This is a genomic window from Humibacter ginsengiterrae, from assembly GCF_054780115.1.
The window spans coordinates 1-55,716 of record NZ_BAAGWY010000014.1 but is presented as its reverse complement, the minus strand read 5'-3'; the positions used below and the strand labels follow the sequence as shown (position 1 = coordinate 55,716).

General features: G+C 68.1%; 58 protein-coding genes (1 of these 58 only partly in view). 30 read left to right on the top strand and 28 right to left on the bottom strand.

All coding sequences use genetic code 11. The features are described 5' to 3' along the window. The 4 genes from ACYVII_RS15310 to ACYVII_RS15295 all read left to right on the top strand — a co-directional run. Positions 1 to 620 carry the 3' portion of a VOC family protein gene (locus tag ACYVII_RS15310; protein ID WP_460536631.1) on the top strand. It extends 145 nt beyond the left edge of the window, so 620 of the gene's 765 nt are visible here — the last part of the coding sequence; its start codon lies off the left edge, out of view; it ends in the stop codon at positions 618 to 620. Continuing rightward, the gene (locus ACYVII_RS15305; protein WP_460536629.1) at positions 617 to 1,594 is read left to right on the top strand and encodes an aldo/keto reductase; all 978 of its coding nucleotides are present in this window, start codon (positions 617 to 619) and stop codon (positions 1,592 to 1,594) included. The genes ACYVII_RS15310 and ACYVII_RS15305 overlap by 4 nt, the downstream gene beginning before the upstream one ends. A gap of 89 nt (positions 1,595 to 1,683) precedes the next feature. Continuing rightward, a complete protein-coding gene (locus ACYVII_RS15300) occupies positions 1,684 to 2,073 on the top strand; it encodes a tautomerase family protein (RefSeq protein WP_460536627.1) in 390 nt (129 codons plus the stop codon). Continuing rightward, positions 2,070 to 3,443 carry a glycoside hydrolase family 1 protein gene (locus ACYVII_RS15295; protein WP_460536625.1) on the top strand — a complete coding sequence of 458 codons (1,374 nt, stop codon included), beginning with the start codon at positions 2,070 to 2,072 and terminating at the stop codon, positions 3,441 to 3,443. Before ACYVII_RS15300 ends, ACYVII_RS15295 begins: the two co-directional genes overlap by 4 nt. Before the next feature lie 23 nt (positions 3,444 to 3,466). Here the strand turns inward: ACYVII_RS15295 and ACYVII_RS15290 are convergent, their stop codons facing one another. Further along, positions 3,467 to 4,684, bottom strand: a complete 1,218-nt coding sequence (locus tag ACYVII_RS15290; RefSeq protein WP_460536622.1) for an ROK family transcriptional regulator — start codon at positions 4,682 to 4,684, stop codon at positions 3,467 to 3,469. A 186-nt stretch (positions 4,685 to 4,870) separates the two neighbouring features. Continuing rightward, positions 4,871 to 6,187: an MFS transporter gene (locus ACYVII_RS15285; protein ID WP_460536620.1), complete on the bottom strand. Its 1,317-nt coding sequence runs from the start codon at positions 6,185 to 6,187 to the stop codon at positions 4,871 to 4,873. Between the two features lie 168 nt (positions 6,188 to 6,355). Here ACYVII_RS15285 and ACYVII_RS15280 point away from each other — a divergent pair, with 168 nt between their 5' ends. Then, positions 6,356 to 7,195, top strand: a complete 840-nt coding sequence (locus tag ACYVII_RS15280) for a helix-turn-helix transcriptional regulator (protein ID WP_460536617.1) — start codon at positions 6,356 to 6,358, stop codon at positions 7,193 to 7,195. Between the two features lie 82 nt (positions 7,196 to 7,277). After that, positions 7,278 to 8,453: a MalY/PatB family protein gene (locus ACYVII_RS15275; RefSeq protein WP_460536615.1), complete on the top strand. Its 1,176-nt coding sequence runs from the start codon at positions 7,278 to 7,280 to the stop codon at positions 8,451 to 8,453. A gap of 27 nt (positions 8,454 to 8,480) precedes the next feature. Here the strand turns inward: ACYVII_RS15275 and ACYVII_RS15270 are convergent, their stop codons facing one another. The 4 genes from ACYVII_RS15270 to ACYVII_RS15255 all read right to left on the bottom strand — a co-directional run bounded on the left by ACYVII_RS15270 (position 8,481) and on the right by ACYVII_RS15255 (position 12,616). Beyond that, on the bottom strand, positions 8,481 to 9,788 hold the full coding sequence (locus ACYVII_RS15270; RefSeq protein WP_460536613.1) for an O-acetylhomoserine aminocarboxypropyltransferase/cysteine synthase family protein: 1,308 nt from the start codon (positions 9,786 to 9,788) through the stop codon (positions 8,481 to 8,483). Between the two features lie 214 nt (positions 9,789 to 10,002). Continuing rightward, positions 10,003 to 10,887: a DUF4352 domain-containing protein gene (locus ACYVII_RS15265; RefSeq protein WP_460536610.1), complete on the bottom strand. Its 885-nt coding sequence runs from the start codon at positions 10,885 to 10,887 to the stop codon at positions 10,003 to 10,005. 273 nt (positions 10,888 to 11,160) lie between these two features. After that, on the bottom strand, positions 11,161 to 12,387 hold the full coding sequence (locus ACYVII_RS15260) for a type II toxin-antitoxin system HipA family toxin (RefSeq protein ID WP_460536607.1): 1,227 nt from the start codon (positions 12,385 to 12,387) through the stop codon (positions 11,161 to 11,163). Continuing rightward, entirely contained in the window at positions 12,371 to 12,616 is a 246-nt protein-coding gene (locus tag ACYVII_RS15255; protein WP_460536605.1) for a helix-turn-helix domain-containing protein, read from the bottom strand. Before ACYVII_RS15255 ends, ACYVII_RS15260 begins: the two co-directional genes overlap by 17 nt. Before the next feature lie 109 nt (positions 12,617 to 12,725). Here ACYVII_RS15255 and ACYVII_RS15250 point away from each other — a divergent pair, with 109 nt between their 5' ends. Next, positions 12,726 to 13,562 carry an SDR family oxidoreductase gene (locus ACYVII_RS15250; RefSeq protein WP_460536603.1) on the top strand — a complete coding sequence of 279 codons (837 nt, stop codon included), beginning with the start codon at positions 12,726 to 12,728 and terminating at the stop codon, positions 13,560 to 13,562. A 37-nt stretch (positions 13,563 to 13,599) separates the two neighbouring features. On the opposite strand, the gene ACYVII_RS15245 is transcribed toward ACYVII_RS15250, so the two are convergent. After that, a complete protein-coding gene (locus tag ACYVII_RS15245; RefSeq protein ID WP_460536601.1) occupies positions 13,600 to 14,415 on the bottom strand; it encodes an alpha/beta fold hydrolase in 816 nt (271 codons plus the stop codon). 102 nt (positions 14,416 to 14,517) lie between these two features. On the opposite strand from ACYVII_RS15245, the gene ACYVII_RS15240 reads away from it, so the two are divergent. Then, positions 14,518 to 15,435: an AEC family transporter gene (locus tag ACYVII_RS15240; RefSeq protein WP_460536599.1), complete on the top strand. Its 918-nt coding sequence runs from the start codon at positions 14,518 to 14,520 to the stop codon at positions 15,433 to 15,435. Between the two features lie 40 nt (positions 15,436 to 15,475). Here the strand turns inward: ACYVII_RS15240 and ACYVII_RS15235 are convergent, their stop codons facing one another. Next, positions 15,476 to 16,327, bottom strand: coding sequence for an exodeoxyribonuclease III (locus ACYVII_RS15235; RefSeq protein WP_460536597.1), 852 nt, complete (start codon positions 16,325 to 16,327; stop codon positions 15,476 to 15,478). 41 nt (positions 16,328 to 16,368) lie between these two features. Next, positions 16,369 to 18,261: a DUF2207 domain-containing protein gene (locus ACYVII_RS15230; RefSeq protein WP_460536595.1), complete on the bottom strand. Its 1,893-nt coding sequence runs from the start codon at positions 18,259 to 18,261 to the stop codon at positions 16,369 to 16,371. Between the two features lie 86 nt (positions 18,262 to 18,347). On the opposite strand from ACYVII_RS15230, the gene pyrE reads away from it, so the two are divergent. Beyond that, positions 18,348 to 18,896, top strand: coding sequence for an orotate phosphoribosyltransferase (pyrE, locus tag ACYVII_RS15225; protein WP_460536593.1), 549 nt, complete (start codon positions 18,348 to 18,350; stop codon positions 18,894 to 18,896). Continuing rightward, complete coding sequence (locus ACYVII_RS15220) at positions 18,896 to 21,136, top strand: septum formation family protein (protein WP_460536591.1); 2,241 nt, start codon at positions 18,896 to 18,898, stop codon at positions 21,134 to 21,136. The genes pyrE and ACYVII_RS15220 overlap by 1 nt, the downstream gene beginning before the upstream one ends. A gap of 111 nt (positions 21,137 to 21,247) precedes the next feature. Here ACYVII_RS15220 and ACYVII_RS15215 read toward each other — a convergent pair whose 3' ends face one another. The 3 genes from ACYVII_RS15215 to ACYVII_RS15205 all read right to left on the bottom strand — a co-directional run bounded on the left by ACYVII_RS15215 (position 21,248) and on the right by ACYVII_RS15205 (position 23,163). Continuing rightward, a complete protein-coding gene (locus ACYVII_RS15215) occupies positions 21,248 to 21,853 on the bottom strand; it encodes a GNAT family N-acetyltransferase (RefSeq protein WP_460536589.1) in 606 nt (201 codons plus the stop codon). A gap of 67 nt (positions 21,854 to 21,920) precedes the next feature. After that, positions 21,921 to 22,286, bottom strand: a complete 366-nt coding sequence (locus ACYVII_RS15210) for a cupin domain-containing protein (RefSeq protein ID WP_460536587.1) — start codon at positions 22,284 to 22,286, stop codon at positions 21,921 to 21,923. Positions 22,287 to 22,362: 76 nt separating this feature from the next. Further along, the gene (locus tag ACYVII_RS15205) at positions 22,363 to 23,163 is read right to left on the bottom strand and encodes an HAD-IIA family hydrolase (protein ID WP_460536585.1); all 801 of its coding nucleotides are present in this window, start codon (positions 23,161 to 23,163) and stop codon (positions 22,363 to 22,365) included. A 138-nt stretch (positions 23,164 to 23,301) separates the two neighbouring features. On the opposite strand from ACYVII_RS15205, the gene ACYVII_RS15200 reads away from it, so the two are divergent. Then, positions 23,302 to 23,976 carry a TrmH family RNA methyltransferase gene (locus tag ACYVII_RS15200; protein ID WP_460536583.1) on the top strand — a complete coding sequence of 225 codons (675 nt, stop codon included), beginning with the start codon at positions 23,302 to 23,304 and terminating at the stop codon, positions 23,974 to 23,976. Positions 23,977 to 23,984: 8 nt separating this feature from the next. On the opposite strand, the gene ACYVII_RS15195 is transcribed toward ACYVII_RS15200, so the two are convergent. From ACYVII_RS15195 to ACYVII_RS15160, 8 genes are all read right to left on the bottom strand, one after another. Next, positions 23,985 to 24,731: an SDR family oxidoreductase gene (locus ACYVII_RS15195; protein ID WP_460536581.1), complete on the bottom strand. Its 747-nt coding sequence runs from the start codon at positions 24,729 to 24,731 to the stop codon at positions 23,985 to 23,987. 112 nt (positions 24,732 to 24,843) lie between these two features. Then, a complete protein-coding gene (locus tag ACYVII_RS15190; protein ID WP_460536579.1) occupies positions 24,844 to 25,695 on the bottom strand; it encodes a metallophosphoesterase in 852 nt (283 codons plus the stop codon). A 171-nt stretch (positions 25,696 to 25,866) separates the two neighbouring features. Then, a complete protein-coding gene (locus tag ACYVII_RS15185) occupies positions 25,867 to 26,640 on the bottom strand; it encodes an SDR family NAD(P)-dependent oxidoreductase (RefSeq protein ID WP_460536577.1) in 774 nt (257 codons plus the stop codon). Positions 26,641 to 26,769: 129 nt separating this feature from the next. Continuing rightward, positions 26,770 to 28,677 (bottom strand): YhgE/Pip family protein, encoded by a 1,908-nt coding sequence (locus tag ACYVII_RS15180; RefSeq protein WP_460536575.1) that lies wholly within the window; start codon positions 28,675 to 28,677, stop codon positions 26,770 to 26,772. Then, complete coding sequence (locus tag ACYVII_RS15175; protein WP_460536573.1) at positions 28,674 to 29,432, bottom strand: hypothetical protein; 759 nt, start codon at positions 29,430 to 29,432, stop codon at positions 28,674 to 28,676. The genes ACYVII_RS15180 and ACYVII_RS15175 overlap by 4 nt, the downstream gene beginning before the upstream one ends. Further along, positions 29,429 to 30,091, bottom strand: coding sequence for a TetR/AcrR family transcriptional regulator (locus ACYVII_RS15170; protein WP_460536571.1), 663 nt, complete (start codon positions 30,089 to 30,091; stop codon positions 29,429 to 29,431). The genes ACYVII_RS15175 and ACYVII_RS15170 overlap by 4 nt, the downstream gene beginning before the upstream one ends. 60 nt (positions 30,092 to 30,151) lie before the next feature. After that, positions 30,152 to 32,818, bottom strand: coding sequence for a DUF4062 domain-containing protein (locus tag ACYVII_RS15165; RefSeq protein WP_460536569.1), 2,667 nt, complete (start codon positions 32,816 to 32,818; stop codon positions 30,152 to 30,154). 64 nt (positions 32,819 to 32,882) lie between these two features. Then, entirely contained in the window at positions 32,883 to 33,821 is a 939-nt protein-coding gene (locus tag ACYVII_RS15160) for a LysR family transcriptional regulator (protein WP_460536567.1), read from the bottom strand. A 70-nt stretch (positions 33,822 to 33,891) separates the two neighbouring features. Here ACYVII_RS15160 and ACYVII_RS15155 point away from each other — a divergent pair, with 70 nt between their 5' ends. From ACYVII_RS15155 to ACYVII_RS15140, 4 genes are all read left to right on the top strand, one after another. Beyond that, the gene (locus ACYVII_RS15155) at positions 33,892 to 35,025 is read left to right on the top strand and encodes a YeiH family protein (protein WP_460536565.1); all 1,134 of its coding nucleotides are present in this window, start codon (positions 33,892 to 33,894) and stop codon (positions 35,023 to 35,025) included. A gap of 51 nt (positions 35,026 to 35,076) precedes the next feature. Then, entirely contained in the window at positions 35,077 to 35,583 is a 507-nt protein-coding gene (locus ACYVII_RS15150) for a DUF3151 family protein (protein ID WP_460536563.1), read from the top strand. Between the two features lie 174 nt (positions 35,584 to 35,757). Further along, positions 35,758 to 37,056 (top strand): adenylosuccinate synthetase, encoded by a 1,299-nt coding sequence (locus ACYVII_RS15145; protein ID WP_460536561.1) that lies wholly within the window; start codon positions 35,758 to 35,760, stop codon positions 37,054 to 37,056. Positions 37,057 to 37,108: 52 nt separating this feature from the next. Further along, positions 37,109 to 37,930: a phosphatase PAP2 family protein gene (locus tag ACYVII_RS15140; protein WP_460536559.1), complete on the top strand. Its 822-nt coding sequence runs from the start codon at positions 37,109 to 37,111 to the stop codon at positions 37,928 to 37,930. A gap of 41 nt (positions 37,931 to 37,971) precedes the next feature. Here ACYVII_RS15140 and ACYVII_RS15135 read toward each other — a convergent pair whose 3' ends face one another. After that, positions 37,972 to 39,132 (bottom strand): citrate synthase family protein, encoded by a 1,161-nt coding sequence (locus ACYVII_RS15135; RefSeq protein ID WP_460536557.1) that lies wholly within the window; start codon positions 39,130 to 39,132, stop codon positions 37,972 to 37,974. A gap of 90 nt (positions 39,133 to 39,222) precedes the next feature. Here ACYVII_RS15135 and ACYVII_RS15130 point away from each other — a divergent pair, with 90 nt between their 5' ends. The 3 genes from ACYVII_RS15130 to ACYVII_RS15120 all read left to right on the top strand — a co-directional run bounded on the left by ACYVII_RS15130 (position 39,223) and on the right by ACYVII_RS15120 (position 41,607). After that, positions 39,223 to 40,578 carry a citrate/2-methylcitrate synthase gene (locus ACYVII_RS15130; RefSeq protein ID WP_460536555.1) on the top strand — a complete coding sequence of 452 codons (1,356 nt, stop codon included), beginning with the start codon at positions 39,223 to 39,225 and terminating at the stop codon, positions 40,576 to 40,578. Positions 40,579 to 40,641: 63 nt separating this feature from the next. After that, positions 40,642 to 41,124: a CinA family protein gene (locus tag ACYVII_RS15125; protein WP_460536553.1), complete on the top strand. Its 483-nt coding sequence runs from the start codon at positions 40,642 to 40,644 to the stop codon at positions 41,122 to 41,124. Positions 41,125 to 41,202: 78 nt separating this feature from the next. Further along, positions 41,203 to 41,607, top strand: coding sequence for a RidA family protein (locus ACYVII_RS15120; RefSeq protein ID WP_460536550.1), 405 nt, complete (start codon positions 41,203 to 41,205; stop codon positions 41,605 to 41,607). Here ACYVII_RS15120 and ACYVII_RS15115 read toward each other — a convergent pair. Beyond that, a complete protein-coding gene (locus tag ACYVII_RS15115) occupies positions 41,559 to 42,617 on the bottom strand; it encodes a BadF/BadG/BcrA/BcrD ATPase family protein (RefSeq protein WP_460536548.1) in 1,059 nt (352 codons plus the stop codon). The genes ACYVII_RS15120 and ACYVII_RS15115 overlap by 49 nt on opposite strands. Here ACYVII_RS15115 and ACYVII_RS15110 point away from each other — a divergent pair. From ACYVII_RS15110 to ACYVII_RS15095, 4 genes are read left to right on the top strand one after another with little or no spacing between them, the layout of a single operon-like run. Further along, on the top strand, positions 42,586 to 43,062 hold the full coding sequence (locus ACYVII_RS15110; protein ID WP_460536546.1) for a GrpB family protein: 477 nt from the start codon (positions 42,586 to 42,588) through the stop codon (positions 43,060 to 43,062). The two genes, ACYVII_RS15115 and ACYVII_RS15110, sit on opposite strands and share 32 nt — an antisense overlap. Next, positions 43,007 to 43,270: a GrpB family protein gene (locus tag ACYVII_RS15105; RefSeq protein ID WP_460536543.1), complete on the top strand. Its 264-nt coding sequence runs from the start codon at positions 43,007 to 43,009 to the stop codon at positions 43,268 to 43,270. Before ACYVII_RS15110 ends, ACYVII_RS15105 begins: the two co-directional genes overlap by 56 nt. A gap of 42 nt (positions 43,271 to 43,312) precedes the next feature. Next, the gene (locus tag ACYVII_RS15100; protein ID WP_460536541.1) at positions 43,313 to 43,690 is read left to right on the top strand and encodes a VOC family protein; all 378 of its coding nucleotides are present in this window, start codon (positions 43,313 to 43,315) and stop codon (positions 43,688 to 43,690) included. Positions 43,691 to 43,719: 29 nt separating this feature from the next. Continuing rightward, positions 43,720 to 44,073 (top strand): VOC family protein, encoded by a 354-nt coding sequence (locus ACYVII_RS15095; protein WP_460536539.1) that lies wholly within the window; start codon positions 43,720 to 43,722, stop codon positions 44,071 to 44,073. Here ACYVII_RS15095 and ACYVII_RS15090 read toward each other — a convergent pair. Continuing rightward, the gene (locus tag ACYVII_RS15090; protein WP_460536537.1) at positions 44,066 to 44,488 is read right to left on the bottom strand and encodes a hypothetical protein; all 423 of its coding nucleotides are present in this window, start codon (positions 44,486 to 44,488) and stop codon (positions 44,066 to 44,068) included. The genes ACYVII_RS15095 and ACYVII_RS15090 overlap by 8 nt on opposite strands. A gap of 172 nt (positions 44,489 to 44,660) precedes the next feature. Between ACYVII_RS15090 and ACYVII_RS15085 the strand changes: the two genes are divergently transcribed. Both ACYVII_RS15085 and ACYVII_RS15080 read left to right on the top strand, forming a co-directional pair. Then, entirely contained in the window at positions 44,661 to 45,278 is a 618-nt protein-coding gene (locus ACYVII_RS15085; protein ID WP_460536535.1) for an FMN-binding negative transcriptional regulator, read from the top strand. A 92-nt stretch (positions 45,279 to 45,370) separates the two neighbouring features. Continuing rightward, positions 45,371 to 46,393, top strand: a complete 1,023-nt coding sequence (locus tag ACYVII_RS15080; protein ID WP_460536534.1) for a lactonase family protein — start codon at positions 45,371 to 45,373, stop codon at positions 46,391 to 46,393. 285 nt (positions 46,394 to 46,678) lie between these two features. On the opposite strand, the gene ACYVII_RS15075 is transcribed toward ACYVII_RS15080, so the two are convergent. After that, the gene (locus ACYVII_RS15075; RefSeq protein WP_460536531.1) at positions 46,679 to 47,320 is read right to left on the bottom strand and encodes a winged helix-turn-helix transcriptional regulator; all 642 of its coding nucleotides are present in this window, start codon (positions 47,318 to 47,320) and stop codon (positions 46,679 to 46,681) included. A gap of 12 nt (positions 47,321 to 47,332) precedes the next feature. After that, positions 47,333 to 47,767 carry a VOC family protein gene (locus ACYVII_RS15070; RefSeq protein ID WP_460536529.1) on the bottom strand — a complete coding sequence of 145 codons (435 nt, stop codon included), beginning with the start codon at positions 47,765 to 47,767 and terminating at the stop codon, positions 47,333 to 47,335. A gap of 554 nt (positions 47,768 to 48,321) precedes the next feature. Here ACYVII_RS15070 and ACYVII_RS15065 point away from each other — a divergent pair. The 5 genes from ACYVII_RS15065 to ACYVII_RS15045 all read left to right on the top strand — a co-directional run bounded on the left by ACYVII_RS15065 (position 48,322) and on the right by ACYVII_RS15045 (position 52,159). Next, complete coding sequence (locus tag ACYVII_RS15065; protein WP_460536527.1) at positions 48,322 to 48,585, top strand: hypothetical protein; 264 nt, start codon at positions 48,322 to 48,324, stop codon at positions 48,583 to 48,585. Between the two features lie 97 nt (positions 48,586 to 48,682). Next, positions 48,683 to 49,492 carry an ABC transporter ATP-binding protein gene (locus ACYVII_RS15060; RefSeq protein WP_460536525.1) on the top strand — a complete coding sequence of 270 codons (810 nt, stop codon included), beginning with the start codon at positions 48,683 to 48,685 and terminating at the stop codon, positions 49,490 to 49,492. After that, positions 49,489 to 50,829: a cell division FtsX domain-containing protein gene (locus tag ACYVII_RS15055; RefSeq protein WP_460536523.1), complete on the top strand. Its 1,341-nt coding sequence runs from the start codon at positions 49,489 to 49,491 to the stop codon at positions 50,827 to 50,829. Before ACYVII_RS15060 ends, ACYVII_RS15055 begins: the two co-directional genes overlap by 4 nt. Before the next feature lie 41 nt (positions 50,830 to 50,870). Next, positions 50,871 to 51,197: a chorismate mutase gene (locus tag ACYVII_RS15050; RefSeq protein ID WP_460536521.1), complete on the top strand. Its 327-nt coding sequence runs from the start codon at positions 50,871 to 50,873 to the stop codon at positions 51,195 to 51,197. After that, positions 51,194 to 52,159, top strand: coding sequence for an SDR family NAD(P)-dependent oxidoreductase (locus ACYVII_RS15045; RefSeq protein ID WP_460536519.1), 966 nt, complete (start codon positions 51,194 to 51,196; stop codon positions 52,157 to 52,159). The genes ACYVII_RS15050 and ACYVII_RS15045 overlap by 4 nt, the downstream gene beginning before the upstream one ends. Positions 52,160 to 52,165: 6 nt before the next feature. Here ACYVII_RS15045 and ACYVII_RS15040 read toward each other — a convergent pair whose 3' ends face one another. The 3 genes from ACYVII_RS15040 to soxR form a co-directional block, all read right to left on the bottom strand. Further along, on the bottom strand, positions 52,166 to 52,768 hold the full coding sequence (locus ACYVII_RS15040) for a TetR/AcrR family transcriptional regulator (protein ID WP_460536517.1): 603 nt from the start codon (positions 52,766 to 52,768) through the stop codon (positions 52,166 to 52,168). An 81-nt stretch (positions 52,769 to 52,849) separates the two neighbouring features. Further along, a complete protein-coding gene (locus ACYVII_RS15035) occupies positions 52,850 to 53,209 on the bottom strand; it encodes an SPW repeat protein (protein ID WP_460536516.1) in 360 nt (119 codons plus the stop codon). 119 nt (positions 53,210 to 53,328) lie between these two features. After that, positions 53,329 to 53,787, bottom strand: a complete 459-nt coding sequence (soxR, locus tag ACYVII_RS15030; RefSeq protein WP_460536514.1) for a redox-sensitive transcriptional activator SoxR — start codon at positions 53,785 to 53,787, stop codon at positions 53,329 to 53,331. A gap of 63 nt (positions 53,788 to 53,850) precedes the next feature. On the opposite strand from soxR, the gene ACYVII_RS15025 reads away from it, so the two are divergent. Then, entirely contained in the window at positions 53,851 to 55,335 is a 1,485-nt protein-coding gene (locus tag ACYVII_RS15025; protein ID WP_460536512.1) for an MFS transporter, read from the top strand. Positions 55,336 to 55,716: the final 381 nt, after the last annotated feature.

The window sequence follows — 55,716 nt, the reverse complement described above, 5'->3', positions numbered from 1 at the left end:
TGCGACCGGCTGAGAAGGTGGAGTCGACCTGGATGGCGGATGACCTCCAGCGCGGTTTCCGTCATGTCGGCTTCAAGGTCAGCGGTCTGGATGCTCTCGCCGAAAGATTGCATGCGGCGGGCGTGCCCTTCCACCTCGATCCGCTCGAAGCCGAAGGCGATGTGCGGATCACGTTCTTCTTCGACCCCGATGGCACGCTTCTCGAGTTCGTGGAGCGTGACCTGAAATACAACACGGTGGTCGACGAGGATCTGGTCAGTGCCGAGTACGCGCTAGGAGTGCCGGAGCGGCCGCGTTTCGATCACATCGCCGTTACGGTGGAGGACTTCGACGCCACGAAGGAGCACTACCGGCCGTTCGGCTTCAAGCATCACGGCACCATCCTTCAGCCACACGATCCGCGTGGATTCCGCATCGACTACCTCAAAGGCGGGGACACGGTGCTCGAGGTCTTCACCTATCAGACGGCGAAGCAAGGGCGCCGGCCGCAGCTCGAGGCGCCAGGGTACGTGGCGGCTCGCCTGCAGGGATCCGCGGTGGGGGACGCGGTGGTAGGCGAAGCCGCCGACGGCGTCGTCTACGCCGACCCGGACGGATTCACCTACTCGGTGAGCGAATGACGACGGCGCCGGACGATCCGGACTGGATGCGGCCGCTCGGAGCCACCGGTCTGATGGTCTCCGCTGTCACGGCGGGAGGCGGCCCACTCGGCAGCATGCCCGAGAACTTCGGCTACGAGGTTGCCGAAGCGGACGCGGTCGGGCTCGTGCGCGACATCCTCGACAGCCCGATCCGCACGATCGACACCTCGAACGGTTACTCGGGCGGGGCCAGCGAACGCCGGATCGGCCTCGGCATCACCGAGTACACCCAGCAGCATGGCGGACTCCCGCGCGATTCCCTCGTCATCACGAAGGCCGATGCACGCGACGGTGACTACTCCGGTGCGCGAGTGCGGGCATCCGTAGCCGAGAGCAGTGCGCGGTTGGGCATCGAGCCACTGCCGCTCGTTCACCTGCACGATCCGGAGTTCCACGACTTCGAGACCATGACCGCACCCGGTGGCGCGGTCGACACGCTGGCGCGCCTACGGGACGAGGGCATCGTCGGGCACATCGGACTCGCGGGCGGAGACGTGCGCCAGATGGCGAGGTACCTGGCGCTCGATGTGTTCGAGGTGCTGCTCGTGCACAACAGGTGGACGCTCGTCGACCACAGCGCGAAGGACCTCATCGAAGACGCCAAGGCGCGGGGCGTTGCCGTCGTCAATGCGGCGATCTATGGAGGCGGCATCCTCGCCGCCCCCGAGCGCGGACTGACGTCGTACGGGTATCGGCCGGCGCGACCGGAGACGCTCGCAGCCATCGCTCGGATGGATGCTCTTGCCCGAACGAACGGGACGGACCTCGCGACGGTCGCGCTGCAGTCGTCGTTGCGCGACCCGCTCGTGACGACGACGGTCGTCGGCTTCAGCAAGCCGGAACGGATCGACTCGATCCTTGCGGCGACGTGTGTCGATCTTTCCGATGAGTTCTGGGACGAGATCGACGCGTTGCTCCCATCCCCCGAGAACTGGCTCGACGCCGAATCCTGACCCCGCGCGACGCTCGTCGACTCACGCGCCGGGCGTCGCGCGTCCTGTACACCGATCTGTCCGTAGAACCGCCCATGAAGGAGACACCCATGCCACTCGTCCGTATCGACATGCACGCGAGCCTCGCCGACAAGCAGAAAGCGATCAGCGCCGCGGTGCACGACGGCCTCGTGAACGGCCTGCCCATGCCGGCCGATGACCTGTTCCAGATCTTCCGACTGCATCAAGCCGGCGAACTCGTGTTCACGACGACGTTCCCGGATGCCGCGCGCACAGACATCCTCTATATCCAGATCCTGCTCGCGAACATCTACCAGCCCGACGACAAGCAGCGCATGTACGACGCCGTCGTGGGCAACCTGGTCGAAGCTGGGGTCAAGCCGGACAACATCTTGATCGCTCTCACGGAGAACGCCGGGTCCGACTGGTTCGCGCCATCGAAGGACTGGACGCCCGTGCCGGCCGAGGCGACGGCATGAGCAGCCGCGCCGATTTTCCGGCGGACTTCGCGTGGGGAACCGCGACCGCCGCGTACCAGGTCGAGGGCGCCGGGGGTGAGGGCGGACGCACGCCCAGCATCTGGGACACGTTCGCGTGTGTGCCTGGCGCGATCGCCGACGGCACCACGGGAGACGTCGCCGACGACCACTATCACCGGTTTCTCGAGGATGTCGACGTGATGGCTGCGATGGGCGTCAACTCCTACCGGTTCTCGATCTCGTGGTCGCGGTTGCTCCCGAACGGCGGAGACGCGGTAAACCAGAAAGGAGTCGCGTTCTATCGGGCCCTGGCGAGTGCCCTGCTCGAACGCGGCATCCGTCCGTACGCCACGCTGTACCACTGGGACCTGCCCCAGGATCTGGAGGATGCCGGAGGCTGGCTGGTCCCCGAGACCGCGGAGGCCTTCGCCCGCTACGCCCGTATCGCGGTCCGCGAGCTTGGCGACCTCGTGCACGACTGGATCACGCTCAACGAACCGTGGTGCTCAGCATTCCTCGGCTACGCCTCCGGTGTACACGCCCCAGGAAAACAGGTGGGCTCGGCGGCGGCGCACGCCGTGCACCATCTGCTCCTCGGGCACGGCAAGGCGGTCGCCGCAATCAGGGAGGTGAGCCCCGATGCATCCGTCGGTATCACGCTCAACCTCTATTCGGTCCGCCCTGCTTCCAAACGGGACGTCGACGTCGACGCGGCACGTCGCATCGACGGTCTGCAGAACCGGCTCTTTCTGGAGCCGGTGCTCGCAGGCCGCTATCCGGCCGATGTTCTCGACGACCTGCGCGAGAGGAGCTGGTTCGAGAGCAGGCCGGCAGCAGATGCCGAGACGATCGCGGCGCCGATCGATTTTCTCGGAATCAACTACTACAGCCGTCACACCGCGTTCGCCGGCGACGCCGCCGTAGGTGCGAGCGCGAGCCCGGGCAGCGAGTTCGTACGGTTCGTCGACACAGGTGCGCCGCGAACCCAGATGGGCTGGGAGATCCATCCCGATGGACTGCTCGACGTGCTGGAGCAGGCGAACGCCTATGCGCCGGACCTGCCGCTCTTCGTCACCGAGAACGGCTCCGCCTACGCCGACACGGTGGCGCCGGACGGTTCGGTCGATGACCCGGAGCGCACGGAATATCTTCGACTGCACGTGGATGCCTGCGCTGAGGCATTGCGTCGGCGCCTGCCTCTGCGCGGCTACTTCTGCTGGTCGCTGATGGACAACTGGGAATGGGCGTGGGGGCTCTCGCGGCGTTTCGGACTCGTCCACGTCGACTACGACACGCAGCGGCGAACCGTCAAGACCAGCGGTCGCTGGTTACGCGAGTTCCTCGCCGGCGCCGACCGGGCTGCTGCGTGAGCTCAGGCGCTCGAGTCAGGTGCTCAGGCGCGAAGGTGGTGTGGCGTGAGGTGGCTGTGTAGCACGACGGATGCAGCCCCTCGCGCCGCCGCGCCCGGCCCCGTTTCGCCCATCTCCACCGTCACGGGATGCACCTTGCGCATGAACGCGAGTCGATCGAGCACGTCTCGTACCACCTGAAGGTAGATCGGTCCGGCCACAGCGAACCCAGGGCCGGCGAGAGACACCCGGTCCAGGTCGAAGATGTTCGCGAGCCCGAGCACCCCTGTGCCGAGGTGCCTCGCCGCCTGCCGAACGAGGGTCTCGGCATCGACGTCTCCCGCCATCGCAGCAGCGGCGATGGTGCCGAAGGAAGCCCGCACATCCTCGCCCTCCCGATCTCGAAGATCGAGACGCTCCCACAGCCCGCGATTCTCCCGGGCGTTGCGAACAACAGCGGCCGGGGTGGCCATGACCTCGAGGCATCCGCGGGATCCGCAGAAGCACTCCGGCCCATCGGTGTCGATCGAGAGGTGCCCGATCTCCCCGGCGTTCGAGGATGCGCCGCGATAGACGTCGCCGTTGATCACGATCCCGCACCCGATGCCGGTTGCCATATAGATGGTTGCGAAGTCGTGGGCGGTCGACACCCGACCCGACCAGAACTCTCCCAAGGCAGCGCAGTTCGCGTCGTTCTCGAGGATCACGGGCATTCCGCTGGCCTCGTTCAGCGCAGCCTCGATGGCGAACTGCTCCCACTCGCCGGTCTGGCGAGAAGAGCGGAGGACGCCGCCGGAGGCATCTTGGCGGCCGGCGCCGGAGACGCCGATTCCGATGACGTCGTCGCGTGCTATTCCGTGCTTATCGAGGAACTTCGCGATCTCTCGTGCGACTCGTTCGATCACCGTCTGCGGCTTGCTGCGCCCGGTGCCTGCGAGTGAGTGGCTGTGCAAGGCTGCGCCGTTGATGTCGCACAGCACGATGGAGATGCGGGCGTAGTCGAGAGAAACGCCCAGTGCATAGCGGGATGATGCGTTGAGCTCGAGCAGGACAGGTCGCTTTCCGCCGGTGGACTCCGCGAAACCCGCCTCGACGACGAGGCCGCCGTCGATGAGGGTGCGCACGATCTTCGAGATCGTCGCCTCGGTGAGTCCGGAACGCTCGGAAAGCTCGATGCGGCTCACGCGGCCGCTCGATCGGATGAGGTCCAGAATGGCGCTGCGGGTGTCGGCGGATGAAGCACCCTTGAGTCGGCGAGGCATCTGTCCCCATCCACGATGAATTACTTACCTTAACGAAGTATATTCGTCGTCCGGATTCGATCCGACGCAGCTATTCCGTGGCGTGGGGTACTCAGCCGGCCGCGCCCGGATCGGGGAGCTCATCGGGATACACGATGTCGATCTCGCCATTACGTACAAAGCGTGTGACAACCCGCTACCGCTGCCCTACCGCCGCCGCAGCCCTAACGCGGCGCATCCAGCGAGCACCGCGACCACGGCCGTGACGACCAGGCTGATCTGCTGCCCGCGGTAGAACCCGCCGCTCACGGCTGTCAGCGCGCCGAAGACCGCGACCGCGAGCGCGCCGCCGACCTGGCGACTCGTGTTGAAGACGCCGGAGACCGTCCCTGCCTGCTGCGGCGGTGCGGACTCCAGCAGTACGGCAGTGGTGGGCGGCATGATCAGCGGACCGCCCAGACCGACGGGTACGAGCAGCAGCGCGAGCGCCCAGGTCGGGACATCCGATGGCAGCAGCGCCAGCGCGGTGGATGCCGCTGCCATCAGCGCGAGGCCGGTGACGACGGGGAGTCGCGGGCCGACGCGATCGGTGATGTGCGCCATGAACGGCGTCAGCGTGATCGGCAGGGCGAGCATGGGGAGGAAGACGATGCCGGTCGCGAGGGGTGAGAGGCCGCGATGCGTCTGCAGGTACAGGCTGAAGAGGAACGGCAGTCCGTAGAACCTGACCATGAACCCGAACCCGATCACGACGGCGCTGTCGAGCGCGCGGGAGCGGAACAGGTCGAGCGGCACCATCGGATGCCTGCCTCGCGCCTGTATGACCGCGAACGCCACAGCGGACAGGATGCCCACTGCGAACGCGATCAGCACGCCCGGCGCAAGGAACCCCAAGGTGCCCGCCTCGATGGCACCGTATGTGATGCCGCCCATCGCGAGGATCGCCGCGACTTGGCCCGCCCAGTCGTACGGCACCCGGTGACGAGGACCGGCCGGCCCCCGGCGCAACAGCACAAGGGTCAGCACGGCGACGGGGACGTTGACGAGGAAGATCCACCGCCAGCTGGCCAGGCTGAGCAGGCCGCCCAGCAGCGGTCCCGCCGCGGCAGCGACCGCTCCGCCAGTCGCCCATACCGCCACGGCGCGGGCACGAGCGCGGGCGCCGTCGAACGCGTGCCGGATCAGCGCCATCGACGACGGCATCACAACGGCCGCGCCGATGCCCTGCGCGAAGCGCGCCACGATCAGCACCCCGAGGTTCGGCGCGGCGCCGCACGCGATCGACGCGGCCGCGAACAACGCGACACCGACGCCGAAGGCGCGCCCCGCACCGATCCGGTCGGTCAGCGATCCGGCGGAGAGAAGCAGTGCGGCGAACATCAGGGTGTAGCCGTCCACGACCCGCTGCAGGCCGGCGATGCCGCCGCCGAGCTCCACCCGGATCGACGGCAGGGCGACGTTGACGATCGTCGCGTCGAGCGTGATCACGAAGAACCCCAGCACGGCGGCGACCACTGTCGACACCGTGCCAGTCTGCGGGCGAGGATGCCCGGGCATCCGTCGATCTGTTGCTCTCGTGTTCGAGGTACTCATCGCTCCCCACGAAACCAGCGCTCCGAACGCCCATACAGACTGCGCCTATAGGAGCACTGGGAGGGCGCTGTTCGCCGTTCCGCCGGTTACCGTGGACTCGTGAGCGATGGCGGCGGTCCGCAGCGCGACCTGCGCGAGTTCCTGACGTCGCGTCGCGCGAGGGTCTCGCCGGAGGCGTCCGGGCTGCCGAACTGGGGCACGCGGCGGCGCGTCTCCGGTCTGCGCCGCGAGGAGGTAGCGCTGCTCGCGGGCATCAGCACTGAGTACTACACGCGCCTGGAGCGCGGCCAGGTCGGCGCACTCTCGCCCGCCGTGCTGAACGGCATCGCCACCGCGCTGCAACTGGACCAGGTCGAACGCGACCACTTCACCGTGCTGATCGAGGAGGCGGCATCCGCGCGCTATCGCACTGAGGTCGCCATTCCCGATGAGGGGCCCGCGAGCATCCATCACGCGCTCGATGCCCTCACCGAGGCCGCCGCGTTCGTGCGCAACGAGCGGCTCGACGTGCTCGCGATCAACCGGCTCGGTGCATGGCTCTACGAGCCGCTCCTGCGGCGGGACGACAACCGACGCAACCTCGCCCGGTTCGTGTTCCTCGATCCGGCGTCCCACGACTTCTATCGCGACTGGGATGCCATCGCGCTCGACGCTGCGGGCACTCTACGGGCTCTGCAGAGCCGGGCTCGGTCCGACGCCCAGCTCTCGGCACTCGTCGACGAGCTGAACGAGCGCAGCGAGGAGTTCCGCGCGCACTGGCGAAGCCATGACGTGCGCTCGTACCGCAGCGGACGACAGCCGTTCCACCATCCGGTGGTCGGTGACCTCGAGCTGGACTACGACGCGTTCGAGTCTCCGGCAACGCCGGGCCTGGTCGTCGTGGTCTACACCGCGCCCGACGATGCGGCGCGGGAGAAGCTGCTGGCAACGTCGTCGTAACGCGGCGTCGTCCAACTGTCGCAGGCATCCGTCGCCCGAATACATTCGAGGGGTACGCCTCTCCACCGAAAGCGCCATCGAAGTGAACCACCTGGCCACCCGTCCGATCGAACGGCTGCGCGCCGAGCGCCGCAGCATCAAGTGGCGCCGCTACGCGCCCGACGTGCTCCCGCTGTTCGTGGCCGAGATGGACTTCGAGCCGTCGAAAGCGGTGGTGGATGCCGTGTCCCGCGCGCTCGCAGCCGGGGATACGGGTTACCTGGATGGGCCGGGCCCGCTCGCGCCTGCCTTCGCTTGGTTCGCGGAACGCTCCTGGGGCTGGACCGTCGATCCAGACACGGTGCACCTGGCGACGGATGTCACGGTCGGCATCGTGGAGACGCTTCGGCTGCTCGTGCCTCCGGTCGGCGCCCGCGTCGTGCTGACGCCGCCGGTGTACGCGCCGTTCTACGAGATGGTGGGCGAGGCGAACGGGGCGGTCGTCGAGGTGCCGCTGGACGAGGCATCCGGATGGGCGCTCGACCTTTCCGCTTTGGAGCGCGCCTTCGCGGATGGCGCCGACGCGATGCTGCTCTGCAACCCGCAGAACCCGACAGGTCGATGTCACAGCCGTCAGTCGCTGCAGGCGCTCGCCGAGCTCGCCGCTCGCTACGACGTGCCCATCCTGAGCGACGAGGTGCACGCTCCGTTCGCGCACACGGATGCCTCGTTCACGCCGTTCGCGCCCCTCGCCGCTGCCGCGGGCGCACGCAGCGCCACCGTCACGAGCGCCAGCAAGGCGTGGAATCTCGCCGCACTCAAATGCGCGTGGATCGTCGCGGCCGACGACCGCACGGCAGCCCTCCTGCAGCGGCTGCCAGAGGAGACCGCGGCGCGCACGAGCATCCTCGGCCTGCACGCGGGCATCGCGGCTTTCGAGGACACCGAGTGGCGCGACGCGGCGATCGCCCAGGTGGTCTCCAACATCGAACTCTTCAAGGCCGAGTTAGCTGTTCACGTACCCGAGGCGCGGCTCGTAACCCCGGATGCCGGTTACCTGGTCTGGCTGGACCTGCGCGACGCCGGTCTCGGCGACGATCCCGCAGCCGTACTCCGTGAGGAGGGACGCGTGGCGTTCAACTCGGGCCCGACGTTCGGCACCGGAGGTGCTGGCTTCGTGCGGGTGAACGTGGCGTGCGACCCGTCCACGATCGTGGAGGCGGTGCGCCGCATCGCCCGCGTGGTCGACGCGCGACGCGTCGTCGCATCCGCGAGTTGAGTAGCGCTCCAGTCACCGCCGGTTGAGTCAACCAGCGGTAGACCCAGCCGCCACCAGCCCGCGCTCGAGGTCGTCGATGATGTCCCGCGCGCTCTCCAGCCCGATGGAAAGCCGGATGAGCCCCGGCGTGATACCGGCATCCAGCCGCTCCTGCTCGGTGAGCTTGCCGTGGATCGTCGACCCGAGGTGGATCGCCAGCGTGCGCACATCCCCGATGTGCGTCATGGGCGACACGAGCTGCAGGGCGTCGATGAAGCGGCGGGCGGCATCCTTTCCGCCAGCAAGGTCGATGCTCACGATCGAGCCCGGTCCGAGCGGCAGGTAGTGCTGCGCGAGCTCGTGATAGGGGCTGGATGCCAGCCCCGGGTAGTGCGCGACGCTCACCTCGGGTCGCGCCTCGAGCCACTCCGCGACGCGCTGCGCGTTGCCGACGTGCCGCTCCATGCGCAGCGACAGCGTCTCGATGCCGGCGAGCAGCAGGAACGCGCTGGTCGGCGGCACGGTGGGTCCGTACTCGAGCACGATCACGCTGCGCAGGTAGGCGCCAAATGCGGATCCCCCGAACTTCTCCACGAATGACGGCGCCCCGTCCCGCGGTGCCTCGGTCAGTTGCGGGAACCGCTCGGCGTTCGCCGCCCAGTCGAACGTGCCACCGTCGACGACCGCCCCGCCGATGACCGACCCGTGCCCGGCCAGCCACTTCGAGGTGGAGTGGATGACGACATCCGCTCCATGCTCGATCGGACGCTCCAGATACGGCGTCGGCACCGTGTTGTCGACGACGAGGGGCACCCCGCCGGCGTGGGCGATGCGCGCGAGCCGCTCGATGTCGGTGACCTGGTTCAGCGGGTTGGGCAGCGTCTCGGTGTAGACGGCCTTCGTGGTGGGACGGAAGCGGGATGCCCACTCCTCGTCGCTGGCGGCATCCGGCACGTACTCGACGTCGAGGCCCTGACGCTTCAGCGTTCCGCGGAACATCTCGCGGGTGCCCTCATAGAGCGACTGCGTGACCAGGATGTGGTCGCCCGCCTGGGCGAGCGCGAACAGTGCCGCGGCGATTGCGGCCTGCCCGCTGGCGACGAGGATGCCGTCGACTCCGCCCTCGAGATCGGCGATGCGTCGCCCTGCGACCGCGTTCGTCGGGTTGTCGTTGCGGGAGTAGGCGCGGCGGGTGCTGCGCCCGGCGAAGAGGTCCTCGCCGTCGTCGAAGCTCTCGAACAGGTACCCGGCCGTCTGGTAGATCGGGGTGACCCGGGCGTGCGCCTCGGCGTCGATCAGCGCTCCCGCGTGGATCTGACGGGTCTCGAAGTCGGGGCGGCGTTCCTGCTCGGGCATGCGTACAACGGTAGGACGCGCAGGCTGCGCGGCGGGAATCGGGTGTCGGGAGATAACGGGGGCGGTCGCGGAGCGACGTTCTGCTCACTGAGCGAGCGAAGCGATGCCTTTACACGCCCTGCCGGTCAGTCGACTGCACGCTCGATGAGTGCGCACAGCTCCGAGACGCCCATTCGCCTCGACTTGAATACAGATCGCGCTGCTGATCTGGCTCCTACGAGCGCATGGTGATCTTGTAATTCGTGTCGAAAGTGAATGTCAGTGCTTGAGACGGATCCGTGAAGGTTGCATAGAATACGGCGCCAACTATATGCGCGTCGCTTGGCACTTCAAACACCCAAGTCATCGGTTCAGATGACTCCGGTTGCATGAAGTGATTGCACTCAGGATTGCCCTTGACGTTGTAGAGGTCATCTATTGGGTCGAATCGCTGCTGGTTGGCACTTACTACCTTGAACTCAACCGGGAGACTGCATGTCAAGTCCATCGAGTCGGTGCCATCGTTCTTGACGGTTGCAGTTACGACGAAATACTTATTTCCGGCTGTTGGTGTCTTTTCGACATATGTCTCGTAGCCCGACCCTTGCTTGAAATAGGAATTGTTCCATGTTACTGAACTGGCGTCGGTCGCGGCGTTGATCGTGATCGTTGCACCGCCGCTCGTAAGGGTTGAACCTACTCCCGGAACCACTGGCGCGTAATCTCCAGTGCCGTTGTCGTAGTCGGACTGAATCTTGTCAGCGCGAGCCACGTCGCCGGATTCGCAAGCATCGCTAGCTTGCTTCACGGTGTACTTATCACATGGATCGCCGGCTGGTGTAACTGTGTGATGCGTTTGCGTGGAATGATGCTGTTCCTTGGCCGTAGTCTGAGGATGCCTCTGGGAAGCTGCAATGCCGACCCACGCAATCGTTATGATGACCGCTGCCGCTGCTATCGCGCATGCAGTCATCCAGCCTTTCCAAGACAGCAGCGCTCGGCGACGAATAGACGGTTGGGTTCTTTCGCTCTGCGTATTCGAGACGGGTGAACCCGGCGCAGTCACTCGGGCCGAATACTTCGCATATTCGGTAGCGGTCAACTCGTCGTCAGCAAGCACGACGGCAGCCTGGTCTGCCGTGATTGTTATTCCGAGTTGGAGACGCCCATCCTGGTTCGCCAGAAGCTTGCGAAATTGCGAGATGTCTATTCGTCTCCTACGTAACAATCTGAGCTTCGACGCTAGCGGCTCGCGGGGTACCGAGGCCGCGCAGTACTGCCCCCCAGATCGGGTGAAGTCCGCTACGCACCGTGCAAGGAAATGGGGCTTCTCGAACTTCTCAGCCTGCGTTCATACGGTCTGCTCACCTTGTCGGCCCTTGGGCCGCCTTGTTCACGCTGCGCCGCCAGTCGGCAGCCCGCTCCGCAGATTCATCACGAACCTCATCAGCTCTTCGTGCAGTCGCGGATGTGCACCATCGAGCGGCACCTCCGTGTGGATTACCTCGCTCAACTCGTCGAGCGTGTCGTGCACGACTTTCGTGGCCCGGCGCACTCCCCAACTTCCGATCTCTGCCTCGAGGTCCTGGGCGGAAACTTCACCGTGTCGATACTTGCCGTTGACGGCCAGGGCGAGCCTCCCGTCGTTCGCCATATGACGTTGTGGCACCACGTCGTAAGCGGGGGCGAGCTCAACGGCGCCGTCGGCCGGGTGCAGTAGGCCGATGTTCTTCGTGTGCATGTCGAGGTTGCCGATCGCCACCGAAAGCACCACCATGCGCGCAAGGCGCTCTACATCGGGCTCCGGCGTGTATCGCTTGAGGAGGTCGGCGACGCGGTTGAGGCTCACTACACCGCCGAGCTCCTGGTACTTCTGATTGCCGCTAGCGCCCAGAGCCTGATTGAAATCCTCTTGATGCACGCGCTCGCCGTCGAGGCGGTCGTAACGCTCGATGACGAGCGCGTTCAGTCCATCGAACTTCTCCACGGCCGTGCTGTACCTCGCGAGTCTGAGGCGCCGAGCAAGCCGGGCACCGTACTCTTCGTCGAAGATCACCGTCGAGAGTTCGCCCGCGAGTTGCGGCTTCAGGATGTGCGTGCTCGGGTACCCATCGAGTGGCTGCGCCCATCCTCGCCCCGTCCGGACCAGTACGACTTTCGGCTGCACACCCCCGAGGGAGGACTTTCCCTCTGTGACATCGTTACCGAGAGGCGTCCGAAGGGGATTCTCGAGCAGCTGGCGAACGTCCTTGCCATCCAGCTCCCTGAGATTGGGATGCTTCGGTTCTGCAGGGTCGTCAAGGTCCCACAATTGCACTGCCCCGGCAACGTCGCGCCCGTAACGAGCGAGGAAACCGGGCGTATCTCCTGGACGCAGGCCCCCCTGTTGCAGCATGTAGTCGTATTGGTCGCCCTCGGGAAGCAGTTCGGCGAACCAATTCCGTCGACGACTTGCATGGTCACGGCGAAGAGTGGATGTCAGTGGCATCGTGACCGACAGAACCGCGCTGTTGACACCGAACACGTCGATACCCTCGTCGCTGGGCGCGAAGTCGAAAGTTCGAGCTTCGCCCGCCAGCGTGCCGACCCGGACGCCGTACAGCTCAACGGCGAGGCGCATCGTCGTCGTCCCATGAAGCGGCGAATTCGACGCCGGTCGCTCGGGCGATTGTCAGAAGTCGACGGAGGAAGATGGTCGACTTTCCAGACTCGATCTCGCTGATCGTGCTCTGCGGCAGGTCTAGTTCGTCAGCGAGCTCCTGCTGCGAGAGCCCTCGACTCAGGCGCCCCTGCTGCAGAGCGAGGCCGAAGTCGGCCGGCGCGCGCAGCCGAGCGTTGTGCTTTGTCATGGCCTCCTCCTATCGCTATTTCACGATACTGGCTCGATATCTGAAAATCACGATACTGCCGTCATATCCGGAAATCCAGATATCCGCCCAACCCGCGACAATAGAACCCGTGACACGAACGGTACGGGGCGCGCGCATCCTCATCACGGGCGCGGCGAGCGGCATGGGCAGGCTCTACGCCGAGCGGGCCGTGCTCGAGGGTGCTGCCTCCGTCGTGCTGTGGGATGTCGACCGTGCGGCACTCGACGAGGTCGCGGAGGTGCTGCGCGCGGTTGCCGAGCCGGGCACGAGCATCCATCCGTACGTCGTCGATCTCGCTGAGATGGGCGCCATCGCTCAGGCCGCACACAAGGTGCGGAGGCTGGCGGGCGATCCGGACATCCTCATCAACAACGCCGGCATCGTTCGCGGCGCCCTGTTCTGGGAGCACGACAACGGCGACGACACCCGCAAGATCATGCAGGTGAACGCGCTCGCGCCGATGTACGTGACGCGCGAGTTCCTGCCGTCGATGATCAAGGATGCCTACCGCGCCAAACGCATCGTGAACGTCGCGTCGGCCGCGGGGTTGCTGTCGAATCCGCGCATGAGCGTCTACGCGGCATCCAAGTGGGCGGTGATCGGCTGGAGCGACTCCCTGCGGCTCGAGCTCGAACGCGAGGACCACGGCAACGTCAAGGTGACCACCGTCGCCCCGAGCTACATCGACACCGGCATGTTCGAGGGGGCGCGCGGGCCGCTGCTCACGCCGATCATGCGACCGGACTACGTGGTCGACAAGGTGTGGGATGCCATGCTCGCCGGACGCCCGCTGCTCACGCTCCCGAAGTCGGTAGCGCTCGCCCGCGCGCTGAAGGGCATCCTTCCGGTACGGGCGTGGGATGCCGTCGCCGGTCCGGTCTTCGGCGTCTACTCCTCGATGGACGATTTCATCGGTCGTCGCTGAGGCCGGTGTTCAACGGGCGGTACGTGAGGCGTGCGGCTCAGAGGTGGTGCTTCGTCAGCCAGGCGCGGAGCACGGCGTTGAACTCGTCCGGATGCTCCACGCTCGGCAGGTGCGCCGTGTCGCTGAAGATGTATCCCTCGGATCGCGGCAGCGCCGAGACGAGGAACGCCTGCGCGGCGAGCTCCGCCGACAAGTCGAACTCCCCTGCCGTTGCCAGCAACGGCACCTGCAGATCGTTGATCGCCTCGTACGCGGTGGGCTCGGCCGGCTCGACGATCGGCGCCTCCGAGCGGTGCGCCGCGTTCGGCCGGTTCAGCGCGAACGCGGTGTCGACGAATGCGGGGTCGAGCTTCGCGGCATCCCGCGTGGGCGCGATGGCCCACAGCAGCGTCTCGAGCTCCACGACCCGAGGCCAGTCCTGCTCCTCGTATGCGTCGTCGAGGGCGTCGAAGGCGGCATCCTCGGCATCCGTCAGCTCGACATCCGGCAAGCCGCTCGGTGTCGACCCGACAGTCACCACCCCCGTGATGCGCTCGGGAGCCTCGAGCGCGAGGTCGAGCGCGATCCGGCCGCCGCGTGAAGCGCCGACGACGCACGCCTTCTGAACACCGAGGTGATCGAGCAGGTCGAGCGCGTCGGTACGGTCGCTGAACTTCACGTCGTCGGTGCGCGTCTGGCCGAAGCCGCGGGTGTCGAATCGCACGACGTAGTGGTCGTCGACCAGCACAGGCACGAGCGGGTCCCACATTCGCAGTGACGCGATTCCGGCGTGAATGAGCAGCACGGCCGGAGCGGATGCCGGCCCTTCCGCCTCGTAGTACAGCTCGGCTCCCGGCACGCTCAGGTGTGGCATGATCCGAGCCTACGGCCGGCCGGATGCGCGAGCCAGGAGTCGCGGCGGCAACGGTTGCCATCGCCGGCGCGGAGGTCAACCCGCGGTCCGTAGGCTTGAGCGGTGACAGGCGTGCTGATCGGGTTCGGGATCATCGCGTTCGTCATCGTCGTCGGCTACTTCGCCGGACGACTCGGCGTCGACGGCCCGTCCGCAGGGTTCGTGCTCAATCGGGTCGCGTTCTTCGTGACCAACCCGGCTCTCCTCTTCACCGTGCTGGCCAAGGCGGATCTCCGCGAGGTGTTCTCGTCGAGCGTCATCATCGCGGCAGCCTCGGCGATCGCTTCCGCCGGCGCCTTCGTGCTGGTGAGCCGGTTGTTCTTCCGCAGGTCCGCCGCCGAGACCACCATCGGTGCGCTCGGCGCCGGCTACGTCAACGCCAACAACATCGGGCTGCCCGTGGCCGTATACGTGCTCGGGAATGCGTCATTCGTGGCGCCGGTGCTCCTGCTGCAGCTGATCGTGTTCGCACCGACCGCACTCGTTGTGCTCGACATCACCGCGCACGGACGGGCATCCATCCGCTCGATCGTGACGCAGCCGGTGCGCAATCCGATGATCCTCGCCTCTCTCGCCGGGCTGGCGCTCGACCTGACGGGCTGGAAGGTTCCGGATGCCGTGTTCCAGCCCTTCGAACTGCTCGGCGGGGCCGCGGTTCCGCTGGTGCTCCTCGCGTTCGGCATGTCGCTGCGCGGCGCCCGCCCGCTTCGCGCGGCACACGAACGGATGCCCATCGTGGCGGCATCCATCGGCAAGGTCGTGTTCATGCCGCTGGTGGCATGGATCGTCGCCGCGTCGCTCGGACTGCACGGGCACGCGCTGTTCGCGGCCGTCGCGCTCGGTGCCCTGCCGACGGCGCAGAACGTGTTCAACTTCGCCAGTCGCTACCAACGAGGCGAGGTTCTCGCTCGGGACACCGTGCTCGTCACGACGATCGCTGCCATACCGGCGCTCATCGTGATCGCGTGGCTGCTGGCGTAGCTCGACCGGCCGACGTGCGGTGGCAGCGGAGGGCGGGCGCTCAGCCGAAGATCATCGGGCGGTCTTCGTCTTCGTTCCCACCGTGCAGTGAGACGTCGAGCTCCACCATGACCGGCACGTGGTCGCTGGGTGCGTCACCCTTGCGCTCGTTGCGGTGGATGCTTGCGTGCGTCACGAGGTCGGCGAACGGCCGCGATCCCAGGATGAAGTCGATGCGCATGCCCTCGTTGCGCGGGAAGCGCAGCTGCTTGTAGTCCCAGTACGTGAAGCCCTCCGGCTGGTACGGGCGCACCACATCGGTCATGCCGATCGTCTCGAACGCGGCGAACGCTTCACGCTCCGGCGCCGAGATGTGGGTCGACAGACCGGGCACGACGGCGGGATCGCCGTTGTCGGCATCCGTCGGCGCGATGTTCCAGTCGCCCATCAGCGCGAGGGGTTGGTCCGGATTCTCGGCCAGCCAGGTGCGGGCATCCGCTGCGAGAGTCGCGAGCCAGTCGAGCTTGTACGTGTAGTGCGGGTCCTGAAGCGAACGGCCGTTCGGAACGTAGAGGCTCCACAGCCGCAGACCGGCGATCGTCGCACCGATCGCGCGCGCCTCACGCGGCAGGTCGGGACCCTCCTCGCCCTTCAGGAAGCCGGGCATGCCGTCGAACTCGGTCGCGACATCCTCGATCGGCAGGCGGGAGGCGATCGCGACCCCGTTCCACTGATTGAACCCGTGGATCGCGACCTCGTAACCCGCCTCTTCGAACGCTTCGAGCGGGAACTGCTCAGGCTTGCACTTGATCTCCTGCATCGCCAGAACGTCCACGTCTTCGCGCACGAGCCAGTCGACGATGCGGCCCACGCGGGCGCGGATCGAGTTCACGTTCCAGGTGGCGACACGCATGCGGCCCAATCTATCGGCTGGATCCGACAGGGCTCGACGGCCTACCAGCCGCCGCCACCGCCTCCGCCGCCACCGCCGCCGGAGAACCCTCCGCCGCCGGAGCCGCCGAACGAGCTGGAGCTGCCGCTCGACGACGACGGCGTCGTGGCGAAGCTGGAGGTGGAGAATGCGCTCGACCACAGCGCGAGCGTGAGGAACGGCGATGGACCGCTGTACCAGTCAGGTGCGTTCTCGCCGGTCGTGGCGTAGCGGTCTTGGAGCACCTTCACCCACTGCTCGGAGACTCCGAGCACCATCGCGTACGGCAGCACCTTCTCATACAGCTTCACCACGGCCCCGGAGTCGCTCACGTCGACACGCTCTGCCGTCTTCGGGCTCTGCAGGAACGCCAGCCGGTCCTTCTCGGCCAGCTCGATGTACTGCTTCAAGCCCTCCAGGTGGTCGCGCACCTCTGCACCCCGGTCGGTGATGCGCAGACGCGGCGCCGTCAGCACGAGCAGCACGATCGCGAAGGCCGCGGCCGCGACATCCGGCAGCACGACCCACGGCACGCCCGCATGGTTGGCGGCGGCGAAACCGAGGTGCACGATCGGCAGAATCAGCAGCGCGAAGAGGCCGAACCGCACCCACCCGTTGCCCTGGCGCTTCGTCCTGGCCCGCAGCCCGAGCTCGGTCACGCGCTTCGGAGCGGATGCCCGCTGCTTCGCGAGCGCATCCCCCAGGGTGCGATCGGTCTGGTCGAGCACCCGATAGTTGCCGACGATCCCGCCGGGGAACAGCACCTGCATCAGCGCCACCTCGGAGCTGTCGAGAGCCGACCAGTCGGCGTTCGTGAGAGTGACCGTGTAGCGAGAGCTGCTCGGGGCATCCGCGTTCTCGGAGATGGTGAGGTACTTCCCCACCGCCAGCCCGACGAGTTCGGCGGGGAACGCCGCGTTGCCCTTGCGCAAGAAGTCAGCGGCAAGCATCGGCCAGACACCGCGTGGCGCGTCGTACTCGGGCACGATGATGCCCCGCCCCTTGGCATCCCTGAACGGTCCGGTGCGCAGGTAGATCACCCAGGCGAGACCGCCGAGCAGTGGGATGAAGAACAGCCACGGCACGACCACCCACTGCCAGGCCTTCTGCTCGTGCGGCGGCTCGGCGAACGCGGAGTTCTCGAAGCCGATCGCGACCGTGAGCGACTTGTAGTAGTTCAGTCCTCGAACGCTGGCGACGATCGACCCGCTGTCGGTGCCGATCGTGCACGGCTCTTGCGAGACGCCCTTGGCGGATTCCTTCGCCGAGGGGTAGCACGCCATCTTGCCGTTGAGTGCCGCACCGGTGCCGTTGTGCAGGTAGATGCGTACAGAGGTCTCGGCGATCTGCGAGTCCCAGCCGGTGCCGTTGACGTCCCAATACAGTTCGGCGTCATTCGTGTCGGCGAAATGCCACACGACGTTCTGCAGCGTGTACCGGATGACATAGGTCTTCGCGCCGTGCACATACGTGTTCTTGTCGCCGATGCGCAGAACGGTCATGTCGTCGCCATACCCGGCGTCCCCGCTGTCCACCGCCTCGTACGGCTGGGGCGTGCCCCGGGCATCCGTGATGGAGACGACGTGCGGGTGCAACGCGATGTCCTGATTGAACGTCGGGATCGCACGCTCGATGCCGTGGTTGACATCCGCCTCGGGGAACCGCACGCCGATGGTCTCGGTGACCGTCATCGACGAGTTCTTCGCCGCATCACGGTGCAGGTCGTACACGGCGTCGAACCGGTCGAGCGTGAGCGAGGTCACAGGGTCGTCGGCGAACGGGCGGACGCTGCCGGCGGATGCCTGACTCGCGGCAGAAGCGCGGGCGGGCTCCGAGTCGAGGGTGATGCCCAGGGCACCGAGCGTGCCGAGCGCCAGCACTGCGGCAGTCACCTTGACGACGTGTGCGATGCGCATCGCCCCAGGGTAGCGAGGGGCGGCGTCGCCCGCGGTTCTGCGGGCATCCGGGGCCTTCACAGCCCCACCACGACTAATCTTTATCCGTGACCGACACCCGCCAGCAGCTCATCGACCACATCTCGAACGAGGCCGTCTTCCACGGTGACTTCACGCTGACGAGCGGCAAGAAGGCATCCTTCTACGTCGACCTGCGCAAGGTAAGCCTCGACCACCGGGTCGCTCCTCTGATCGGCCAGGTCATGCTCGACCTCATCGCCGAGGTTCCCGATGTGGTCGCGGTCGGCGGGATGACCATGGGCGCGGACCCGATCGCGGCCGCGATTCTGCACCAGGGCGCCGCGCGCGGCCTGGCGTACGACGCCTTCGTGGTGCGCAAGGAGCCCAAGGACCACGGCCGCGGCAAGCAGGTCGAGGGACCGGAGCTCGAGGGCAAGCGCGTCATTGTGCTCGAAGACACCTCCACGACCGGCGGATCCCCGCTCAAGGCGATCGAGGCGCTGAAGAAGGTCGGCGCCGAGATCGCCGCCGTCGCCGTCGTCGTCGACCGCAACACCGGCGCCCGCGAGGTCATCGAGCAGGCCGGCTACCCATATCTCGCGGCCATCGGACTGGACGACCTGGGACTCGCCTAGTGGCACGTATCCCTGGCGGCCCTGACGAGCCCGACGACAACGACGACGACCTCTCGTCGTTGTTCGGCGTCGGCGACGGCTCCGAGGGCGAAGCCACCGGCAACGATTCCGTGTACGACACCGAGGTCGACGACGACGATCCGGATGCCTACGAGCCCGCCTTCCCGCCGGTCCCGTCGGCCACACCTCGGCCCGCGCCTGAGCTACCGGATCCGCGCGCCGCGCCGCCCACGTACGACATCCCCGAGCTGTCGATGCCGATCCCACCTCGCCCGGAATCCACGCACCGCACACCCACGAACAGCCTGTCGGGGGAAGGCGAGAGCACGTTCTTCTGGGGACTGACCCCGAACGACGAGCCCGACCCCCTCGTGCACGGCAGCGGTGCCAAAGAGGAGGATGACGCATCCGCGGATGCTCACGACTCACGAGGCGAAGACGAGGAACTGCAGCACCACCGCGGCCTCGTACCGCCGACGGTTCCGCTCGCGCCTTATGTGCCGCCGGAGTTCGAGCGGCCAGCGGCGGAGGTCGAGCCGGCAACGCCTCAGCCCGCGGAACCCTGGGCCTCTGAGCCCGCGGAACCCACAGTCCCCGAGTTCGCGGAACCCCCAGTCCCCGAGCCCGCCGAACCGGTAACGCCCGCGGCTGCGGAACCGCCTGCACCATCGCAGCAGCCGGGCCCGTTCGCGATTCCGCCCACAGGACCGACCGTTCCGCCGATGCTTCCCGCCGTGCCGCCGAACGTCGAGGTCGTGCCCGGCACGGTTCCGCCGCCCACGATCGCGGTACCGGCGTGGACGCCGCCGGATCCGACCCCCGCTGCACCTGCCCAGCCGGCAGCATCCGAATCGACCGGATCGCCTACCGCAGCGACTGAGGAACCCGGCGCCACTGCGGATGCTTCGCCCGCGGAACCGGAGCCACCGTCGGCACCGGGAACGGTGACGCTTCCGTGGCTGCGACGGTCACGTCGGCGTGCCGAACAGGAAACCGCGGCGGATGCTCCGCACGCGCCGTCCGCACCCGGAGCGGTTCCCGTTTTCGGTGCACCACGTGCCGAACTGGCTGCCAAGCCACCGGCCGAGCCACCGGCCGAGCCGGCCCCGCCCACGAAGCCGGTCGCGAGCACGTCGTGGTCCCTCTTCGGCGACCTGGTCGACGGGCAGCCGGAGACGTCGGGAATCGAGACGTCAGGAATCGAGACGCCGGCGGCACCCGATGACTCGGACGCGACGGAGAGCTCGCAGGCGACTGAGAACGCGAACGAAGCGGCGGCGTTCGGCACTCTCCGAGACGACAACGAGGCACTCACCTGGCCGTGGGGCGCTTCGGCCGTCGCGACGCCGCAAACTGCCGACGCAGCTGCTGATGCCACGGACGAGACCGCCACACGGAGCATCGCGGCTGCGGCCGAAGGAGCGAGCGCGACGGGTGCAGGAGCGGGCGCGGCGGGGGCGGGAGCGAGCGCGACGGGTGCCGATGCCGCAACCGCGGCCACTGCGGCATCCAGCGGCACGGGCGCACCCGAGCACCGCTCACGTCGATCGCGGCGCTCCGCGTCGGGCGGGCCCGAAGACTCGGGCACCACGGGCGGTTCCGCTCGCGCTCACTGGGGCAGCGGAGGCGGTTCCGGTCATCCCGACGACGACACGAGTGGGCCGTCGCCGCGAGCGCAGTGCATCATGCTGATCGTCGCCTGCGCCATGCTGCTCGTGCTGCTGCTCATCGCTCTGTTCATCGTGGGACGTACGGCCATGCAGCCGATAGCCGCCGTCACTCCGCGGCCCACACCCACGAAGACCGCCACACCGACGCCCACGCCGACCGCGACGCCCGTCGCGACCGGCCCGCAGGCTCCTGGCAAGCATCCGTGGAACACTCTGCGCGGCGGCGAATGCCTCCAGCCGTTCACGACGGCCTGGGCGAACACGTTCACCGTGGTCGATTGCGCGGCACCGCACGCCGGCCAGATGGTCTACACCGGGGTGTTCTCGACGGATCCGAAGGCCGCCTTCCCGGGCGCCGACCAACTCGCGTCGCAGATCAACGTGCTGTGCTCGCGCCCGGGCGTGCTCAACCTGGACGCCGCCGGCCAGTACGACGACGCCCAGGTTCAGGGCAGTTACCCGGTCACGGCGAAGCAGTGGCAAGACGGGCAGCGCTCGTATTACTGCTTCGTGAGCCGGTCATCCGGCCAGCCGATCACCGGCAGCCTGGCCGGTCCAGGTCCGCAGTAGGCCGTCGTCTTGACGCGACTCGTCCGCTGAGAGCGCGGTGGTGCGAAGGTGCGCACCGCTACCAGCGCTGACGTCTCAACGGCGGCGCCGGGTGCCTCGGTTTCGACGAGCTCAACCGACGGAAGTCGTGTGCTGCGCGAGGCGGGCGTCGAGGCCCTGTCGCACCGCGGCCCACTCGTTGTTGAGGATCGAGTACGTGACCGTGTCGCGCACGATGCCCTTGAAGACCTGGTAGCTGCGCAGCACGCCGTCCTGCTTCGCGCCGAGGCGTTCGATCGCCGCGCGGGACTGCCGGTTGTGCCAGTGCGTGTGGAAGTAGACGGCGTTGCATCCGAGCGTGTCGAATGCGCGGCCGAGCAGCAGGCGCTTGGCATCCGGGTTCACGCCCGTTCCGTGGGCGGATGCCGCCATCCACGTGTAGCCGATCTCGACCCGCAGGTTCTCCTGCGAGATGTTGCAGTACGTGGTCATGCCGACGAGCTCGCCGGTGCGGGTGTTGCGGATGGCCCACGGCGCCATCGTGCCCTCTCGCTGAAGGGCCAGCCGGCGCTCGATCTCGGCGGCCATCCCATCGGGTGTCGGCACGGTGGTGTACCAGATCTTCCAGAGCTCGCCGTCGGCGGCGGCCCGTCCGAGGCCTTCGGCGTGGTCCAGCGAGAGCGGTTCGAGGGTGGCGAGAAGTCCTACGAGGGGCACCGTTTCGGCGAAAGATGTCACGGGTTGACGTTACCGCGTGTTGACGTGAATCACGGTTCGGCCGAGGCTCGGGCTCCAGAGGCATCCGTCAGCCGAGCTCGCGGAGCTCCGATGTCATCTCACCACCGGCGTCTCCGGTGTTGACGGTTCCCTTCGGCTCGAACAGCAGCGCCTGCACCTCACTGTCAGCGCGGGGGCAGTGCTCGACGCCCTTGGGCACCACGAACACGTCGTTCGGTCCTAGCACGACATCGCGATCGCGTAACTGGATAGTCAGGTCTCCGCTGATCACGAGAAACAGCTCATCGGTGTCCGGATGCGTGTGCCAGACGAACTCGCCCTCCAGCTTGACGACCTTCAGGTCGTAGTCGTTGATGCTCGTCAGCCGATGCGGCTGCCACGGTTCGGCGATCGTGGAGAGGGCATCCAACACGTTCCGCACATCCTCGGCCATCCCCTGAGATTACAAGCGAATCTTCGTCTCGTTGCCCGGAACCGCGGGCGCTGTGGATGCAGTGGGCGCTGATTCCTCAGATCGCGTCGGACTCCAGCGGCTCTTCTGCCACCAGCTGAAACACGCCGTCGAGCACCTCGTCTGGACGGAACGGATACCGCTCGATCTCGGATCGGTCGCTGATGCCGGTGAGCACGAGCACAGTGTGCAGGCCCGCCTCGATGCCCGCGACGATGTCGGTGTCCATGCGGTCGCCGATCATGCCGGTGTTCTCGGAGTGGGCGCCGATCTTATTCATCGCAGAGCGGAACATCATCGGGTTCGGCTTGCCGACCACGTACGGCTCGCGTCCGGTGGCGCGCGTGATCAGGGCGGCGATGGCGCCCGTCGCCGGGAGCGGACCGTCGGCGCTCGGACCGGTGGGGTCCGGATTCGTCACGATGAACCGCGCACCCTGCACGATGAGCCGGATCGCCTTCGTGATCGCCTCGAACGAGTAATTGCGGGTCTCGCCGACCACGACGTAGTCCGGATGCGTCTCGGTCAGGATGAACCCGGCCTCGTGCAGCGCCGTCGTGATGCCGGCTTCGCCGATCACGAACGCGCTTCCGCCGGGCATCTGCGACTTGCAGAACGCTGCGGTGGCGAGGGCGGATGTCCAGATCGCCTCCTCGGGAACATCCAGTCCGGAGGCACGCAGCCGGGCGGCGAGGTCGCGCGGCGTGAAGATCGAGTTGTTCGTCAGCACCAAAAAGGGCGTGCCGGCATCTCGCCACTGCTGGATGAGCTGGGCGGCACCGGGCAACGCCTCGTTCTCGTGCACGAGAACACCGTCCATGTCGGTGAGCCAGCATTCGATCTCGTCGCGACCGGTCAATGAGCCTCCCTCGTCATCCTGCCTCAAGGGTAGTCGGGGCATGTGGCCCTACGTTTCCCGCGGATGCCATGCACATGAACTCCATCGGTGCGATTGCGACACAGAAGACGGGAGCGCAGCCTGCCTAGGCTGAAGCGCGTGCAGAACGCCGAGTCCCCCGCGCCGCAGCTACCGTCCGCTCCCGCACCTACGCCGGAGCAGTCGACGCATGGTGTCGGCCCGTGGCCTGGTGGGCCGGATGCCTGGCCCACCGACGATCGCTACGATCCGGAGCTGTTGGCGGGCGGCGACACGCGCAACGTCATCGACCGGTACCGGTACTGGCGCATCGAGGCGATCGTGGCGGAGCTGGATGCCCGCAGGCATCCGTTCCACGTCGCCATCGAGAACTGGCAGCACGACATGAACATCGGGTCGATCGTGCGCAGCGCCAACGCGTTCCTTGCCCACACCGTGCACATCGTGGGGCGGCGGCGATGGAACAAGCGCGGCGCCATGGTCACCGACCGCTATCAGCACGTCGTGCACCACGAGACGATCGCCGACCTCGTGGTCTGGGCGAAGGGCGAGCGGATGCCCGTGATCGCGGTCGACAACGTGCCCGGCAGCGTGCAGCTCGAGACGTTCGACCTGCCGGAGCGGTGCGTGCTGCTGTTCGGGCAGGAGGGGCCGGGCCTCTCGGCCGAGGCGATGGATGCCGCGGATGCCATCGTGGAGATCGCCCAGTTCGGCTCGACCCGCTCGATCAACGCATCGGCGGCCGCGGCGATCGCGATGCACACGTGGATCGTGCAGCACGCGCGCCTGGGCTAGCGGCGCGATTACGAGCTCTGCGCAGCCAGCCACTCGTCGAACGGCTGCGTACCGAGCCGAGCATCCGGTCCGGGCAGGATGGAGCCGTCTCGCATGCCCTTGCCCATCGCGCCGGGCATCGTGAGGTTCACCACGAACCGCCTGGTGCCGGTGGCGGCGAGGTAGGCGCGGATCATCCGCGTCATCTGCTCCTCGCGCGGACCGGCGAGATCCCTGTCGAGACCTCGAGGCTCCCCCACTGCTATCTCGGCGAGCGCCTCGCCCACCTCCGCTGCGGCGATCGGCTGGCATCGGGCGACCGGTGCGAGCTGGAGCGGCCCGAACGCCGCGCGCGTCGTCATCTGCTGAGCGAACTCGTGGAACTGCGTGGCGCGCAGAATCGTCCAGCCTCCGGGCAGAGCCATCACGATGCGCTCCTGCGCCGCCTTGCCCGCGTAGTACCCGCTGTCCGCCTTCGCGGCGCCCACGATCGAGAGCACGACGTGGTGCCGCACGCCTGCACGTTTCTCGGCGGCCAGGAGGTTGCGAGTCACGGTGCCGAAGAACTTCACCGATGCCTTGCTCGACTGCGTGGTGGTCGAGCTCACGTCGACGACCGCATCCACCCCCTGGAGCGCGGCTTCGAGGCCGTCGGACGACGTCAGGTCGACACCCGTTCCGCGGGAGAGCGTGACGGCCTCGTGCCCTCGGCCCTTCAACGCCGAAAGCACCCGGCTTCCGACGACGCCCGTGCCTCCGGCGACAGCGATTCTCATGCCTCTTCCTTTCGTCATGCGTCTCGATCGGCGGTGTCTGGTGTCTAGTCGCTAGACACGGCCCAACGGTATGACCGGTTGGCGACGAGCTTTGTGACGCCCGCACCCAACATCACGCGGGCGCTCCGAATGACTCCGCGACGCGGCGGATCCCCTCGGCATCCAGCTGGAACACCGTCTCTCCGTCACGAGCGCTCGGCGCCGAGATCATCGCGATCCGAGGCGCACCGGATGCCGGCAGCTCGACGAGCGCGAACCCCGCGCCGATCGTGGCGCGCTCCGTGTCGGGCGGGGTCGTGACATCCGACGTGTTCGTCACTCCCGGGGCGACCACGATCGGGATGCCCCGCTCGAGCGTGACCAGCGGATGGTGGTAGTGGCCGCTCAGCACGAGCCGCACGTCGGTGCCATCCAGCACGCCGAGCAGGGCGTGCGGATCGTCGAGCTCGAGGCGGCGCAGCAGAGGGGTGACCGCCCGCGTGGGCGGGTGGTGCACCACCACGACTGTGCCGAGATCGACGGGCTGCGACAACGTTTCGCGTAGCCAGGCGAGCTGGTCGGCATCCAATGATCCGTAGGCGGCGCCGGGCACCGACGAGTCGAGCGTGATGATGCGGTGCCTGCCGAGGGCGTGCACGCGGGTGCGGTCGCCGAGCACGGCGGTGAAGGCATCCGGATGATCGTGGTTGCCCATCGCGTACACCACCTGTGCTCCGCGCTCGGCCGCCCACGGCTCGACGAGCTCGCGCAGCTTCGTGTACGACGCCTCGGTGCCGTCGTCGCTGAGGTCGCCGGAGAGCACGACCGCGTCGATCCCCTCGATCTCGGATGCCTTCTGCAGCACGCGCTGCAAGGCCGCGGTGGTGTCGACGATGCCGTAGTGCAGCGATGCGTCTCCGTAGAGGTGGGTGTCGCTGATGTGCAGAAGGCGCAGATCGGCGCGTTCCTGATGGGATGCCTTCACGCCGCCCACGATATCGGCGACTGAGGTGAGCGGATACCGAGCTCGCTCGGTATGCCGAACCGATGGAGCCGGTGAGGCTATTGCCGATACGCAGGAGGTGCGACCTTAGCCGCCGGCCTCGCTCGTCGACGCCGTGTGCGGCTGGTTTCGACAGCCCAGTTCGGCGGCGCCTCAGTGCGGCAGCACGTGCCGCATTGTTGTGAGCGGGCCGGCGAGCGAGCCGCCGTCGACCGGCAGGGTGACGCCCGTGATCCAGGAGGCGTCGTCAGAGGCGAGGAACGCGATCGCGGCGGCGATCTCGGCCGGCTCGCCGACGCGACCGAGCGGATACATCGGTGCGAGGGCATCCGGTCCGCCCTGGTGGTCCCACACCCGGGTCCGCACCGTGCCGGGTGCGACGACGTTGATGCGCACGCCCGACGGCCCGAGTTCGACAGCGAGGTTCTTCGCAAGAAGCGTGAGACCCGCCTTGGCTGAGCTGTACGCCGGTTCGCCGTAGGCCGCGAGCCCGTTGACCGAGCTGACCATGACGATGGAGCCCCGGCTCGCGATCAGCGCTTCGCGGCAGGCACGGATGAGGCGCATCGGCCCGTGCAGGTTGAGGCTGACGATGTCGTTCCAATGCGCTTCATCGAGTCCGTCCTCGACGAAGTGGTCGCCGCCGGCGACAGAGGCGAGCACGTCGACGCGACCGAACCGTTCGAGAGCGGATGCCACGGCACGGTCGACGGATGCGGCATCCGTCACGTCGCATTCGAACACCGCCGTGCGCTCCAGGGTCGACAGATCGTGCTCGGCGTGCTCCGCGAGCCTTGATGCCGCAACGTCGGGCTCGCGATCGAGCAACGCGACCTGCGCGCCCTCGTCGAGCAACCGCTGCGTGGTCGCCCAGCCGATTCCGTTGGCCGCGCCGCTCACGACGGCCACCCTGTCGTCGAACCTCATGCCGACACGGTATCCGCAAGTTGGAATTGTTTCGTTCAGGTCGCAGTTTCTGTCGTCAGGAGCCGTCCGAGGCGACGAAAACTGCGACCTGAAGCAGGGTGCGTGAGATGGGTCGGGCGCGAACCCGGCTCAGCCGATCAGGCTCGGCTGCAGGTCTCGCAGCGTGCGGTGGTGCGTCATGCGCACGACGCCGATCGAGGTGATCACCAGGGCGGCCACCAGCCACACGAGCAGGAACAGCGCATCACCGCCGGCCAGTGACGCGTTGCCGCCGTACATCGTCTGTCGTATTCCGTCCACGGCATACGACATCGGCAGCACGTGGTGCAGCCAGGCGAGCGGGGCCGGCAGCGTCTGCCAGGGGAACGTGCCGCCCGCGCTGACGAGCTGCAGCACCATGAGCACGAGCCCGAGGAATTGGCCCACGCTGCCCAGCCACACGTTCAGCGCCAGGATGATCGCCGTGAACGTCACCGACGCGAGCGCCATGATGCCGAACGTCGCGGCGGGGTTACTCACTCCGAAGCGCAATCCTCCTGCGACCACCGCGTAGAGCGCCACCATCTGGATGACGCCTAGCAGTGCGGGTGTGAGCCAGCCGGCGAGCGTGACCCGGAACGGCGACCGCAACGCCGTGATCGCGCGCCGCGACACCGGCTTCACGATGAGGAACAGGGCATAGATGCCGATCCATGCCGCGAGCGCCATGAAGAACGGCGCCAGCCCCGCACCGTACGTGCCAGCACTCGCCTCCTTCGACCTCGCGAGTTTCACCGGGTCGGCGATCGTCTTCGCCTGGGCCGCGCGCTCGGATGCCGTCGTCTGCGGAATCTGCTGCACACCGGCATCCAGTCCCGACTTCAGTTTCGCGGTGCCGTCGGCGAGCGTGCCGAGGCCGTCGCGCAACGTGGCCGCACCGGTTGCGGCCTGCGCGGAACCGTCCGCGAGTTGCGACGCCCCGCCGGCCGCCTGCTGGATGCCCCCGGTCAACGCCGGCGCGGATGCCGCCAGTTGCGACGCCCCCGCGGCGACCTGCTGGGATCCGCTCGCAAGCTGATCGACCTGTCCCACTGCGGTCTGCACCTGCTGGTTGCCACTGGTGACCTTGCCGCCGAGCTGATCGAGCTGGGACAGGATCGAGTCCGCCTCGCTCTGGCTGATCGCCCCCTGCTGCACCAGCGACTGGAGCTGTGCCTGGATGTCCGCACGCACCGTGGGCACGGCATCCGCCGCCTGCTGCGACAACGCGCCGGCCTGATTCGCGTAACCGGCGAGCTTGGTGTCGCCCGCCGCGACCTGCTGCGCGCCGTCCGCGAGCCGCTGGCTCTGCGCCGGCAGGTCTGCCGTTTGCGACGCCAACGTGTTCAGTCCGTCCCGTAGCGACGCCGATCCCGCCGCCAGCTGCGATGTGCCGTCGGCGAGCGTGGCCGCACCGGTGTGCGCGGTCTGCGTGCCGTCGAGGAGCTGGCCGGCGGCATCCGCTGCCGTGGAGAGGTTCGAGCGGATGTCCGACAACGCCAGCAGGAACCGGCTCGCCGCCTCGCGGTTCACCTCCTGCACGATGGATGCCTTGATCGTCTCCGCCGCCTGCTGGCCGATCGTGGACGCGAGATAGCTGTTCGTGTCGTTGGTGGTGAGTGTGACGGTGGCCTTCTGGGGGTCGGTCGTGGAGGCGCTCAGGAGCTGCCGCGAGAAGTCCGCAGGGAGGGTGATCGCGAAGTCGAAGCGCTGGTCGTTCAGTCCCTTTGCGGCCGTCTCGGCGGGAACGATGTGCCACTGGAACGTTCCGTCGTCGACGAGCTGCTGCGCGACCTTGTCGCCGTAGTTCACCGCCTTGCCGTCGAGCGTGGTTCCGGTGTCGCTCACGACGATGGCGGCGGGGATCTGGTCGAGCTTCGCGTACGGATTCTGGTTCGCCCAGAGGTAGAGCGCGCCGTAGATGACCGGAACGCACATCAGCGCCAGCAGCGCGATGGTCGCCATGCGGCTGGCGGTGAGACGGCGCAGCTCCGCCGCGATCATCTGGGGGACCTTCATTCGTCACTCGATTCGGTGTGAGTGTCGTTCTCGATCACCGGTACGGGACGGGTGATCACGTCGGGCAGGCCGAACAGCGACCCCTCGCTGACGATCGAGGTGTCGGAGTCGTCGCGGGTGGGATCGTCGTCGGGGTCGGCGGCCTGCCACGGCGCCTCGAGACGCTCGACCAGCGAGCTGGCAGCGATCGCCGCGGCTGAGGCATCCCCGGCGATGACGAGCACCGCGAAGCCGCGCGACGCCACGTCGAGCGCGATGCGCCACCACGCGTTCGGGTCGCCGCCGTGCCGATCGGGTGCGGTGAGCACGACGCCCTGCACCCCTTCGCGCAGCAGGGCGAGCTCGACGAGCAGACGGATGCGCACGGTCGGCGGAACCTGCCCGATCGCGTCGCGCGCGTGCTTGGCAGCGCCGAGCGAGGCGAGCGTGCGCTTCACCGCGCGCACGCCGGATGGGCGGCCGGCGAACATGAGCTCCTCCGCGACGACGCCGGCGACGGTGATGTTCGGTGCAGGGTCGCTCACGTCGGGCGCGTCGACCAGCGCGATCGAGCGGCGCACGGCCGACGCATCCGCCACGCCGTCGATCGTGATGGTGCCCGAGCCGGGCTTCATACGACCGGATGCCAGCAGCCCGAGCACCGTGGGGCGCTGCTCCGTCTCGGCGCGAGCGAGAACCGCCTCGCCGGTGCCATACGTGAGCGTCACCGTGTCGAGGGCCGGCCGCTTCGACACGGCGTTCAGTGCGATCCTCATGCCCGTCCGTCACTTGATGCGCGGTACGCGAGCTCCGGGGTCTGCTCGACGAGGGCATCCGCCTCGCGCCAGCCCAGCCCCGCCACGCTGAGAGCGGTGATCATGACGAGTGTGTGACCGGCGCGGGCATCGAGCCCCTCGTGCGTCGCCTCGGTGAGCACGTCGAGCGCGGCACGCTCGATGAGGCGGGCCAGCGCATCCGGGTGGATGTCCCGCCGCAGCACCCCATCGCGCACGCCGCGCCGCACGGTGTGGCGGAGCTTCGCCCGTGCCGGCTCGAGAGCCTTCGCGACCAGCTCCATGTAAGGACCGCGCACCGCGAACTCGGCGGTGACGCTGGCATGCTGCACCTGCGCCCAGAGGGTGGCGCCGTACAGCGCGATCTCGATGCGGGCATCCTCGTGCACGATCGGAACGACGGATGCCGCCATCCGCTCGGCGCCGAGGCGCAGCACCTCGCGCACGAGCTCGTCGCGGTTGGCGAAATGCCCGTAGACCGAGCGTCTGCTCAGCCCCGCCTCGGCCGCGATGGCCTCCAGCGAGGCGTCCACATCGGCGTTGAGCACTCGCACGGCCGCGGCGATGAGCGCCTCACGGTTCTCCGCGGCATCCCGTCGGGGAGCTCGTGCGCGAGAGGATGTGCCGGGAACGGTGGACATGCCGCCATCCTATTATCTTGCACACATATGTGCAAGATAGCCTCGCGTGATCGGATGCCGTCACTTCCTGCTGAACCCGGCTGCGGCCGCCTCCTGCTTGTCCGGGGGCAGCGCGAGCCGCATCACCTCCGCCGGAGGCATCCGGCGGCCTCGCTCCTCCGCGTCGCGCATCCGATCGGGAAACGCGGTGCGCAACGGCTCCAGATAGGCGGGGTGGTAGACGAACGCCGCGGCGTCGTACATGCCGGACTTCTTGCGCATCTCCTGCGCGGCTCCGGCGAGGAGTCCGGCGCGCTCCACCTGCCCACGAAGCGCGGCGATCGCGCACAGCCCCTCGATGCCGTATGCGGCGCCCTCCAGGTGGCCGAGCGTCGCTGAGACATAGGCGGCATCGGCGAAGGCCGGCTCCGCCTCTTCGAGGCGGTTCTGGAACAGCAGGAGCCGAGCGACGTGGTGCTCCGTGATGGTGATGGCGAACGCATCGTCGGTGCGCCGGGAGACCTCCGCGCCCTGTTGGTAGTGGTGCAGAGCGGCTTCGTTGTCGCCGTCGAGCATGTCGAGCCGGCCCATCGTCACCCAGGCGACCGCTTCGCCCCATCCGTCACTCGAGTGCCGGAACAGCTCGATGGCTCGTTCGAGCTCTGCTCGTGCCGCCGCGCGGTCCTCTCCGTCGATCTGGGCTCGGGTCATGGCCGTGCACCCGAGAGCCACCGCGACTGCCGCCTCGTCGTGCTCCGCTTCGAAGGTGCGGCGCACCTGCTCGAATCCGTCTACGACCGTCCCATCCGGCGACCGCCACATGAGCATCCAGAGAACGTAGAAGCGCGCGACGGCCGAGGTGCGCTCCGACACCGGCGCTGCGGAGTCGAGTATCTCCTGCATCCAGATGCGCACCTCCCCGAAGAATCCGCCGATCCACCAGAACACGAGCAGGTTCCAGGCGAACTCGGCGGCATCGTCGAAGCGACCTGTGGAGACGAGATAGCGGATGGCCGAGCGCAGGTTGGAGCGTTCGCGTTCCAGCCGGATGAGAGCATCCGCCTGCCCCGAGCCCTTCAGTTTGGGGGCGAGGCTGCGGGCCAGTTCGAGGTAGTGCGCGGCATGGGCCGCGCGCATGGCGGGCTCTTCGCCCGATTCGCGCAGCTTCTCGAGCGCATATTCGCGCACGGTGGCGAGCATGGAGTACGACGGGTTCCCGTCCGCCTCGTGCAACCGCACCAGGGAGCCGTCGATGAGGTCGTCGAGCCCATCCAGTTCGGCACCGGTCCACGTGCGCCCGGCACCGACCGACTCGACGGCCTCGAGCGTGAACTGCAGAGAGAAGACCGAGAGGTCGAAGAGCAGAGCGCGGTCCCGTTCGCTGAGCAGGTTGGCGCTCCACTCGATCGTGTTGCGCAGCGTGCGCTGCCGAGCGGGTAGGTCGCGTGGCGCGTTGACCAGAAGGGAGAGCTGGTCATCGAGGCGATCGAGCACACTGTGCGGGGTGAGCACGCGCATGCGTGCCGCTGCCAGTTCGATCGCCAGCGGCAGGCCCTGCAACTCCGAGCAGATGCGCGCGACGGCGTCGGCGTTCGATTCGTCGAGCACGAAGTCGGGACGAACAGCCGTAGCGCGAGCGACGAACAGCTTCACCGCATCCGAGGCCTGGGCCGTCTCCACAGTCGCCTCTACGCTGTCGTCGGGCACCCCGAGCCCCGGAAGCTCGTACACCCGCTCGCCGCGAATGCGGAGCACGCTGCGGCTCGTCACGAGGAACGACGCTTCCGGTGCGATGGAGTACAACCGCACCAGCATCGGAGCGGCGTCGGCGAGCTGCTCGAAGTTGTCGAGCGCGATCAGGATGCGCTTGCCGGCGAGCACGATGGAGAGCCGGTCCTCGACCGAGACCTCGCCGGTGTCGCGCACGCCCAGTGCGTACGCGATCGTGGGAAGCAGAAGGTTCGGCTCCAGTACGTTCTCCAACGGCACGAAGTAGGCGCCGTCGGCGAACTCGTGACGTGCCAGCTCCAGCACTGCCAGAGCGAGCCGGCTCTTGCCGACTCCGCCCGGGCCCACGAGGGTGACGACCCGCTGCGTTCCGTTGCGCAGCAGGTCGACGATCTCGCCGGTCTCCCGAGAACGCCCTACGAGCGGGGTGTAGCTCGGCGGGATGGGCCGCGCGGCATCCAACGGCGCCGGCTCCGTCACATCGCGAGGGTGGGCGGCCGCCGTCGGCACACGTGCTTCGGGCTCGGGATGCCTGTCGCGGCTCTCGTCGAAACGCTCGGCCAGAAGCGTCGAGAGGTCGGCGGCGACGAGTTCCGCGAGCTGCTCGTCGGAGTCGAAGCTGACATACGCCGCGTTGTCGTCCTCGCGGATGCGGTCGATGAGTTGCAGGAGCCGGTCGTCGCGGCGCTCGGAGGACTTGATGTAGATGAGCTTCGGCATGTCGGGATCGGCGAGGTTGTACTCGTCTTCCAGGCCGGAGACATCCTCGCCCGGGGCCACCCATCCGTACTTCTCCCAGTACAGGCCGACGAAGACATCGCTCTGATCGAGGTACGCGCGGTACAACGATCGCGGAGGATGAGGTCGCGCCCCCAGCTCGAACATCACCGGAGCCAGGCGCAACCGTTCGATGGCCGCGCGCGCGGCCTTGCGCTCGGGTTCCAGTTCGCGGAGCGTCGAGCTCACGAAAACGCGAAGTCGCTGATCCGGCGTTCTGATGGCCCCTCGGGTGGTAGCCATGCAGTTCATTGTGCTGCGAAGCGGATGCTCGGGACACGACCCCTTTCAAGGGCCGTTCCCGCGTTCAATGGCCGTTCGATGCGCGAGCGATGCCCACGAGGTCGGCGGCGGCAGGCAGCAGTGACGCGGCATCCGTCCACACGGCGTGCAGTGTGCGTACCAGTTCCAGGCCCGAAACCGGCACGGCCACGAGGTCGCCGGCGCGCACCGCAGCGCCCACCGCGAGCTCGCTGAGCACAGCCGGCCCTGCTCCGCTCGTCACTGCCACGCGTACCGCCGCGTTGCTGGACAGCTCCAGGACCGGCTCCGCCCGCCGGTACCCGGCCAACGCCTCGTCGAGCGTGGTGCGCGTGCCCGACCCCGGCTCGCGCACCACGAGCGGTGTCGCGGCGAGCTCTGCCGCGCCGAGCGGCCGCTTGCGCCGCGCCCACGGGTGCTCGGGCGAGACCACCACGACGAGTCGGTCGTGCGAAACGGCCGATCGGCGAAGCGAGTGCGGAACTCCGGGCGACTCGACGAACCCGACGGCAGCGCGCCCGGATGCCACCAGGTCGAACACCTCGCTCGAGTTGTGCACCAGCAGGGCGACGTCGAGACTCGGATGCTCGCGCCTGAGCCGCGTGAGCCAGAGCGGAATGAGGTACTCGGCCACCGTGAGACTCGCGGCCACCGTGAGGTGCGAGTTCTGATCACGGCGCAGTGCCGCGATCGCGGTATGCAGCTCGCGGGCTGCACCCAGTACGGCACCTGCCCAGTCGACGACGACATCGCCGTCGGCCGTGAGCCGTGACCCGCGCGGCGATCGCTCCAGCAGCCGAACGCCGAGGCTCTTCTCCCACGCGGCGAGGGCGCGGGATGCGTTGGGCTGCGCCATGCCGACGGCCCGCGCGCCCGCGCTCAGGCTTCCGTGCTCCGAGACGGCGACGAGCAGCTCGAGCACGGCGAGGTCGGGCCAGCGCTCGCCGCGCCGCGGCTCCGAGTCGGCCATGCCGGAATCAGCCATATCCAAATGATATGCCGCTATGCGAAACCGACGGCTACTGCGGAGCGGCGCTGGATTCCAGGCTGGAACGGTGACCAGCACCGCACCCATCCCCGTTCCCGCAGAGGCCGAAGTCGCAGCCACCTCTACCGAACCGACGGGGCCGCGCTCGCGCGGAGCGGCGGCTTCCTCCCCGCAACCTCTCGGGCCGCGGTCGGGCAGCACCGCGGCCGCGTTGTGGCGCGGAACCCTGCGGGTGGCGCCCGGCCTCGCGGTGTGCGCGGTGGCGGTCGCGATCGCGCTTGTCGTGGCATCCGTCATTCCGGTGCTCAGCGCAACCCTCATCGCGATCGTGCTCGGAGTGCTCGTGCGCAACACGCTGCCCGTGCCGAGCGTGCTCGAGGCCGGACTGACGTTCGCGGCGAAGAAGCTGCTGCGGCTCGGCATCGTGCTGCTCGGCCTTCAACTGATGCTCGGCGACGTGCTCGGTCTCGGGTGGGGCGTCATCCTCATCGTCGTCGCTGTGGTCGGCGTCGGCTTCACCGGAACGCTGCTGATGGGCAGGTGGCTCGGCGTTCCCTACTCGCAGCGGCTGCTCATCGCCGGCGGTTTCTCGATCTGCGGCGCATCCGCCGTCGCCGCCGTGGACGGCGTCATCCAGACCGAGAAGAACGAGGAGGTCGTCGCGGCCGTTGCGCTGGCCACCGTGTTCGGAACGCTGATGATCCCGTTCATCCCTTTCGCGAGCTCCCTGCTCGGACTCACCGAGCGCGAAGCCGGCATCTGGGCGGGCGCTTCGACGCACGAGGTCGCGGGTGTCGTGGCGGTCGGCGGCATCATCGGCGGTGGAGCGCTCGCCGTCGCCGTGGTCGTCAAGCTCGCGCGCGTGCTGCTTCTGGCCCCGATGATGGCCGTGGTCGGCGTAACGCACCGTCGCCGCACCGGAACGGATGCCTCAGGCAAGCGGCCGCCCATCATCCCGCTCTTCGTGGTGCTCTTCGTCGTGATGGTGGTCATCCGCTCGATCGGGGTGGTTCCCGAACCGGTGCTCGACGTGGCGAAGACGGCGCAGGGTGCGGTGCTGGCGGCCGCGATGTTCGCGCTGGGTGCCGGGGTGAACATCCGCAAGCTGGTCAAGGTGGGCAGACGTCCGCTGCTGCTGGCGCTGCTCGCCACCATCCTGGTGACCGGCATCGGGCTCGCCGGAGTGCTGCTGCTGCGCTAACCCACGGTATGCCTCCAGTTACGGAATGCCCGGCTCGTTAGCATTGGCCATATGACCGCCGAGCACCCGGACGACCACTCCGAAGACCAGCGCGAGATCCGTCTCGCGGCCGATCGGAACGTGGTCATCGAGCTGCTCGACGCCGGCGGCGAGCCGGAGGTGCTGAAGCTCGTCGTGGCCAGGTACCCGCGCTCGCCCCTGGCGTGGGCGAAGCTCGCGGATGCCACCTACCATCCGGATGCCGCGCTCGAGTCGTACGCGTACGCGCGGGTCGGCTACTACCGGGCGATCGAGGCGCTGGAGGCCGCCGGCTGGGACGGCACCGGCACCGTCCCGTGGTCGCACGAGCCGAACCGCGGTGCGCTGCGCGCGTTCTACGCGCTGCGTCGCGCCGCCGATGCCATCCGCGAGCACGATGAGGCGGCCCGCATCGACGAGTTGCTCACGCAGTGCGACCCCACGGCATCCGCAGAGATCGAGGCGTCCCGCACGGCGCCCATCCCGGTGCAGAACCCGTCGCCGCCGACGGAGTCGTTCGTCATCCGCGGCGAAGACTGACAGGCATCCATCCTGCGGCGGAGCCCGCCTGCCGGCGAACAGGCCTGTCTGAAGACCCCGGTATCGCGGCTACGCCGCTCACCGGCTCCATCGGCTCGGCAGAGCGAGCAAGCTCGCTCTGCTCTTGCCTCAGTCGCCGATAGGCTGGATGGGCCGCAAAACGCAAGGAGCATCATGCCCGCATCAGTCATCGTCGGTGCCCAGTGGGGCGACGAGGGTAAAGGCAAGGCCACGGATCTTCTGGGCGGCCGAATCGACTACGTCGTCAAGTTCAACGGCGGCAACAACGCCGGCCACACGGTCGTGATCGGCGACGAGAAGTACGCGCTGCACCTGCTGCCTTCCGGCATCCTGACCGAGGGCGTCACGCCCGTCATCGGCAACGGCGTGGTCGTCGACCTCGAGGTGCTCTGCGAAGAACTCGACGGTCTCATCGCCCGCGGTGTCGACGTCTCGCGCCTCGTGATCTCGTCGAACGCGCACATCATCACCCAGTACCACCGCACGATGGACAAGGTGACCGAGCGCTTCCTCGGCAAGCGCCAGATCGGCACGACGGGGCGCGGCATCGGGCCGACGTACGCCGACAAGATCAATCGAGTGGGCATCCGCATTCAGGATCTCTTCGACGAGGGCATCTTGCGTCAGAAGGTGGAGGGCGCGCTCGACCAGAAGAACCACCTGCTGGTGAAGGTGTACAACCGGCGCGCGATCTCGGTCGACGAGGTCGTTGACGACCTGCTGTCGTATGCCGAGCGCATCCGCCCGATGGTGGCCGACACGTCGCTGCTACTGAACCGGGCGCTCGACGAGGGCAAGCAGGTGCTGTTCGAGGCGGGTCAGGCGACGATGCTGGATGTCGACCACGGCACCTACCCGTTCGTCACCTCGTCGTCGTCGACGGCCGGTGGTGCCGCGACGGGCTCCGGCGTGGGTCCCGGCCGCATCGACCGCGTGATCGCGATCGTCAAGGCGTACACGACCAGAGTCGGCGCCGGGCCATTCCCCACGGAGCTCGACGACGAGATGGGCGAATGGCTGCGCCAACGCGGAGCGGAGTTCGGCACGACCACGGGCCGCCCCCGCCGCACCGGCTGGTACGACGCCCCCATCGCCCGCTACGCCACCCGTGTGAACGGGGTGACCGACTTCGTGCTCACCAAGCTCGACACGCTGACCGGGCTGGAGCGCATCCCGGTGTGTGTCGCGTACGACGTGGACGGCGTGCGCCACGACGAGGTTCCGGCGTCGCAGAGCGACTTCCACCACGCCGTGCCGATCTACGAGGAGTTCCCGGGCTGGAGCGAAGACATCCAAGGCGCGCGCTCCTTCGAGGATCTGCCCGCGAACGCTCAGCAGTATGTGCTGGCACTCGAGCGGATGTCCGGGGCCAGGTTCTCGGCCATCGGCGTGGGACCCGCGCGCGATGCGATCGTGGTGCGGCACGACCTCTTGGAGCCGTCTGCGCGTTGACGCGGCGTCGCGCTCCCAGGAACGAGCCGGATCGCGATGTGAGGATTGTGCGGTGACCTCGAGACTGCGTGCCTGGCCGTTCTTCGTGGCCGCGCTCGGGCTCTTCGCCGGGTTCGTCGCCGTCTACATCTTCTTCGTGCGCACCTATGCCGGGCAGATCGTCGACGAGCGGGCCTTCAACGGCGCGTACAGCCAGCACGACGCGATCGCCACGTTCTCCGAGCGGTTCCTCGATGTGGTGCCGGTGATCGCGTTCGGGGCCGGCATCGTGCTGACGGTGTCGATCGGCGTGGTCACTCGCCGATGGCGTCAGCTGGTCGTGGGGCTTGTGGTCTTCGGTGTGGCGTGCGTGCTCGCGGAACTGTCGAAGTACGTCTTCCTCTCCCGGCCGGAGACCGGCGCCACGGATCCGTTCGGCAACTCATTCCCGTCGGGGCATACAACGGTTGCCGCTGCTGCGGCGTTCGCCGTCTTCCTCGTGACCACACCGCGTTGGCGGCCGGCCGCGGCGCTCGGCGGGGGAGCGTTCGCGGTGCTCACGGGCGTCCTCGCACTCGTCAGTCAGTGGCATCGCCCGAGCGACGTGGTCGCCGGCCTCATTCTGGTGGCGATCTGCGGATGCCTCGGCACCGGCGTTCTCGCACTGCTCGGACTGCCTGCGGCGCGTCAGCGGTCCGCATCGCTTGCATGGCTGTGGTGGGTCTCCGCGATCGCCGCTGTCGTCTCGCTGATCGCGTTCGTGCTCATCTATGCCACTGTTTCCGACCACGGCCAGCATCTGCAAGTGGCCTACGTCGGAGGCGTCGCTGCCGTGCTCGCCGTGGGTGCCGGATTCACCGCAGCCGGAAACCGGCTGTTCCGCACGGTGGGGTGATGCCGGCAACCGCTGGCGCTCGAAGCACCTCTACGGCACCTCTACGCGGGCACGTAGCGGGACGACGGCCGGATGATCTTCGGATCCCGCGCCTGCTCCAGCACGTGCGCGGTCCAGCCGACGATGCGCGCCATCGCGAACGTGGGCGTGAACATCTCCCGCGGAATGCCGCACTGCTCCATCACGATGGCGGCGTAGAACTCCACGTTCGTGTGCAGCGCGCGGCCCGGCTTGTACTCGGCGAGCAGACGCTCGGCGACACGCTCGTACTCCACGGCGAGCTCGACGCGTGGGCCGCCGAACTCGAGGGCCACCTCCCGCAACAGCCGGGACCGCGGGTCGGCCGTGCGATAGACGGCGTGACCGAAGCCCATGAGCCGTCGACCCGCTGAGAGCTCGCCGCGCAGGTACCGCTCGATGCGGGCGCCGTCGACCTGAGTGGAATCGGAGGAGACGGCATCCAGCGCGTCCAGTGCGCGGCTCGGGGCGCCGCCGTGCAGCGGCCCGGAGAGCGCGCCGAGGGCACCGACGATGCAGGACTCCATGTCTGCACCCGTGGATGCGATCACCCTCGCCGTGAACGTCGACGCGTTGAATCCGTGATCGATCGTCGCGATGAGGTACGCGCTCAGCGCGCGTATGGCGCGATCGACGGGCTCTCTTCCGGTGACGCGGAACAGGTAGTCCTCCACGACGCCCGTACGCGATGAGCTGACGGGCCACGGGTCGTCGCCTGCGCGAGCACGCTGGAACGCGGCGAGGATGCCTGGGGCCACGGCGGCGACCGCGAGCGCTTCCTCGACGCGGGCCTCGTCATCGAGGTCGTACAACGGCCGGGACCCGCGCGCGGCGGCGAGCATGGGAAGGGTGGCCTGCAGCCCCCGAAGCGGGTCGATCTGCCGGGTGGCGGCATCCACCACGAACTGCTGCACTTCCGGGGGCGTCGTGCGCAGGCTCGTGACGAGTTCGTGGAAGCGGCTGTCGGCATCCGGATCGGGCAGCGACCCCAGCACGAGCAACTGCCATGCGCGCTCCAAGTCGCCGGATCGGGCGAGCTCGATCGCGTCATGCCCGCGGTAGTGATAGCGCCCTTCGTCGCCCAGCACATCGCCGATGGATGTCTGCGCGACGACCACCCCGGCGAGGCCCCGTGGCACCTCGATGGGCTGTGGTGGACGCACTTTCGTGTCTGCGACTGACATGGCGGCCTCCTCGATGACGGGATCGGACGATTTCAGCGTGCGACTTGATCGTGCATTCGTCAACGTTGATCGAATCAATATGATGAGTCCATGGATGCTTCGCTGCCGCGGCTGACCGCCGCCCAGGCGGCCGCACGACTCGGCGTGCAGCAGCAGACGCTCTACGCGTACGTGTCGCGCGGTCTGCTCGCACGAGAACGCGGCGCCCACGGATCCACGTTCGATGCGCTGGAGATCGAGCGGTTCGCAAGCTCGCGGCGGCGGAGCGGCCGGGGTGCTCGAGAGGACCAGTCGGCTGGGGCATCCGGATCGCCGCTTATGGTGCTCGACACCGACATCGCGCTGATCGAAGACGGTGAGCTGTTCCTGCGCGGTGTGTCTGCCGCGGAGCTCGCGCTGAAGTACCCCTACGAGTCCGTGGCACGCTGGCTATGGGGCGGCCCGCTGGAGGCATCCGCCCCGGTGTTCGTGCCGGACGAGTACGCCATCGCGTCGGCCCGCGCGGCCGTCGTCGCACTGGGTCGCGTGGCGACGCCGCTCGATCGCGTGCAGGTCGCCGTGCCCGTTCTCGGTGCGGCCGACCCGACGAGGCACGATCTTGACCCGGATGCTGTGCGCCCGGCAGCCGAGCGGATGATCGCCGGCGTGGTGGCGACGCTGGGTGGTCGCGTCCTCCGGTCGCCACCCGCCGAGAAGTCAAGAGTTGCGATGACGGCAAGGGAATTGCCGCGGAATTCGACTTCTCGGCCGGGCGAGGGAGCACCCGAACCAGGTGGCCTCGCGGTCGCGGCGTGGAAGGCATTCACGGACAGGACGCCGTCCGCGGCGGAGGTACGCGCCCTGAACGCTGCACTCGTGCTGCTCGTCGACCACGACCTTGCCGTGTCCACGCTGGCGGCGCGGGCCGCGGCATCCGCTCGGGCGACCCCGTATGCCGTGGTGTCGAGCGGCCTCGGCGCCCTGGACTCCGCGCTGCATGGGAACGCGAGCGGTGCGGCGTGCGAGCTGATCCGTCTGGTTCTCGCCGGAACGGATGCCCGCACCGCCCTCGCGCAGACCGTCGCGCGTACGGCTCGCCCGGCGCCGGGTTTCGGCCACTCCCTCTACCCGGGGATCGACGCGCGCGCAGGCATCCTGTTGCCGCTCGTCGCCGAGCTGCCGGAGGGAGCCGCCGTGGTCGAGGCCGTCGACCGCCTCGCCGCGGAGGTTCTGTCGCGCACGGGCAGGCATCCGAATGTCGACCTGGCGCTCGCCGCGCTCACCATCGCGGCGCGGATGCCGCCGGATGCCGGCGCGGCGATCTTCGCGATCGGCCGCATGGCCGGCTGGGTCGCGCACGCGCTCGATGAGTACGGGCAACGGCCGTTGCGGCTGCGTCCGCGCGGGCGGTACGTCGGGCCGGATGCCGGCACACCGGCTCGAACAGCGAAGGTGCCTGACGAATAGCCGCCGCCGCAGGGCTCGGTCAAGGCCTGTCAGTGGCAGTGACCGTCGCGATACAACCGGAGCATGTCTCCAGGCGAGCTGAACGACGAGTGCATGACGGAGGCGTCAAGCATCGCGCGGCTCGCGCAGCACAAGGCGCTACGAGTGGCGTGTGCCGAATCGCTCACGAGCGGCGCAATCGCGAGCCATCTCGGGGCGGCGAGTTCGGCGTCCGAATGGTTCGCCGGCGGCGTGGTCGCGTACTCGGCGCAGCTGAAGTTCGACCTGCTCGGCGTCGAGCAAGGGCCGGTCGTCACGGCCACGGCAGCAGAACAGATGGCGCGTGGTGTCGCAAAGCTCGCCTCCGCCGACGTCGCACTGGCCGTAACCGGCGAGGGCGGCCCTGAGCCAGCGGAAGACGCACCCGTGGGCACGGTGTACGTCGCCGTCTGGGGCCTGGGCGTGCACGAGGTGCGCGAGTTCCACTTCGACGGCGGTCCCGGCGACATCGTGCACGCCACCGCGTTGCAGGCACTGCGGATGCTCCGCGCGGCGGCCGAGAAGTAGCGCTGGAGCCGTGCGGTGAAGGTGTCGTTCCGCGGTCCGAATTGGCGGGTGGCCGCGCGAGAAGTGGAAGATGGCCGAGTGCCCAGTGTCGTGGAACTCATCCGATCGTCAGAGCTGTCCGACCGCGCGGAGTACGCCTACGCCGCCACGGCGCCGGCGGATGCTCGCCTGATATTCCTGGCCGGATCCTGTCCTCTGAATGCCGACGGTTCGACCGCCGCGGTCGGCGACTACGCCGAGCAAGCGCGCAAGTGCCTCGAGAACATGTCGCTGGCGTTGGCGGCGGCGGGAGCATCCATCAGCGACGTGATCAGCACGAGGGTGCTCGTCGCGACGACGAAGCAATCGGTTCTGGGCACCGTGTGGCGGATCGTGCGCGACACCTTCGGCGACCACGATGTTCCGAGCACTCTGATGGGTGTGACGGTGTTGGGCTACGACGACCAGCTCGTAGAGATCGAGGCGACCGCGGCCGTGCGGTGATAATCGCCGCGCGAATCATTCGCAAGAACCGCTGTCCGTAGGCGGGTCAGCAGCCCATCGCTCCAACGGACGCCCGCCGCCTCGTACGCAAGAAGCGCTGCGCCCTGCAGCGGGCCGAGTGCCGAGGGCACGACCAGGACGGGAACCGCACCTGGCTCCTCGGCCAGCGCATCGGCAAAGCGGCGGCGGAACGACGGATGCGTCGCGACGGCTCCTTCGAGTGCGACCTGCACTGGATTGTCGCCGACCACCGGCGCCAGCAGCTGCACGCTGCGTGCCGTCTTTCGAGCGAGCTCGCGAAGGGCCCGATCAGCCAGAGGTGAGGTCTCCGCCGCCGCAGTGATCGTGGGTGCGAGGCGCCCGTACCGGGGCATGACCTCCGTGCGTTCCGTCCTTCGAAGGCCGAGGATGACCGCGCGCAGCTCGTCGACATCGCTCGCGCCCCAATACGCGAGCACGTCGGAGACGAACCCGGCATCATCCTCCCCGCCTGCTCCGATCAGGACCATTTGCACCGCATCGAAGGCCAGATGCCGTGCGGCACCGGCGTAGTGCTCGAACCAGCCGTTCTCCACCTCGCGTCCATCGGGGGTGATCGCCAGTGCCGTCGATCCTGTGCCGGCTATGACGATCACACCCGCTTTGCCGAGCAGTGCTCCGCGATGGGCGATCACGGCATCGTTGACGAGCGACCGCGGGCAGCTCGCCGGGATCTCATTGAAGAACTCTGCCGCCCACCGGTTCACAGAGCCGTCGAGCGGACTGGACTTGATCTCTGCGATTCCCGCTGCAAGGCCCACAGCGTTGGCTGCATCAAGGTCGGCAAGCAGGAGGCACTCGCGCACCGCCTGGGCCACGTTCTCGGCGGCGTTCCGGTTGTGGAACGGGCTTCCGCCGCGACCGGTGAACGTCGAGAGCGGCGAGCCGTCGAGGCTGAAGCATCCGACGCGTGTGTGCGTTCCGCCGGAATCCACCCCGATGACGAACGGCTCTCGGTTGTGCGAACGCATGGGCCGAGCCTATTGGTCGCCGACTAGCGTGGACACGATGACATCCACGCAGAACCCGGCCGCGCTTTCGGACTACGACCCGCGCTGGCCGCTTCGTGCGGAACAGCTACTCGCAGGCATCCGCGAAGCTCTCCGCGATATGCCGGGCGCGAGTGGCGCCGTATACGACCACATCGGATCGACATCCGTTCCCGGCCTCGCGGCGAAACCCTTCGTCGACCTGCAGGTGCGGATGCTGCCACTTCCGTCTGACGTCGTTCTCATCGAAAGGCTCCGCCACCTCGGTTACAGAAGCGAAGGGCTCGCGTCCCGATTCTCCGGGAGTCGACCGAGACATCCCTCGTGGAGATCGCCAGGTCAGCGACGACGTCTGGGCGAAGTCGCTGTTCGTGCACGACGACGGCGTCATTCTGCACGTGCGCCGTTCCGACTCGCCGTGGGGTGAGTACACGGTGTGGTTCCGCGACTGGCTGCGCGCGCATCCGCAGGAGCGCGAGCGGTACGAACGGCTGAAGCGACACCTGAGCGCGCAGAATGCGGGAAAGCCGGACTACGACGACTACACCCGGGCGAAGACGGTGTTCTTCGACGAAGCGCAGGAACGATTCGAGGAGTGGGCGGCTGTCGATCACGCCGAACCCGAATCGTCATGACCATGAAGCCGCCGAACCACGCGGCGCGATGAAGGAGTCGTCATGAGCACCATTGCCCACATCACGGGCGTTCGCACCGTGAGCATCCCCGTCGACGATCAGGATGCCGCACTGCGGTTCTACGCCGACACGCTCGGTTTCACTGTGCTGCGCGACATGCCGACGCCGAATGGCAGCCGCTGGATCGAGCTCGCTCCCGCGGAGAACAGTGTCATCGTCACGCTGGAGCCCGCCGCGCCGGATGTCACGCGCGGCGCCATCGGCATCCGCTTCACCACGGATGACATCGACGCTGCGCACTCAGCCATGGCCGACCGTGGCGTCGAGGTGGATGACATCCTCCGGTGGCCCGGAGTTCCCGCCATGTTCGCCTTCCGCGACATCGACGGCAACACGTTCTCGATCACCGAACTGGCGTGATGGTGCCAGGGCCTCCCTATGCTCGTGGGATGGCTCTGGCATGGGAACAGGTGATCGTCCACGCGATCGATCCGGTCGCGCTCGGCACGTGGTGGGCGGAGGCACTCGGATGGTCTGTCGTCTACTCCGATGATGACGAGTTCGAGATCCGACCCGAACGTGACAAGCAGCCGGCGCTCGACTTCGTACGGGTCGATGAGCCCAAACAAGGCAAGAGCCGACTTCACCTCGACTTCCGGCCGGACGACCAGGACGCGGAGGTGGCACGACTTCTCGCCCACGGCGCTCAGCGGATCGACATCGGCCAGGGAGAGCAGTCGTGGGTCGTGCTCGCCGACCCCGAGGGAAACGAATTCTGCGTGCTCGCCGCGCGCGTCAGGTGAAGTAGCCGCCGAACGTCCAGGTCGTCCCGGCATCGACCGCGATCGTGAAGTGCACGACGGCCACCCTGGGCGGCAGCGGCATCTGATAGCCGCTGTCGCCACCGCAGGACCCGCCTTCGAAGACCCCCGGATCTTCTACCAGCGTGACCGTGCCGTCGCTGCTGCACTCCCAATTCGAGTTCAGGTACGCCGAGCCGTTCGGCACCCTGACAGTGAGCGTCTCGCTGCCCGTGCCCGAGAAGTTCACCGTGCCCAAGGGAACGGTCGATGGATGCGACGGCGACGGGGTGGATGCCACGAGCAACGTCGGCGCAGGGGGAACAGGCTCCGGCTTCGGTGCGGTGCATCCGGCGAGGCCGGTGCACACAGCTGCAACTCCGATCGCGATCGCAACCGCCGATGCTGCACGCCGCACTGTGACTCCTCCGTCCGCACCCGACGATATCCATCCACACGGATGCCCGCCAGCAGCACCCGCAGAGAGCCCCAAGTCGCCCGCGATAGTTTGAGGTCATCCCAACGGCGACTCGAGCGCGCGAGCACAGGCATCCGCTGCTCCGTCGCGACTGGGAATGGAAGGACTCCCGATGCGTCACACGCCCCACTACCTGATGACGGATCCCGAAGAGGTCAAGCGACTGATCCGGGGCAACCCGTGGGCCACGTTCGTCTCCCCCACCTCCAACGGACTGATCGCGTCGCACTACCCCGTGATGGTCGATGAAGACGCCGATGGCATCACGATCGTCAGCCACTTCGGTCGCCCCGACGACGAGCTGCACGAGCTGGGACAGCACGAGATCCTGGTGGTCATCCAGGGTCCGCACGACTACGTCTCACCCAGCTGGTACGCGCCCGGCGACCTCGTTCCCACCTGGAACCACGTCACCGCGCACCTCTACGGCACGCCGGAGATCCTCACCGAAGAGGAGAACTACCGGGTGCTCGACCGGCTCACGGACTACTTCGAGAACCACTATCCGAACGGACGGCACCTCAGCGAAGACGAGGCCGGCACGCGCCGCATTGCCAAGGGAACGGTGGGCTTGCGGATGCACGTGGCCCGCTTCGACGCGCGCGCGAAGCTCAGTCAGAACAAGACTCCGGATGTCATCGAGAACGTGACGGAACACATCGCCGAGAACAATCCCGCACTGGCTCGGGAGATGCGCCGTGTGAACGGCCGGGACACCACCCACACGTGACCCCCACGGTTCAACTCGGTCAGATGGCCCTTTTCCCGCCGTCTAGGGCCATCTGAGCGACCTTAATCGAGGTGCGCCACCAGACTGGATGCATGACCTCCTCGCTCTGGCTCGGCACGTACACGGGTGACTCCGGCGGGCACGGTCGCGGCATCGCCCGCGTGGACCTCGGGCCCGATGAAAACGGTGCGGAAGGCACGATCACGGGCATCCATACCGCGGCCGCAGCGGATTCGCCGTCGTTCGTCGCAACGCATCCGACCCTGCCCGTCGTATACGCGGTCGAGGAGTTCGCGGGGCGCATCCGAGCGTTCCGCGTGACAGAGACCGGCGACCTCGAGCCGCTGGGCGACGCGCATCCTGCCGGTGAGGCGGTGTGCCACGTCGGGGTCGCACCGCACGGAGGGTACGCGATCGCCACGTGCTGGGGCGACGGACGCGTGCTCGCCTACGAGCTCGACGAGCGCGGAGCGATCGTCGGGCGGGCGGAAGCACGGGCATCCGTCGACCCGTACAGCGACATCGCCGATGAGCCCAGACCGAGCCGTGCGCACTCGGCGATGTTCCTGCCCGACGGACGCGTGCTCACCACCGACCTCGGGCACGACACGGTGCGTGTGTGGCGGGCGGACGGCGCCTCGCTCGTGCCGGTCGCCGAGACGGTGCTGCCCTTCGGCAGCGGACCGCGGCACATGGCGCTGCATCCGAGCGGCCACGTGTATGTGGTGACCGAGTACTCGATCGAGGTCGTCGTGCTCGACCCTAAGACGCTGGCCGTGGCATCCGTGGTGCCGGCGATCATGCCGCACGAGCGCGACGGCAACGCCGCGGCGCACATCTCGTTCGACGGTCACCGGCATGTTCATGTCACGGTGCGCGGCGCCAACGTCGTGGGCGTGCTCGAGGTGACGGATGCCGGTGCGAGAGTGCATCCGATCACCAGCGTCGACTGCGGTGGCAAGTGGCCCCGGCACCACCTGCAGCTCGGCGACCGCTTCTACGTGGCGAACCAGCTCAGCGAGGACATCGCCGTGTTCCGGCTGCGCGACGGGATGCCCGAACTCGTCACGACCGTGCCGACCGGCTCGCCGACGTGCCTGGTGCCCGTGGCCTGAAGCGGCCTCTCGACGGTTGTCCCCGGACGTTGCCCCATCGTCGCCCACGCGACAACTGGGGCCAGGTCGACGGAAGGTCGCCCTGAGTCCGCTCTCTCACGGCGTCGGCGTCGAGAATTGCCGTCCGGGGTTGTCGTTACTCCCGCCACGAACGGCAACTTCGGACTGGGAAGTCGCGGCGAAGCGGAACTTCCAGTCCGAACGTGTCGTCATCGGCCGGCGTCGCGGCAGTCCGGGACGGTGACTTGATGGTGAGCCCGGGTTGCTTCAATGTCCGGAGAGCGATCACGCGGCGAGGTGGAATGTGCTCGCGAAGCGGCCCAGTAGCTCGCGCGGCCCCTGCAGCACCTCGACCACGCCGGTGTCGATGGCCTGTGCCGGTTCCAGTTCGCCGGAGATGAGGCGACGGATGTCCGCCCCCGCCGAAAAGGCGAGGTCGGCGGCTCCGGCGCCGCGCTTGACCTGCAGAGCGGTGCCGTCCACACGCACGAACAACTCGGCCGGGCCGACCCGGGCCGAATAGGCGGTTGCAGGAAGATCCTCCGCAACCTTCGGCTGGAAGGCGGTGCGGAGATCCATCGTCATGGAATCCGGCGTGATGACCTGCTCCGCGCGCGGCTCCCCCAGCGTTTTGAAGCCCCAGGCACCCAGCGCGAGCACGATCGGCTCGAGCTCCCGGCCATACGGCGTCAGTTCGTAGAGGATGATGCGGGAGCGCGGCGCCCTGCGGATGACGCCTGCCGCCTGCAGCTCCTTGAGCCGCGCCGCCAGGATGTTGCTCGGGATCCGCGGCAATCCCGCCGCGAGTTCCCCGTAGCGGCGCGGCCCGACGAGCAGGTCGCGAACGATCAGCAGCGCCCAACGCTCCCCGACGAGTTCCAGCGCCTGGCTGACGCCGCCGTACTGGCCATAGTCTCGCGCGGCCACAAGCGGCGCGGCTCAGGCCTGCTGGTTCGCGAAGGCCTCCGGCCCCTGTTCGGCGGCGACCGGGTCCATCCAGCCGAACTCGAGCATGTTGCCGTCGGGGTCGGTGAGCTGCCGCTGGTACATGAAGCCGTAGTCGGCGGCGGGGCGGTCCTCGCTGCCTCCGGCCTCGACACCCCTGGCGACCGTGGCATCGACCTCGTCACGGCTGTCGAGGAAGATCGCCGTCGACACCGAAACGCTCTCGCTCGGGTCTCCGATCGGACGATCGGTGAATGTCTGGAAGAAGTCGCGCACCAGGATCATGAAGTAGTTGTGGTCCTCCTCGACCACGACGCAGGCAGCGTTGTGATCGGTGAACTGCGGATTGATGCGGAATCCGAGCGCCGTGTAGAACGCCTTCGAGCGCTCCAGGTCGGTCACCGGCAGGTTGACGAACATCGCGGTCATCGTGGTCTCCCTTGTACGGGTCCGGAATGAGTTCCGGATGTGATGAGCACCACACTTGCAAAAAACAAGTGATGCGTCAAGAGCCAAATGTAGATGTCGGACGAGACCGATTGCTTGACTCGCTCGCTTCGCGTCCTCGAGAGTGGGCGGGCCAGCCGATACGAGGAGGCCCGATGCGATCGACGTTCCCCATGCCGGACAATCCGTGGCCGCATGACATGGTGATCACGATCGAGGACAGCGCGCATTCTCTGCTCGATTTGTTGTGGGTACGAGAGGCGTGGCAGCTGGAACCGGAAGGCTCGGAACTCCCGCCGGTGCTCACGGCGACTCCGGCGCGAGTGAGTTCCGCAGAACGAGCGAAAGCCCCCATCGCCGCATGGCGGGACGCCTGGCCCGCGTTGTGGCAATCCTGCCTTCGGCATGCCGGGAAACAACGGGATCCTGAATCGATAAGGCGGCTGCACGCCTCTGCACTCGGTTCCAGCGAACGAGCGGAGCTTCTCCAAGAACTCGTGGGCCCATCGTGGAGTGAGAACTTCGGCACTGATGCATTGACCGCCGCCGATCACCAGCGGTGGGAGGAAGCCTTTTACAAGCAGCACGGAAGGCGAGTCTCGCAGCCGTACGACGAGAGTCCGGAACGCGTGTGCCTCGACACGCTCGTACCCGCATGGCGAGCGGGCCTGACCAAGATCGTCGAGATCCCGTGCCGCGGCACCTTCACGCGCATCCTCGGACCTCACTCGATCCTCGTAACAGAGGAGACCCGCGCAGACCCCGGCCGCTACCGAGAAGCGCTGACGCTCTTCGCCTGAGAACATTCACGGCGTCATCCCTCCGGCTGACCCCTCGGTGCCCCGAATCAACCCGTGGCCTGACGCGCGAGACGACCACAACCGGAACGATGGATGCATGGCTGCGATTCTCGAGGCATCCGCCCTCACGAAGTCCTACGGCGAGACCCACGCGCTGGCTGGTGTCACGCTCGACGTTAAGGCGGGGGAGGCGCTGGCGATCATGGGCGCGTCCGGGTCGGGCAAGTCCACGTTGCTGCACGTGCTGGCGGGCATCCTTCCACCGGATTCCGGATGGGTCGCCCTTCATGCACCGCAAGGCACGGTGTCGGTCGGCGAACTGAACGATGCCGCGCGTTCGGCACTGCGGCGCGACACGTTCGGATTCGTGTTCCAGCAGGGGCTGCTCATTCCGGAGTTGACCGCCATGGAGAACGCGGCTCTGCCGCTGATGCTGCGCGGCGTTCCGCGCCCTGAGGCGGAACAGCGCGCGGCAGGCTGGCTCGCCGCCCTCGGGCTCGCCGGCCTGGAACAGCGCCGCATCGGCCAGCTCTCCGGCGGCCAGGCGCAGCGCGTCGCCGTCGCCCGGGCTCAGGTGATCGAGCCGCTCGTGGTGTTCGCCGACGAGCCGACCGGCGCGCTCGACTCCACAACGTCGGCCGAGGTGATGGATGCCCTCATCTCCTCGACCACCGGCCGCGGCCGCACGCTCGTGGTGGTCACTCACGACGAGGGCGTCGCCGCCCGCTGCACCCGCGTGGTTCGGCTGCGCGACGGGCTCGTCGTCGAGACCCGGTCGAAGGTGGCGGGCATGGACTACATCCAGACGCCGGCCGGAGCGGGAGCCGGGACGATGCCGCAGGTGATCGGTGCGGGAACGGGCGCGGGCCACCCGGCAACCGCCGCACCGCAGGGGCAGGACCGATGAAGACGCTCACCGTCGCCCGCCTGCTCGCGAGACCGACGGCATCCGGAAGAGCTGCCCTGGGGCTGCCGATCGTGGCGTTCGGCGTCGCGACAGCGCTGCTGCTGACGACGCTGGCCGGTGCGATGTCGTTCTTCCGCTGGCATGACGAGCTCGGTTTCACGTATCAGGTGCTCGCGATCTTCGCGTCCGCACTGCTGCTCGTTCCCCTCGCGTCGCTCGGCGGCTCCGCGGCACGCCTCTCGGCTCGGCGCAGGGATGACCGCCTCGCGACACTGCGCCTGCTCGGCGCCACGACCGGTTTCGTCGCCCGCCTGACCGTGCTCGAATCGATCGCGCTCGCCGTCGTCGGCGCCCTCGGCGGCGTCGTGCTCTATCTGGCGCTGACTCCGCTGGTAGGACTGATCTCGTTCCGCGGGCATCCGATCGGGGCGGCGGCACTGCTGCTCAACCCGCTCATCGTCGCGGCCGTCGTCGTGGGGGTCGGCCTGCTCGCCGGTGTCAGCGCCGTGATCGGTCTGCGCAGCGTGGTCGTCTCGCCGCTCGGCGTGCGCACCAGGCAGTCGGCGCCGCGCTCGCATTGGATCCGCGTCGTGGCTGGCGTCGCCGTCGTCGTGGCCGTCGTGTTCTGCGTCGCCAATCCCAGCCTGCTCGGTGGCGCCGTGACCGTGATCGTCGTGCTGGCCACGGCATTCGCGGCGGCCAACGCAGTGCTCGGCCTTGTCGGCCCGTTCGTGATCAAGAGGTTCGCGATGTCGGGACTGCGCAGGGCGAACACACCGCAGCGCCTCATCGCCGCACGGTCCGTGCTCGAATCGCCGAAGGCCGCCTGGCGTCAGGTGAGCGGCGTCTCGATGACGAGCTTCATCGCGGTCTTCGCAGGCACGGCGCTCGCCATGGTCGGAGCGGTGAGCGGCGATCGCGGTGGGCCGGAGCAGAACATTCTGCTGGGGGACATCCGCACCGGCGTCTTCATCACGCTGGCCATCTCGTTCGTGATGGTGGCGTGCTCGGTAGGGGTGAGTCAGGCATCCGCGATCCTGGACCGCCGCGAGCTCTACATCAGCCTGGATCGGCTCGGGATGCCCGTGAAGACCATGAACTCCGCCCGCGTTCGCGCTGTGCTGTCCCCGCTGCGCGTCGTCACGGTCGGGTCGGCGGTCACGGCCGCCGTCATCGTGTTGCCGATGGCCGGCGCGGCGCTCGTGCTGGCCCCGTTGTCGCTGGTGACGATCGCGGCCAGCATCGCCGGTGGCATCCTGGTGGTCTGGCTCGGACTCCTGGCGACCCGGCCCGTGCTGCAACGGACGCTCAGCGAACCGATCGCGATGACCGAGTGATCACCAAGGTCGGAGGCACCAAGAGCGACTACCCTCGACACATGCCCCAGAATGATCAGCAGGATGACCGCGCGCGCGCCCTGGAGCACCTCTACGCCATTCGGGAGAGCATCGACAACATCGATGCCGCGCTGATCCACCTGCTCGCCGAGCGGTTCAAGTTCACCAAGCAGGTCGGATATCTGAAGGCTGAGCACGGGCTGCCCGCCGAGGACCCGGTGCGGGAACGCGAGCACATCAAGCACCTGCGCGAGCTCGCCGTGGAGAGCCACCTCGACCCGGAGTTCGCCGAGAAGTGGTTCAACTTCGTGGTGGCCGAGGTGATCCACCACCACGTGCGCGCCGGCGCGCAGCACCCGGTCGAGTGAGCGCCGTTAGCGCCGCCGAACAATCCGCACACAACGGCAGCGCGGGCAACATCCCCGACCAGACCGGTCGCACGGCGGTCGTGACGGGAGCGAACAAGGGCATCGGATTCTTCACGGCTGCCGCGCTCGCCGGCGCGGGCGCGCATGTCGTGCTCGCGTGCCGCAGCACGGAGCGGGCGGATGCCGCCGCGCGCGCCCTCCGCGCGAGGTGCGCACGCGAGGGGGTGCGGGCATCCGTCGAGGTGCTCCCGCTCGACACGGCCAGTCTCGACAGCGTCGCCGCGGCGGCGAAGGTACTGGGCGAGCGCAAGCGGATCGATCTCATCGTCGCGAACGCCGGCGCAGTGCATCCACCCGAGTCCCGTGAGACCACCGCCGACGGCAACGAACTCGTGCTCGGCACGAACCTGCTCGGCCACTTCGCCTTGCTGGCCGGCCTGATGCCGGTGTTGCGGCGCTCTCCCGGCGCGCGCGTGGTGAGCCTCGGCAGCATGGCCACGCGCCTCAGCTCGTTCCTGCTCGACGACCTGCAACTCGAGCAGAACTATTCGCCGTGGCGGGCCTATGCCCAGTCCAAGATCGCCGTCGAGTCGTTCGGGTTCGAACTGGACCGCCGGATGCGCGCCGCCGAGCTCGACGCCACCAGCGTCGTGGCGCATCCGGGCTACTCGATCAGCGGTCGCACGCCGCGCATTCCCGGGGTCAACGAGCCGTCACGGATGACCGTGTTCGCCGACTCGCTGCAGGCACCGTTCACGCAGGGCAAGGATCGCGGCGCGCGGTCCGTGCTGGCTGCTGCGACGCATCCGGATGCCGTTGGCGGCTCGTACTGGGGACCGCGATGGCGCGTGAAGGGTTTGCCCGTGAAGCAGGATCCGGCGTGGCAGTGCGCAGACCCCGCGACAGCGAAGCGGGTCTGGGAGTTCGCGGCGCAGGCGACGGGCCTGCGGTTCGAGGTCTGAACCGCGCTACGCCCGCGCAGACCTGCGGCCGTGCCGCGCTGGACGCAGGCCGTCGGTGACGAACTCAGCGAGCGAGGCGAGTTCGGACCGCGCAGCCTCCGTCGCGCGGTCGGTTCCCAGCGCGAGGATGCCGAGCCACGCCAGCGCCGCGCTGCGCAGGCGTGACGCGGCAGGTCGCACCGGGGAACTCGCGGCCAGCACCTTCTCGATGAGGGCCTGCAGCCGGTCGCGGTGCTCGAGGAGGGCGGAGAGGACTTCGGGATGCGTGTGCTGCTCGCGTGACACGATGACGCCGATCACGTGCGAGGCATCCTCGAGCTCGCGGATCTTCGCGGTCAGGTTGAGCAGGGAGCGTGCCGGATCTCCCGGCTCGGCAAGCGCGTCCACGTCGACGGGACCGAGCGACATCCGCTCCGCGACCAGGGCGCGCAGCAACTGGGACTTCGTGGGGAAGTAGTAGAACAGCAGCCCCTTCGGCACACCTGCGGCCTCCGCGATCGCGGAGGTCGGGGTGGCGTCGAAGCCGCGCTCGGCGAAGAGACGCTCGGCGGCATCCAGGATGCCTGCGCGAGTCTCGGCTGCCTCTCGGGTTCTGCGAGGCGGGTTCATCGGATGCTCCGGGCGGATAGGGCGGGTAAGAAAGGGCGGGGCGGCAGTCTCGCTGCCACCCCGCTATCGTGTTCGGCCTCGTCAGGCTCGCGAGTGCGCCACGTGGTGGTCGCCGCCGGGGATCGGCACCAACTCCCACGCTGCCACGATGATGGCGACACCGCCGCACACCCACGAGAACCAGGCTGCGCCCATGTGCGTGGCGTACATGCCGGCCCAGGGAGAGATGAACAGCAGCACGCCGAGTACGCCGTGCACCCATTCCATCCAGGCAAGGCCTGGCATCGACAGGTTGATGAGTCCCGCGATGATGAGCAGAACGCCGAGCACGATCATGAGCACGATCGACAGCCCGCCCGGAGTCACCCAACTCGTGGAGATAGCCGCGACGACACCGGCCGCCACGGTCACCCAGTCCTGCCACCTTGTCCACTTCTTCATGAATCACACCTCCTCGATGTGCCCCTCAGGGACGTCTCCACATTACGCCTGATTGACCGCCCGGTCAATAGAATCGGATCTGCACACGGCTCGTGCGGGGCCGTCGTGCGGCGAGCGCCCTACTCCCAGCGACGGGGGCCGGTGCCGTCGCCCGTCGCCCCGAGGGAGTCGTCGGGATTCTGCAGGGTGCAGGTGCGTAGGCTCAGGCATCCGCAGCCCATGCAGCCCGTGAGATCGTTGCGCAGGTGCTCGAGGGCGGTGATGCGGGCATCCAGAGCCTCGCGCCAGTGCGACGAAAGCAGGGCCCAGTCGCGCTTGGTCGGTGTGCGACCCTCCGGCAGCGATTCAAGTGCGGCGCGGATCTCCGCCAGCGGGATGCCCACTCGCTGCGACACGCGAATGAACGCCACTCTGCGCAGCGAGTCGCGCCGGTAGCGCCGCTGGTTGCCGCTCGTGCGCTCGCTGGCCAGCAACCCCTTGCGCTCGTAGAAGTGCAGCGCCGAGACCGCGACGCCGCTGCGCTCGGCCAGCTCGCCCACCGTGAGCATGCGGTGTGCGCCGCCGTCCAGTTGGGGCATCGGCCCTCCTCACCCTTGTCGCGATTGACCTCAACAATAGTTGAGGTCTTATGGTTGGGCACCATGACCGATGAGACGGATGCCGCACCCCAGACGCCGTCTTCCGCTTCGCTGTCCGCTTCGTCGTCGGAACTCCCGCTGGAGGATGCCGGAGGGGCGGCCGCCCGCCGCACCGGCGTCGCGACGGCGGATCCGGCTGCCGAGCCGCGCGGCGGCGTGCTCGGTGCGCACTTCCGTTGGATCACGATCGGGATGTGCGCGCTGGTGCTGTTCGTGGCCTTCGAGGCGATGGCTGTCACCACGGTGATGCCGGTGATCGCACACGAGTTGCACGGGACATCCCTCTATACGCTCGCCTTCTCGGGCTCGACCGCCATCAGCGTGGTCGGCATGGTCGTGGCAGGCGCGTGGTGCGACAGGCGCGGGCCATCGGTGCCTCTCGTGATCGCCGTCGTGCTGTTCGTGATCGGGCTGGCGATCGCGGGGCTCGCACCGAACATGGTGGTCTTCGTGCTCGGACGCCTCGTGCAGGGGCTCGGCGGCGGCGCGCTCACGGTCGCGGTGTACGTGGTCGTCGCGCGGCAGTACCCGACCAGGCTGCAGCCGCACGTCTTCGTCGGGTTCTCGACCGCCTGGGTCGTGCCGTCACTGATCGGACCGTTCCTGGCCGGCCTGCTCGCCGAGACCGTCGGCTGGCGCTGGATCTTCCTCGGCGTGATCGTCGTCGCGGTCGCCGGGTTGCTGATGATCAGACGGGTGCTCGGAGCATCCGGAGATATTGCGGGCGACGATGTGCCGCCGTGGCAGCCGGCCCGTATCGTGTGGTCGGTCGTCGCGGCCTGCGCCGTTCTCGTGCTCGGAACGGCGACGGAGCTCGACGAGCTCTGGCGGTGGATCGTTTTCGTGCTCGCGATGGCGGTGCTCCTGGTGGCTGTGCGTCCGCTTCTGCCCCGCGGAACGCTGCGGCTCGCGCGGGGGCTGCCGTCCGTGATGAGCACGCGCATCTTCATCACGGGTGCCGAGCTGGCCTGCGAGGTGTACGTCCCGTACCTGCTGATCACCCGCTACGGGCTGAGTCCCGCGATCGCCGGGCTCGCCCTCACCGGTGGTGCGATCGCCTGGTCGGGCGGGTCCTGGCTGCAGGGCCGACTCGGCCCGCGCCTGCACAACCGGGGTTGGATCGTCCTGGGCGTGGCATCCATCACCCTGGGTCTCGTCGGCACGACCGTGATCTCCGCTTTCGACCTCTCGCCGTTCGCCGTCTTCGGCGTGTGGATCTTCGCCGGCCTCGGCATGGGGCTGTCCACTCCGCGGCTCTCGGTCATGATGATCGGCTACTCCACGCCGACCGACCAGGGGTTCAACAGCTCGGCGCAGGCGATGGCGGATGCCGTCGGCGGGTCATCCGGGGTCGCCGTCGCCGGACTCGTGTTCGCCTCGCTCACCGCCCTTGGCGCGTCGTGGCCGTTCACGGCGTGCTTCCTGCTCGGTACGGTGCTGGCCGTCGCCGCCCTCGCGACGGCCACCCGCGTGGGCCGGGTGCGCTGAAACCGCCCTGCCGCGTCCGGCCGCGCTCTGCCGTGCGCTGCCGTGCGCTGCCGCGTCCTGCCGTGCGCTGCCGCGCCCTGCCGCGCCCTGCCGTGCGCTGCCGCGTCCTGCCGTGCGCTGCCGCGCCCTGCCGCGCCCTGCCGTGCGCTGCCGCGTCCTGCCGCGCCCTGCCGTGCGCTGCCGCGTCCTGCCGCGCCCTACCGCAGAGCGCCCTAGCGAGACTAGGGGTACGCGCTGAGACCTGGTGCTGTGCAGCTAGTGTGTTGCGTCGTTAATTCGTTGCTAGTTTTTGTTAGGCTGTGGTATGTCTCGACGCGGGCCCGCTCTGGCCGAATTGACGCTTTCCGCGGAGGAGCGGGCGCAGCTTGAGCGGTGGGTGCG

Coding starts and splice junctions, on each gene's coding strand:
- ACYVII_RS15035 (WP_460536516.1), bottom strand. CDS start 53,209: ATGAAGAAGTGGACAAGGTGGCAGGACTGGGTGACCGTGGCGGCCGGT.
- ACYVII_RS15150 (WP_460536563.1), top strand. CDS start 35,077: ATGACCGCCGAGCACCCGGACGACCACTCCGAAGACCAGCGCGAGATC.
- ACYVII_RS15050 (WP_460536521.1), top strand. CDS start 50,871: ATGCCCCAGAATGATCAGCAGGATGACCGCGCGCGCGCCCTGGAGCAC.
- ACYVII_RS15165 (WP_460536569.1), bottom strand. CDS start 32,818: ATGGCTACCACCCGAGGGGCCATCAGAACGCCGGATCAGCGACTTCGC.
- ACYVII_RS15060 (WP_460536525.1), top strand. CDS start 48,683: ATGGCTGCGATTCTCGAGGCATCCGCCCTCACGAAGTCCTACGGCGAG.
- ACYVII_RS15180 (WP_460536575.1), bottom strand. CDS start 28,677: ATGAAGGTCCCCCAGATGATCGCGGCGGAGCTGCGCCGTCTCACCGCC.
- ACYVII_RS15230 (WP_460536595.1), bottom strand. CDS start 18,261: ATGCGCATCGCACACGTCGTCAAGGTGACTGCCGCAGTGCTGGCGCTC.
- ACYVII_RS15040 (WP_460536517.1), bottom strand. CDS start 52,768: ATGAACCCGCCTCGCAGAACCCGAGAGGCAGCCGAGACTCGCGCAGGC.
- ACYVII_RS15305 (WP_460536629.1), top strand. CDS start 617: ATGACGACGGCGCCGGACGATCCGGACTGGATGCGGCCGCTCGGAGCC.
- ACYVII_RS15110 (WP_460536546.1), top strand. CDS start 42,586: ATGACGAACGGCTCTCGGTTGTGCGAACGCATGGGCCGAGCCTATTGG.
- ACYVII_RS15270 (WP_460536613.1), bottom strand. CDS start 9,788: ATGCCCGAGCAGGAACGCCGCCCCGACTTCGAGACCCGTCAGATCCAC.
- ACYVII_RS15130 (WP_460536555.1), top strand. CDS start 39,223: ATGGATGCTTCGCTGCCGCGGCTGACCGCCGCCCAGGCGGCCGCACGA.
- ACYVII_RS15135 (WP_460536557.1), bottom strand. CDS start 39,132: ATGTCAGTCGCAGACACGAAAGTGCGTCCACCACAGCCCATCGAGGTG.
- ACYVII_RS15210 (WP_460536587.1), bottom strand. CDS start 22,286: ATGGCCGAGGATGTGCGGAACGTGTTGGATGCCCTCTCCACGATCGCC.
- ACYVII_RS15025 (WP_460536512.1), top strand. CDS start 53,851: ATGACCGATGAGACGGATGCCGCACCCCAGACGCCGTCTTCCGCTTCG.
- ACYVII_RS15145 (WP_460536561.1), top strand. CDS start 35,758: ATGCCCGCATCAGTCATCGTCGGTGCCCAGTGGGGCGACGAGGGTAAA.
- soxR (WP_460536514.1), bottom strand. CDS start 53,787: ATGCCCCAACTGGACGGCGGCGCACACCGCATGCTCACGGTGGGCGAG.
- ACYVII_RS15195 (WP_460536581.1), bottom strand. CDS start 24,731: ATGAGAATCGCTGTCGCCGGAGGCACGGGCGTCGTCGGAAGCCGGGTG.
- ACYVII_RS15175 (WP_460536573.1), bottom strand. CDS start 29,432: ATGAGGATCGCACTGAACGCCGTGTCGAAGCGGCCGGCCCTCGACACG.
- ACYVII_RS15070 (WP_460536529.1), bottom strand. CDS start 47,767: ATGACCGCGATGTTCGTCAACCTGCCGGTGACCGACCTGGAGCGCTCG.
- ACYVII_RS15235 (WP_460536597.1), bottom strand. CDS start 16,327: ATGCGTGTCGCCACCTGGAACGTGAACTCGATCCGCGCCCGCGTGGGC.
- ACYVII_RS15160 (WP_460536567.1), bottom strand. CDS start 33,821: ATGGCTGATTCCGGCATGGCCGACTCGGAGCCGCGGCGCGGCGAGCGC.
- ACYVII_RS15100 (WP_460536541.1), top strand. CDS start 43,313: ATGAGCACCATTGCCCACATCACGGGCGTTCGCACCGTGAGCATCCCC.
- ACYVII_RS15290 (WP_460536622.1), bottom strand. CDS start 4,684: ATGCCTCGCCGACTCAAGGGTGCTTCATCCGCCGACACCCGCAGCGCC.
- ACYVII_RS15295 (WP_460536625.1), top strand. CDS start 2,070: ATGAGCAGCCGCGCCGATTTTCCGGCGGACTTCGCGTGGGGAACCGCG.
- ACYVII_RS15260 (WP_460536607.1), bottom strand. CDS start 12,387: ATGCGCCTCGCCGTTGAGCTGTACGGCGTCCGGGTCGGCACGCTGGCG.
- ACYVII_RS15170 (WP_460536571.1), bottom strand. CDS start 30,091: ATGTCCACCGTTCCCGGCACATCCTCTCGCGCACGAGCTCCCCGACGG.
- ACYVII_RS15185 (WP_460536577.1), bottom strand. CDS start 26,640: ATGAGGTTCGACGACAGGGTGGCCGTCGTGAGCGGCGCGGCCAACGGA.
- ACYVII_RS15085 (WP_460536535.1), top strand. CDS start 44,661: ATGCGTCACACGCCCCACTACCTGATGACGGATCCCGAAGAGGTCAAG.
- ACYVII_RS15080 (WP_460536534.1), top strand. CDS start 45,371: ATGACCTCCTCGCTCTGGCTCGGCACGTACACGGGTGACTCCGGCGGG.
- ACYVII_RS15115 (WP_460536548.1), bottom strand. CDS start 42,617: ATGCGTTCGCACAACCGAGAGCCGTTCGTCATCGGGGTGGATTCCGGC.
- ACYVII_RS15095 (WP_460536539.1), top strand. CDS start 43,720: ATGGCTCTGGCATGGGAACAGGTGATCGTCCACGCGATCGATCCGGTC.
- ACYVII_RS15055 (WP_460536523.1), top strand. CDS start 49,489: ATGAAGACGCTCACCGTCGCCCGCCTGCTCGCGAGACCGACGGCATCC.
- ACYVII_RS15255 (WP_460536605.1), bottom strand. CDS start 12,616: ATGACAAAGCACAACGCTCGGCTGCGCGCGCCGGCCGACTTCGGCCTC.
- ACYVII_RS15300 (WP_460536627.1), top strand. CDS start 1,684: ATGCCACTCGTCCGTATCGACATGCACGCGAGCCTCGCCGACAAGCAG.
- ACYVII_RS15125 (WP_460536553.1), top strand. CDS start 40,642: ATGTCTCCAGGCGAGCTGAACGACGAGTGCATGACGGAGGCGTCAAGC.
- ACYVII_RS15245 (WP_460536601.1), bottom strand. CDS start 14,415: ATGCCACACCTGAGCGTGCCGGGAGCCGAGCTGTACTACGAGGCGGAA.